Here is a 51,674-nt window from a genome sequence, read left to right as displayed (position 1 = left end):
TTCCGCCTTGTCCACCGGCACCGACTCACCTGTGATCGGCGACTGGTCAACGCTGGACTCACCGCTAATCACCACTGCATCGGCGGGCACCTGTTCATCGGCGGCGATGCGGATGCGGTCGCCCACCGCCAGTTGCTCCACTGGCACGAGTTGCTCGAGCGGGTTGCAGCGGAGCACGGCACGCCCGAGGCGATTCAGGTCGACAACGGGCCCGAATTTATCTCGCGTGATCTGGATCTGTGGGCTTACTGCAGCAAGGTGAATCTGGACTTCAGTCGGCCGGGCAAGCCGACGGACAACGCCACGATCGAGTCGTTCAACGCACGCTTCCGCCAGGAATGCCTGAACAGCCACTGGTTCTTGAGCTTGGCCGATGCACGGGAGAAGATCGAAGCGTGGCGGGAGGATTACAACCAGCAGCGGCCGCACAGCAGCCTGGGCAACATGGCCCCGGCGGTGTTCGCCGCGCGGCATGGGCCGGAGGCTTCGGCTGCGCCTACGCCTCCGGCCCATGCCGAGGTACCATGACCAAGGAGCGTCAAAGCTCGCATCTGAGGTGGACCAAGGACGGGGGCAGGACCATATTGCGAAATCCTCGCATATTTCCTGGACTGGTTATTCGGGGGCAGGTCACGGGTGGCCGCCGAAAGGCCGGCCCCTACGACGACCAATCGATCCGGTTCAAGCGAAATCTCAAACTTCAGGCTTGAGGGCTGCCTTACGGAAAACATTAACTTCACTCGCCTCGCTTTACCATCGCATAAAGCACTCCATTACGTCCAGCGACATATATCATGTTCCCTGCAACCGCCGGCCCCGCATCTACAGATGTGCCCAAGTCATACGACCACGCGTATTGCTTGTTTTTAAGGTCAAAGGCAATCAATCTGCCGGTACGGGTGACAAAGAACAATTGCCCATTAACGGCTGCTGGTGTTCCTGTGACAAGGCCGTAGAGACTGTTCTCAAGGTGAGCACCACTGGTCAGATCTCTGGACATGAGGTAATCGCTTTCAGACAGCCCGCGCGCAAAACTTTCACGCCAACGAATCTGCCCGGTGGCGGCATCAATGGCTACGACGCTGTCGTAATCGATCGCATACATGATGCCATCAGCCACCACAGGCGGACTGAAACTCTTGCCACGATGCTGCAAATCCGTGTGCCACAAAATGTCCCCGTCCTCCAGGTTGATCGCAACTGCCTGATGTGGCTCCCAGCGGCCAGCATGACGCGCAAGCAGGTAGACGGTTTCATCCACAACAACCGGCGTGCCCCCCAGCGCTCCTTCAAAGCTCGTTTCCCATTGAATATCGCCCGACGCGGCATCAATGGCTTGCAGGATATTGTCAATACTGGCAAGTACCCGGTCGCCAGCGACAACAGGTGAGGGCGGCCCCCATCCACGCCACCCGCTACGGTCGACGTGACGCCAGACTGGTTCGCCACTATCAAGATTCAACCGGCTGTAGATCGGCCCACCGCCTGCAATGATGTCTCCATCGCCGAGGAGGGCAGGTGAACTGCGATGAAACACCTGTGAAGATGGGCCGGTCGAAACCATGCCCTGGTCAATCCATTGCAGTTGACCTCGCTCCCGGTCCAGCACGACGACGCGGCCATCGTCCGCCTGCGCCACCACGAGGCCGTTGCTGACGGAAGGGGTGGTTCGAATAGAACCACCTTTCATCGCATACTGCCAGCGTTCGCTACCTGTCACAGCATCTACAGCGACAAGAACGGGATTCACACGATCCACTTCGGTGAATTGCTCGACCCCTACGTAAACCACATCGTCATACACGACCGGAGCGCTCACGCCGAAACTGCCGCCGACGCTGTAAGCCCAAGCGACCTCAATCGGGGGGGCCTCCCCATGTTTTGGCAAGAAGTCAGCCATGCGGTCAAGCTGAGGCGTCGGTCGTGCGCTGGCGTCGGCGACGGACCGAAGTGTGTTGACCGAAGGCCAAGCATGACCCGCTTCGTCTTCGACGTCGATCGTCAGAAAAACTGTCTCCGGCCATGCCGCATCAGGGTGAATCTCCGCTCGCCAAAGATAAGCATTCTCCTGCGTCAAAGAAACGGTGTGCAATTTGTTCCCCGCAACACCGGCATCAAACACGCTGGCACGGACAGTTCTCACCGGCGTTGAAGTATCGTAAGCATTTACCAGGATGCTCTGCGCGAGCTCGCGAAAAAGTTTGCCATCTGTGGCAGGCGAAATCAGCGACAGATCGCGGGCGTGACCCACCGGTCGCTGTTCGATCTCAATGTCGCCGGTGGGATGAGCCGTGACAATATTGAATGCAGGTCGCGTAAAATCGCGAATATATGGCGTTCCCGAAGTCGTCATATAAGAAGCAATCCCATCATGCTCGGTCATCCGGTTCATATGGTAGTGCCCCATGAACACGCCCACGACGTTGTGTTCTTTGAATAGCGAAGCAAACTCGTTATGCTTCGCTCGCACACCATCCCAGTGATGCATGTACGCAACCACATGATGGTCGCTGCCTATCTTCTCAAGCAGTGTCTTTGACCATTCGTAAGCTTCAACGACATCATCTCCCCATGGAAGGGCGATGAACAGATAATTGTGGTAAGTGAAAGCGTAATAGACCGGCGAAAAGAGCCGTTCGTATGTGTACGCCCGGTGCGGCCCCGCGTCGGGCCGGTCATGGTTGCCAATGCTTGGCAAGTGGGGCATTTTATAACGAAGGCTGTTTTGCCTCGCGATCTCCATCCGATCAACGGTGTCCAGCGACAGGTCGCCGGTTTCCATGATAAATCTGGGCTGGTCCGGAATCCGATTAATCGCTTCAATAAATTCGTTTCGGACGCGACTTGATCGATATTCGCTGCCGAGGTGCACATCACTCAGGTAGACGAAGGTGAAAGATTCGTCAGGGGAGTGTTCGAGGGGGGCAAGCTCGAAATCTGCCGTGAGATCGGCCGACGAATCTTCTGGACGCAGCTGATGCATCGCGGAGATCGGCTTATAGCCAGAAGGATTGATAAGGGTGACCCATCGTGCGGCGGCGTGCAGCTTGAGTTCGAATCGGCCGTCTTGGTCCGTTTGAGTAAAAGAGTAGCCATCGGAAACGATGACGTTTTCGATCGGATCTCCCTGGCCTGCGACGAGCACACTTCCTGTGGCTACCTGCGCATCAGACGATTCGGCGTACATTAAGGTCGTTGTACTCAAAATGATAATCACAGCTAAAAGGATGAACAGTTTCCCAGCGTGCAAGCGATGCAGGATTTGATCGCCAATAATACTGTCTATTCGCTTCATGTCATAGCTCTCACTCATTTCGCGACACAAATGCCTGGTCACGAGCCGTATGCAGATCCAGATGGTTGAGCGTCTCAGTATCGAGACTTGCGATCAACACCCCGGTTTGATTGTCTGAGTGCGTGAACGCACAATCCGGGAATGCAACAACCCTGGCTCCCACCAGGGTTGTTACGCTGTCTGTCAATTTAGTTTGCCGCGCCCACACGCAATCCCTACCTTCACGCTGGTCATGCAAAGTGATCCTATATCGGCTTCCGATCAACAAAACCCCATGGCAGCAGGTAGATAGCAAGAGATTGACGGAGGGTCATTGCCTGGCCGTTTATACGCGTGCCGTTTGTCCGCACCGACGAAGCAGCATCAGCGAGCCACCGAGGCCAAGCAGCGCCATACTTGCCGGCTCGGGCACGATCATCAGTTGGCTTTCATCGAGAAGGCCGCTCGTGACGCGAACTTCATCGACCAGGCCGTGCCAGCGGGAGTTGGAAGAGGTTGTCAGTCGGCCGATGACAAAAGGGTCCCCGCCGATCGTATTGAGAATTTCCAAGCCGCTGGCGATCGTAACAGTCTGGAGCTCGCCATCGGTGGTGAGATTTTTGAGATAGACGGTGGCTTCGCCGTTTTCGCCATCCAGTGCCACGCCGATGTAATAATCCTGGCCGGCAGTCATGGTCAGACCAGTGTTGGTGACGGATGTGTTGGTGCCGGCGCTGCTGGTGACGATAAGGACATTGCCCGTACCTGCTTCAGCACCAACCGCCCACCGCCGGTCGCTTCCACCGCCCCATTGGCCGGCGAGGTAGTAGTTATTCGTACTGACGGTAATGCTCTCGATATTGGCAAAGGCCTCGAAGGTGAAAACATTGAGGCTGCGCAAGTCTGCACTGTCTACACCGGTGGAGCTGGACAGATAGCCCGTATCAGCCGTCGGCGACAAGATGCGTGCCGCCGCTTCGTTCGAGGTGCCGGTCTGCGGGATGGTGGTGGGGAATGCCGAGCCGGGCCCGGTTTCCGGGAGTTCATAATAGCTGACGGTTCCCGACTGGCTCAGATTCGGCCCGACGGTGGCCTGGCCGAGGTCTGAGCTGTTCTCAAAGCGCCAGTGGCCGATGACGTCGGCCTGGGCCGTATTGACGCCGGCGAATGTCAGCGCCATCGCAACCACGCCCGTTTTGGCAATCGTTCGACTGAAGCTCATGTCACTTCTCTCCTTGTTGAATTGATCGCAGAGTTGATTCCGCATCGGCCCGAGCGTCGCACTGCAAGGCGAGGCCTGCCGAATCCTTGAACACATGCGATGCAGATTACACGACGCCTGCCCGTTGTCAATAGAAAAACCAGTTAATGTTCAAAAATCAAAATTTTTTTCGTTGACAAAGCGGAAATATGGCGTGTATCATGGCGAAAAGATATTATTCAATTTATGTTTGATACACTGTTTTGCCAAGAGTGAGGTCGCAATGGATGCCTGCATGTTCGGTGAATTTCGCGTGTGCCGATGGCTGGTGTTGGGGGTCTGCATGAGCCTCATGGTCGCGTCGGCTTCGCTTGGAGAAGAGGCTGGCGAGGTGGTGCTGGTTGAGCCGGGCAAGGCATTGCCCGTCATCGTGATTCCCCAAGACGCGCCGCCGCACACGGCTGAGGCGGCGGAAGAGTTGGCCCATTACCTCAGTAGGATCGTCGGGGCGGATGAGATTGTCGTCACCGACGAAATTCCTAACGGTTCGGCTGGGGCGACGATCTGGGTTGGTCACCGGCCGGAGGTTGAAGATGTGTTCGGGGCCGAGCCGTTCGCATTTGAGAGGCCGGAGGCTTTCGTGGTCATGGCTCAGCCGGGGCATGTGGCTATTGTTGGGCGTGATGCGGTCGTCGGCCGTGCGCAGGTGGAAAGCGGCACTGCCAATGGTGTGTACACCTTCCTGCAGAAGCATCTTGGCGTTCGTTGGCTTTGGCCGGGTGAACTGGGGGAAGACGTGCCATCGCGCGAGCGTGTTGCGTTTGAGTCGTTCGTATATGAATACCATCCGCAACTGCGTCAACGGCTACTTCGCTTGACAACCAACCGTGCGGGCCACGTTTCGGTCTTGGGGCGGACAGAGGTGGATCGGCCGATTCCGGATCTGGAAGCTATTGCGAAGCGCAAGGACGAGGAGGTATCGCGATGGCAGCGAGTCCAACGTCTGGCGCATGGCTCGTTCAACATGCGTGCGCAACACGCGTTTCAGGATTGGTGGAGCCGCTACCAGGCGGACAACCCGGACTTTTTCGCGCTGCAGCCGGATGGTGGCCGGGGGCGCAATATTGCGACAGGCTGGAGCACGCCGGGGCAGCATATCAAGCTGTGCGTGTCGAATCCGCGTGTCTGGGATCAGTGGTTGGTTGAGGTGGAGCGAGATCTGGCGAATCGTCCGCATCTGACGGTGTTCAGCGGCTCGCCGAATGACGGTACGTCGAATGGATACTGTGTATGCGAAGATTGTCGCGCCTGGGACCCGGACTCCGGGCCGACGGTGGAGTTGCGATGGGACGGGCACGAGGAGGAGCATGTCGCGTTGACGGACCGCTATGTTCGGTTCTGGAACAAGTTGGCGCGTGGTCTGCGTGATCGCTACGGAGATCGTGACATGTACGTTGGCGCCTGGGCGTACGCTGCCTATCGTACGCCGCCGGTCGAGACGGCTTTGGAGCCGAATGTCGCCATCGGCTTTGTGGGGAATCTGCCGGCGTCACCGACGGCGCAGCGGGAGCAAGACAAGGAGAACTGGCGGCAATGGGCGGAGATGGCTGAAAAAATGGTCTGGCGTCCCAATCTTGGGCATGCCGCGGCTGGATTGGGGTACTGGGGATTGCCGTTGCTTTACACGGCTCGGGCGGGTGAAGATTTTGCTTTCCTGGCCGACCATAACATGATGGGCCTGGACGTTGACAGTGTTTACCATCACTGGTCAACGCAAGGGCCGCAATACTACGTGCTGGCGCAGCTCGCCTGGGATCCGCGTGCGGATGTGCAGGCTCTTCTGGACGATTATTACGAACGAGGTTTCGGTTCAGCGGCGTCGTCCATCCAAGCTTATTTCGACCTGTTTGAACGGGTGCAGTACGAAGTGTTTGAGGCGGGTGCCGGCTTGTCGCGCGAGGCGCATATTGAAAAGATCGTGCCGGAATTTTACACCGCGGAACTGCTTGAAGAAGCGGACGCATTGCTGCGAGTTGCAGAGGCGCAGGTGCAGGATGGGCACGAAATCCTTCGCGATCGCGTCGCTTTCATACGCACAGGCTTCGAACTGATCGAGGCACAGGTGGAACTGATGGCGAAGATGACTGCCATCCGAGAGGGCGCTTCACCTGCGATCGCGGTGGACGCATTCCAACGAACGCAACAACTGTTTGAAAATAATTTCGACAATTTCGCGCTGGGCTACCTCCAGTACATGAACTTCAAGCAGTACCGTCGTCTGCAGCGTTACCTCGGGCCACCCATTCCCGAGATGCAGCAAACGAATATGATCCCACTGTCTGCAGACTCGGCAGGCATCAAAGATCCGGAGCAACTGGTGGTGCGGCGGCGCGCTACATTCATGGTGTATGCCGACGGTGGTGAGCGTGTCACGTTGGAGCTTGAAAACAGGCAGCTGAGCGACTACGACGAAGCCCTTACGTTCGTGGTCCAAGGGCCCAATGGTGCGTTGGTAGAGGACGGTTCGATAAACGTCGGCAGGCGTCAGGTCGTGACATTCACCGCCCCATCACGCGGAACATATCGAGTGCATTGCGAAGCGGGCCGGAATCGAATCGGCTTCCGCACCACAAACCGGGCGGTAATGTTGATGGAAGAAGGCGTCCGTGCGCGTCTGAGCGGTGATGAGCAGGTGTTGTACTTCTGGGTGCCGGAGGACATCGACTCATTTGAAGTTTATGTGAGCGGACGAGGTGAGCGGTCCTTGGCACGGGCGGAGTTGCTTGACCCGCAAGGAAGCGTTCAAGCAGAGGTTGACAACATCGATGGCGACGGCCACTCATTTCAAATGAAAATGGCGGATTCGCTTCGCCCTGGACTGTGGACGCTTAAGGTCGGACCTGGTTCGAAACGCCGAGCACAGGATATATTTGTGCGATTGGGAGGGACATTGCCTCAGGTCTTCGCGGTCGAGCCAAAGGGGATGCTCCTTCCCGAAGAGTTTGGGAAAGACTGGGACGCGGGCGATCCGTCAGTGCAATAAACGGCAAACGTTGGATGCCGCCCGTACAAGGTTCGTAATGATCGGAGTGACGCATGGCCACGATTCGTGATGTAGCTCGGAAAGCGAATGTCTCTACCGGAACGGTATCCATGTACCTCAACGGTCGGGACGGAATCAGCGAAAGTAAGCGTAAGCAGATCGAAAAGGCGATTCGCAAGCTTGGCTACCAGGCACGAAAGCGAGGGCGTCCTCGTGCCGTGCAACAGACCCAATCGCGAAACATCGCTTTCATGCTCTTCGGCACTAACCTGGATTCGCTCGGTGATATCCATGCGTTGAAGCGGCAATTTATCGTGGGCATACGTGATGCATTGATGATGCGTCAGGTGCATCTGAGCCTTTTCCTTGATGGACGACCGATCCAAGAGGACGATCTTTTCCAAGATATGGTGGAGCACGGTCAGTTCGACGGCGTGATCATTACCGGCGCAGATCCCGAAGAAAGCGATCTTGAGTGGCTGAGGGCAATGCAAGTCCCTGTGATCCTGCTGAATCGGCCGACGGCGGATCGAGACATCAGTTTTGTCACGATCGATAACGAAAGCGCTTCGGCAAAAGTTGCGGATCACTTTTACGGGCAGGGGCATCGCCGTATGGCCATTGTCGATCATGCCGGCACGTATGCATGGATCCGTGGTCGGCGTGAGGGTTTTCTAAATCGTGTTCGCGAACTTGATGCAGAACTCGTGGCGAAGGAACGGCTTGATCCTGACGGCCCTGCATCAACATGTCATGAAGTATGTGACAACATCATAAAAAGCGGGGCGACTGCCGTGTTCGTGGTCAATGATGGGATGGCGGTCAAGTGCATTGATACCTGGCATGAGCAAGGATTAGAAATTCCTCGCGACCTCTCTGTCGTTGGTTTTGACGACTTGGGATATCGTTCGCAAAACGACTTGCGTCTAAGTTCGGTGACATACGACAAGCAGGCCATCGGCGAGTATGCCGTTCAAATGCTGATGGAGAAGATTGATCGTCCCAATATCGTCATGTCGATGGGCATGCATCTGCAGGGCGAAATCGTTGACTATGACACCACCAGCCAGCCACCCAAGACGGCGCGGTGACGCCTGGCATCACCCCTTTCTGGATTGACTACATATGTGCAATGAAGGGTCACAATTCCCGATGCGTCTGACACCTCTTGCTCCCGGGGCGAATAAACCTTTTGATAGGAGTATGGCGATGATGCCCCGTAAAGGATTTACGCTGATCGAGCTTCTGGTTGTAATCAGCATTATCGCGATTTTAGTCGCGTTGCTATTGCCTGCCTTGAGAAGTGCGCGTCAGGCCGCGCGGACGACAGCCTGCGCCTCGAATATGCGGCAGTTGGTTCTCGCCTACAACGTTTATGTGAATGACTCTGGCGATTGGGTGTATCCGATGGGCCGGCGAGATGGCTGGCGTGAAGAAATCTGGCATCCCTTGCTGGACACGGTTCTCGGCCATATAGGCTCCGAAAGTGCGGTCCAAACTCATGGCGGTGAATGGGAGATGCTGGAATCACAAGTCTGGCGTTGCCCGGAGAACTGGGCGGAAACCTCCGGCTTTGTCTCTGGAGCTCAGACAAAGGTCGCTGCGGGTAGATCAGGAATCGTGGGGTCGCGACTTCTGCGGACGAAAGATGGACGGTTACGACGTCAACAGGAAGTTACGGCGAGTTTCAGCCAAACCGCCCACATGATGGAATCCAGCAGACTTCATTATTATGAAACCGGGTCTTCCACCTATAACTTCAACTGGAATCACCTGCCAACCCGCGGCTATTTCGGGCACAATGGTGGTCAGAATGTCGTCTTTCTCGATGGTCATATTGAACATGTACGCGCAGAACACCCCATGTTTTCTGGCATCTGGGTAAATCGTCATCCGTGGTTGACAGGCGAGAGGCCATAGCGTGCTCGGCCTGGTACTGCTCCGGGCCGACATGGGCCAGCGGCTCGTGAATACCTTTGGGTTGTAGCGTAAATGTTCGGCATGCGATCTTCCGTGGCTGGTGTGCTGGCATGGGTGGGGCGGCAATCAGCGGCCACGAGGCCGTGGATGTTACTATATACATTTCTCGCCGGTTAATGACCGGCGGGTTGCGAAGCACACTGGCCCACTGCATAAAGGATAGTATTGATATATATGCATACACAGCGACTCACCGATGGATGGACGCACTACCGGGGCACGCTCGGAGGCCCTTGGGAAGTCTGGCGTGAGCGGGTGTACGGCAACCACTTCAATGTACCCTGGCATGCTGTCACGTTGCCGCATTGCTTTAACGCATCGGACGGCGTCGATCCCGACACCACCTACTACCAGGGGCCGGGCTGGTACGCCACTGAACTGACCGGGGCGAATCCTTATCCGGGCGGGCGGACGTTGCTGCACTTTGAAGGGGCGGGTCAGCGGACTGACGTGTATGTCTATACACGCCTCGCGGGGTCACACCTCGGCGGGTACGACGAGTTCACCATCGATCTGACGGACCACCTGGAATATTGCCGGGCGGCGTTGGGCGGAACGGGCGTGCCGATTGCCATTCAATGCGACAACAGCCGCGACTTGGAAACGATCCCGTCTGACACGGCGGACTTTTGTCTCTACGGCGGGCTGTATCGCGATGTGAACCTCGTCCACGTGCCGGCCATCTCATTGCAGCATGTCCATGTGGCCAGCGAGTTGACCGACAGCCAAAGCGCGACGGTTCAGGTCAGCGTTCGTCTTTACAACCCGAACCAGTTCAGCGATGCGGTGAGCTTTGACGTGATTCTCCGTGACCCGTCGGGGCAGGTGGTCCGCCAAGCCGAGGTGCAGGCTGAGGCGTTCGCGGGTGAACAGGCGATCGCTTCGTTCATGTTGGATGAGCCGAGCGTGTGGTCGCCTGATCGGCCGGCGCTGTACGAATGCACCGTGCAACTTGCGTCGCCCCACGGACGGACCGAATGCACCGAGCGGTTCGGCGTGCGGCAGTTCAGCTTCGAGCCGAACGGCCCGTTCTACCTGAACGGCGAGCGGCTTCTGCTGCGCGGCACGCACCGTCACGAAGATCACGCGGGCGTCGGCGCTGCCATGACCGAAGCGATGACCCGTCGCGAGATGCAGTTGATCAAGGACATGGGCGCCAACTTCGTTCGGCTGGGCCATTACCAGCAGTCCCGCATCGTGCTTGACCTGTGCGACGAGTTGGGTTTGCTGGTGTACGAAGAAATCCCCTGGTGCCGTGGCGGAGTCGGCGGACAAGCGTATCGCCAGCAGTGTCGCGACATGCTCACCGCGATGATCGAGCAGCACAAGAACCACCCCAGCGTCATCATCTGGGGCCTGGGCAATGAAAACGACTGGCCGGCGGACTTTGAATCATTCGACGAGCAACAGATTCGCGCGTTCATGATTGAGTTGCATGAACTCGCCCATCAGTTGGACCCTTCGAGGGTGACAGGCATCCGCCGCTGCGAGTTCTGCAAGGATGTGGTTGATGTGTACTCGCCATCGATCTGGGCGGGGTGGTATCGCGGCACTTACCCGGAGTACAAGCAGTACTTGAACGAAGCGGTGCAGCAGACGCCGCGTTTTCTGCATCTGGAATGGGGCGGCGACAGCATCGCGGGCAGGCATGCGGAAGAGCTTTACAGCGGCCTTGATGTCATTCCCACCGGTCAGGGGGCGGATGAACGTGATGGTGATTACAAGCTCACCGGCGGCCCGCCGCGCGTTTCGCTGCTGGGCGACTGGTCTGAAAGCTACATTTGCGAGCTTGTGGATTGGCACTTGGGCGTTCAGGAATCAATGCCTTCGCTGACGGGGGCGGTGCAGTGGACGTTTAAGGATTTCGCCACACCCGTTCGGCCGGACAACCCTTTGCCTTATATCAACACGAAGGGTGTGGTGGAGCGCGACCTGACGCCCAAGGAAGCGTACTACGTGTTCCAGTCCCATTGGGCGACATCGCCGATGGTTCATATCCACAGCCACCACGCGCCGGTGCGCTGGGGCGAGCCGGGCGAATTGAAAACGGTGCGGGTCTATTCCAATTGCGATTCGGTCGAACTGTTTCTCAACGGCGAATCGCAGGGGCTTCGTCAGCGCGATCCGCAAGCCTTCCCCGCGGCGGGCCTGCAATGGAAGATGGCGTTCGAGGCGGGCGTCAACCGCCTGGAGGCAGTGGCGTACGCCGACGGTGAGCGACTGGTCGATCAACTCGATTTCGAGTACCAGACGCAGCGATGGCAGTCGCCGACGCACTTGCGGCTGAGCACAGGCCCGCGCGAGGATGGCCGGGTGTTTGTCAGCGTTCGCGCCTATGACGCGTCGGGCGTGCGATGCCTGGATGCGCACCACGTGGTGCAGTTTACGTTGGCTGGGCACGGCCGACTGCTTGACAATCTGGGGACGGTAAGGGGCAGTCGTCGTCTTCAACTCTCCAATGGCCGAGCGGAGATTGAGGTGGAGACTGACCCGCAAGGCCCAACGATCATCTGTGTCACCAGCGAGGGATTGCAGGGCGACTCATGCGAGTTGCGTCATCCTGCGAACGCCCGCCCTCAGCGCCAACCTGCATCAACCCCACAGCATGCCGTCAGCCAGGCAAGCTCTTCTGATCGCGGAATCTTGTGATCAGTACGAACGGCGTGTTGGCGGCCCCCATCGGTCTGGGTGCGATCAGCCTCCCTCAGCCAGCGTGGCGACGATCCAGCAGTAGGGCCAATGCAGCCCGCTCTCCTGCAACGACAGGGTGCCTTTCAGGTTCAACAGGCGCGAGGGGCCGAAATGGTAACGCTGCGTCCAATCGGCTCATTGACCTTCCGATGGTGGTTTCGAAGGCGGTTGGATGGGATAGACGATGGCCTGCATCGCTTCGCCGGCAACGTCGTCGAACATCGTGTAGTAGATGTCCAGAATCTTGGAATCCGAATGGCCCAGCCACGTCAGCGCGTACTTGTAGGCGACGTTGGATCGAGCGCACATCGAGGCAAACACGTGCCGGAACGTGTGCAATTTGTACTGGTCCGGATGGTCGAACCCGCACCGTTTGCACAGCCGCTTGAGGGACAGCAACAGCCGTCGTTCGCTGATCGGGCCGCCGCCGGCCGGATGCTTGGGGGAAGGGCGCGCCGTAAAGACTCGTTCGAACTTGCGATCAACGGTGGCCAGGTAAGGTTTAAGGGCCGGGTTGAGCGGGACGCGACGCACCCTGCGGTTTTTCGTGGTGCCGGCCGAGCCACCGCGCCGGATCACCACCACGCCATGCTCACCGGCATCGAAGAGGATGTCGGACCAGCGGAGTTCACGCACCTCGCCGATGCGCAGGCCCAGGTAGGCCATGGTGGCGTAGATGCCGGCCTCATGCGGGTCCGCCTCCCGCAGCAAGATGGACACTTGGTCAGGCGTGAAGCAGGGCTGCTCGGTCGGGGCAGGTTCGCTGAGGCTGACGCCAACCAGCGGGTTCTCAGCCAGCAGCTTTTGCTTGTGCGCCCACTTGAACGCTTGCTTGATCAGGATGAGCCGGTCGTAGCGCGTCTTTTCGCTGGACCCGTTTTCCGCCAGCCACCGGTTGTAGCGCCAGAAATCGCTGGCGGTGAATCCGGTGGCCGATCGCCGGCCGACCGTGGTCGACCACGTCACCAGCGACAGCAGCCCGGCTTCGTACTTCTGAACCGTCTTCGGCGCCCGGCCTTCGCCCCGCTTGAGGTCGATGTATTTCTCCTGCATCTCTGCCATCGAGAGCGTGTACTTCTTCGGTTTCACCTCACCAGTTCGAATCCGCTCACAGATCGAAAAGGCCTTCCGCAGCGCCGCATCCTTCCGGCGTGTCTGGAGCGCTTCATAATGATGCTTGCCTTCGTAGGACCACTGGGCGGTCCACGTGTTGCTGACATACCGGCTGCCATCGGCCCGGCGGTAGACGCGCTGACCGATGGTGATGCGCGGCACCGTCCCTTCACAAGCATGCCGATTGGCCAGCTTCATCGCTTGGGCGTCTCCGTGATGTCGGGGGGTGTGGCCTTCGGCTCCTCCTTGAAGGGTTTGGCCGACCGGCGGGGTGAGGTGGCGTTGTGAGCAATCTCCAGCACGAACCGGTCGCGCCAGAACCGCAGGGGTCGACCACGGATCGCGCTGTCGAGGAACCGGCCCTGGCTGACAATCTTTTTAAGCGAGCCTGGCGTGTAGTGTGACAGGGCGGCTGCCTGGGGCAGTGACAGGATCGGTGGGTACTGATCGGCCAGCGGAGCAAGAGCGATCTGCACCTCTTCCATGGTGAGCGGGCCGGAGGGTGGGAACGACGACGATTGGGGGGGTGTTTGCTTCATGACGTTGTTTTCGTCCGGAGCGCGCAGACACCGCCCGTGACCCACCAAATTGCGGTGAAGATTTCCTGGGAAGATCGAGATGTGTGGGGGCTGCCGAGCCGGCAAACAGCCACTCAGCCGCTTTGGGGACCAATTGGGGACAGTGGGGTCCCGCGGGGGGCGGTGGGGCGCAATAAAAATGGCTCGTAGACGCTTTTGCGTGCATACGAGCCATTTAAGCGGAGAGGGGGGGATTCGAACCCCCGGTAGTGCAAAGCACTACACCGGTTTTCGAAACCGTTCGCGTAGTGACGTAACCGCCGGCGACGCCCCCCGTTGTGATGATGCCCCGCCAGAATGTCGGCCATCTTGTCGGGATTCGGCCGCGATCGCCGAGGCGGTGGCCTGCCTGCCTGAGCATGAACGCGCCGCCATCGTCGCCCACGTCGAGGCGCTGGCCTGCCTGTCGCCGGCGAAGCGGGCCGCAATCCTGACACTGACAAGCAGCGAGTAGACCGATCACCACCGGCCGACGCCGGGGAGCTATCCGCATGAATGCACCGCCCACGATCCAACACAAGCCCCGCTGCGGCTTCCGGCTGCAACGGCGAGCATTGACCACCGCCAGCAGCGGCAGGGCTGAGCGTGGCAGCAGGCCAAGGGGCGGGGGCGGTGCAGGGGATAGGGGGCCAAAAATCGCGAAAAATCGGGTCGGCTGGATACCGACCGTTAAGTAACGCGTGTTTTTCAGGAGGTTTTGAAGCTGTTTTTATGAAGAATCGCAAGTAGTGCTGTCCGCGTGGGCAGCCGATCCAAATGCCCCGCCGGCGTGCGACCGCTGGCAGGGCGAGCCATCACCGAAGGGAGTAACTTCGATGACGACACTGACCACACATCATACCGCCACCACACGGAGCACCGGCGGCGACGTACGCGCATCGCTTCGCGAGGCGGTGCAGGCCATCACCCGCGAGGCTGAGGCCCACGGCTGGACGATTCGCCGCGTGTACCGATCCCGCTGCAAGCGTTCGCACTATGTCAAGCTGCAACACGCCGACGCCGGCAAGCTGACGGTGAGGGCCAGCGATCACACGCCGACGCGTCCAGTCGAGGGCAAAGCCCGGATGCTTCTGCACATCATCGGCGTGCGGGGATCACTCGCCAACGTCCTGCAATACCTGGCCCGCCCCGCTGCGTGAGCGGCAGGCCACCGATCGCCACCAACAACGGAGAATCAGACCATGGCGAAGAATCAGAAAACGAAGCAGACGCCGGCCACAGTGCACGGCGTGAAGGTGCGGCCGGGTATGTTCGTGCATGCTTGGACCGATGACGAGGGCGGTGTCGCCTGGGGCGGCATCGTGGTGCATGTAGAACGGGATGGATGCTTGATTCGCAGCTTGACCGCCGAGGAATTGCCAGATGGGGCGATGGTGATGGACGGCGACGGCTCGGCGTTCTTCGCGACCTGGGCGAGCGTCTTCGTGCAGGCCGTGGGGCCGGCTGACGCGAGCCGTGGCCAGCCACGATAGCATGCTGCCATGGTGCCTACGCTCGTCAACAACACGCCCCCGGATGAATGGTTGACCACGACCGAGGTCGCCAAGCGGCTCGGTTGTCACCGCAACACCGCGCGGCACATGGCCGACGCCGGCGCGTTCCCCAACGCGATCAAGCTGCGGCGTGACTGGCGCGTGCCTGCGGCCGATGTGGAGGCGTACATTCAGCAGCAGCGAGCCGAAAGGTCACGCGAGTAGGGAGGTCACTTTGTGCGAATACTCTTCAGCCAGTCATCAAGATCATCGGAGTGCCAGCGCTTACCCCGGCCCCGTTTTCCTTCGATGGCCGGCTGGGGGAAGTCGTACATCCCCATTTCGGCCCATCGGATGACCGTAGGGACCGAATAGCCGACGATCTTCGCGACTTCTTTGGAAGACAGCAGCCGCGGGGTTGGCTGTTTGGGCTTGGGCATGATGAGCAGAATAGCGGAGTGTCAATTGGTAGACTGAACGAACGCGGGTAGCTGCCGGCCAGCAGCGTACGACGTCGGCGACGCAATCCACCAGCCCGGAGCGCGTCGCCGGCGTTGGCCCGGTTTTTAAGGGGCTGGAACATGTCAACAGAGCAACGCGCGGCGGATTGCCGGAAGCTGGCAGAGCAGGCGATTGCCTGGCTTGAGCAGTTCATCGACGGCATCACCACCAACCCCCACGACGCGGCCGGCGAAGCGATCGGCCTGCACGCTCGCCAGATCGCCGAGCACGGCCGGCCACGATTAGCGAGGGCATGGCGGATGCAGACCGAGGCCGGCCGGCGTGGGCCTGCACCAGGCGAAGCGCCGCCGGCTCATGCCGAGGCATTGCCCGGCCTGCTCGACGACTTCGAGCGTGAGTACCTTGGCCCGCTGTTGAAGGCTGCCCGGCGGCAGGACCGGCAAGGCGTCGCCGGCGAGATTGAAGAGCACCAGGCGGCGCTTGTCGCGGCCGTGGGGCAAGCCATGCTTGGCGACTGGCGGGCTGCCGGCTTTGAGCCGTGGAAGCTGGTGCAGGGCGAGGCCCGGCGGTTCGCTGACGAGTTGGGCGAGATCGCGGCCGAAGCGTGGCCCGCCCCTGTGTCCGGTGCAGGTGCCAAGCCGGCGACGGCCGATGGCGACGAAGCCGCGAGCCAGCAGCAGGCGCTCACACGGTCGCAACGGCTGGCACTGCAAGCCCTGGCTCGCTTCGATGCGGCAGACTTGGCTACGCTCGAAGCGGTGGCCGATCGTTCCCGCGAGGTCGAACCATCAGGCATATCGAGGCGGACGGCTGGCGACGCGATCAAGCGCCTTGTGACGTTGGGGCTTGCCGAGCGGCCCGAACACGAACGGCAGGGCGCGAGGCTGACCCTTGCAGGCCGGCGGCTCGCGTCAAAACTTGCGCCTTGATTGCCGCATAGCTTCGCCCTATCTGCTGAACCGTGCCTGATGATATTCAGGCATGGAGAGCAACCAACACAACCGGCGACTGATTCCGCTGAACACAGCGGCCCGCGCCCTGCGGGTGCCGTTCCGATGGCTTCGTGCTGAGGCCGAGGCGAAGCGAGTTCCGGCCCTGCGGGCGGGCGACCGTTTTGTATGCGACCTACAAGCCGTCGAGGCCGCGCTACTCGAACGCGCTCAACAGGCCACCGCCGGCGAGGGGGTGCGCGTTGGCTGACCTGTTCAATATCTCCGACCTGGCCCGTACGCTCGGCGTTGCGACTCACCAGATCCACTACGCCACACGAACCCGCGCTATCAGGCCGGCCAGTCGCACGACGCGGGGCCGGGTCTGGTCGCGTGCTCAACTTCCGCGCATCGCCAACGCACTGCGTAGCACATCACGCTCACGGCGGCGGGGCATTCCGCTCGCCGGCCTGCTCCACGAAACAAGGTAACGATCATGGCAAAGAGAATCGGCAGCTTATCGGTAACGCTCGGCTTGAACAGCCGGCCTTTTACGTCCGGCATGCAGCGGGCCGGAGCAGCAACCCGCCGGCTGGTGGGCGGTGTGGCGCGTGCGGGTGTGCAGATCGCCAAGTACGGCGCTATCGCCGGTGGCGTCGCTGCGGGGATCACCGCCGCCATCGTCAAGCAGCAGATGACCGCGATCGACGCCACGGCGAAGTATGCCGACCAGCTCGGTATCAACATCGAGAAATTACAGGCCTACCGCCATGCGGCGAACCTCGCCGGCGTGGGACAATCGCAATTCGACAGCTCATTGCAGCGGATGCAGCGGAACATCGGCGACGCGGCGAGGGGGATCGGCAGTGCCGGCGGTGCGATCGATGACCTTAGATTAGACGTCCGCCGCCTGGCCCGCATGTCGCCTGATGAGCAGTTCGCCGAGATCGCTGAAGCCATCGCCGGCGTTGAAAATCATTCCATCAAGGCTTCAGCCGCTTACCAGATTTTCGGGCGGGCCGGCATTGACATGCTCAACGTGCTCAACCAGGGCAAGGCGGGACTGTCGGCGGCGTCGGCCGAGGTCGATCGGTTCGGCGGTGCTGTGAACCGTGTCGATGCGGCGAAGGTTGAGCTTGCCAATGATGCGTTCACGCGGCTTGGATTGAGAGTAAAGCTTGCTTCTCAGTCGTTCGCCGTTCAGTTCATGCCGTGGATCGAAGCTGCGGTAAGCGAGCTGACTGAATTTGGAACAGAGGGGAAAGACGCGGGGGAACACGTTGCCGATGCTATGGAAACTGCGGCAAAAGGCGTTGCTGTTGTGAGCGATGGCCTGCTCATCGGCGTGGCGGCGTGGGGAGCTTGGAGGCTGGGGGCCACTACCGCGACAGAGGCGGCAGTAACCGGCCTGCGGGCGGCTGAGCGGGGGCTCAACCTGGCATCGGGCGCTATGGGCCGGGAGGTTAAAACCAGTTCGATGGTTGACTTCTTCGCCAAGCTGCTGGGGATGGACAGCGCCAGCAACATGAAGCGGGCGACAGACGCGGTAAGCGACATCAATAAAGCGCTGGAGGATTTCAAAGGCGGTAAAGCATCAAGTGCCGTGATGGAAATCTTTGACGGCATTCGGGCCGACGCAGAAAAGCGGGCGCAGTACATCGCCGACGCGGCTGACGAGCGGGCGGCGCAGAGCCGGGCGTCTGCCGACTTCCTGAACAGCTTAAAAGCCGAGGCCGATGACGCCCGCTCGCTACGTGCGAAGCCGTTACAGGTCGACATGGGGCCGCTGTCGCTGACTGAGGTTGGATCGGCCGAGTCGCATCGTATGGCGTTCGCAGCGATGGCCGACAGTATCCGGGCTGGCGTGCCCGACGAGCAGAAACAACAGCTCGAAGAGCAGCGCAAGGGCAATACGCTGCTGACTGATATGGGGCGAAGCCTCAGAGCGATGGCCGATCAACTTCGCGTCGTGGGAATTGGGCAATGAGCACCGACGACACCGGCGTACAGCCGAATATCTGCGGCGGGCCGGCAGACGCGGGGCACCTGCCCCCGCCGACCCATCCTGCACGGCATTACCTGATGCTCACCAGCTACGGGCCGACCGGCCCAAAGCCGAGCGGATGCACCTGCTACTGGTGGAGCGACCAGCAAAAGCGATGGCTTTATCAGGGCGAATTCAAGGGCGAGAACGCGAGGTAGCCATGAGCAACACGACAACGAACACGATCGAAGCAGCGACGCCGGCCGAGGGCCTGGCGGATCTGTTGAGGCGGGCCACCAGCTTCACGCCGGCACTACTCGACGCCGAGCAGGCCGCGGCTTACTGCGGCGTGAGCCGTTCGCACTTCCTGAGCATGGACCAAGGCGGCAGGCTCGGGCCGCAGAAGGTGAAGCTTGGCAGCAGTTCGCGGTGGAGTCGTGCCGAGCTGGAAGCGTGGGCGGCGGCAGGCTGCCCCGTTCGCGTGGAGTGGGCAGCGATGAAGGAAGCAGACCGTTAACCAGTGCATCGCCGGCCGCGCGTCGCGGCTGGTGGCCTGCACCAGGTCAATAAAAAGGCCGTGCGACGCCGGCGAAGCGTCCACGGCCAAAGGCGAATCAGGCATGAACAGTATACCATCCGAAAGCGACCACCTGCCCCCCTGCGATGGGCGGTTTCATCACATCGCCACGATTCCACTACCTGCCGGCCGGCGGTGCATCACCGTCGAGGGTGACGAGTGGGATATTGTGGCGCTGGTGCATGTGCAGATGAATCATGCACGGTTCGGCGTGGTCGACGACTACATGCCGATCGTGCTGACGGACCAGGGCGCCGAAGTGCTCAGCCCCGGCGATATCGTGGCGTGCGTAGGTCAAGCACGGGGGAGGCGTCGCCGATGAGCACGACCAACGGGCATAGCGTGCTGCGGTTCTATGAGCTTTCCGACGCCGAGCAGCGCGAACGCCGCGAAGGTACGAGGCTGTACATAGCGGGGATGTTGGCGAAGGGGGATTACAAGCAGCTCAAGCAAGCGGCCGAGTACGTCGGCGTGAGCACCAGCAAGCCGCGAGAATCGCTGCGGGAGTGGATGAAGAGCACCGACCCGGCGAACGCCCGGCGGCTGCACGTCCGGGCCTGTGAAGCGATTGACGACGCCGGCACGTCCTACCTGTGGAAGCGCCGGCTTGTTCGCGGGGCGATCAATGTGATTTTCAGCAGACCGGGCCGGGGCAAGTCGACGCTCGCGGCAGACCTGGCCAGCCGTGTCACCAATGGCAAGGCGTGGCCGGACGGTTCGCCCTGCGACGCCGGCGAAGTGCTCTACATCAAGGGCGAAGGCACCGACGCGGCGATACGCGACCGGCTCAAGCAGGCCGGCGCGGACGTGAAGCGGTGCAGCATCATCGGCCACGCGACCGACGACGCCGGCGATAAGACCATGATCGACCTGGCGACCGATTGCGGTGAGCTGGCCGGCGTGCTGGACCAGCGACCGGATACGCGGCTGCTGGTGGTCGACACGCTCGATAGCCTATTTCCGTCGATGCGCTGTATCGACAACGCGAACATCCGAAAATGCCTTTGGCCGATGCAGGAGCTTGCCGAGCAGTACGGGCTATGCGTGGCGATCTTCGCACACACCAACAAGGGCGGCTACAGCGATCCGCTGGACCGGCTCAGCGGCGGGCGGGCCATCGGTGGCAGCGCTCGGTGTATCTGGTACCTGGGCAAGCTGGACCACGAAGCCGATGCCTGCTACATGGCGGCGGTTAAGGCCAACGACTTCATGCCCGCCCCCACGCTCGAATACAGCATCGTCGGCCTGAGCCCCGACCAGCCGGGGGCGATCCGCTGGGGTGATGAGAATGACGACGTGACAGCGTGGGAGCTGGACCGACCACAGCAGGCGGGCCAGTCGAGCAGCAAGGCAGACGAGGCCGAAGCGTGGCTGCGTGACCTGCTGAGCGGTGGCCCACGACCTGCGGCCGACGTCAATGCAGCGGCCGAGTCGGCAGGATTCGGCAAGCATGTGCTGCGGAAAGCGAAGGCGGCGGTGGGGGCTGAAACGCACGCACAAAAGGGCGCGATTCCGCCCAAATACTACTTGTGCATGGCCGGCCAATCTGTGCCATTGCCTATAGACCCCTGACTGGTAGATATTGGATAGTGAGCCAGAATCGCAATGTGTACCAGTCAGAGGGTGGCAGGGATCGAACGGCATGACCGAACGGCATCGCCGGCACCATACTTGCAATAATCGACGTAATCCGATATAAGGTGAAACAGTCATGAGCGAACAGGAACGATTCAGCGAGCAGATACGGCAGCAGGTCCGAGCGAGCGGCTTGACCCGCTACCGCATCAGCATGGAGTCCGGCATTCCACAGTCGACGCTATCGAGGTTCATGGCCGGCCACGGCATGAGCATGGCGAACGTCGATGATCTGGCCCGCCTGCTGGGGCTGAGTGTGAAGCGACGCGGCCGATCAGCGGCGAGGGGGAAGTAGCGCTATGCGAATCCACAAGCGGACCACCGGCAAAAGCTACAGCATCGACTTTACCGACCACCTTGGCGTGACGCATACGCTCGCCGGCTTCACCGACAAGGGCGCGACCGTCGAGCTATCGCGAAACCTTCGCCGGCTGGTACAGAGCCGCGAGGCCCACGAACGCCCCGACCCGGCCGTAGCCATGGCGATGAAGACGTGGCCCGCCCGCATCCGCAAGGCACTGCTCAAGTGGGGCATTGTCGACGCCCGCCGCGATGCTGAGGCAAAGCTGCTGGCCGATCACCTGGCCGACTTCGAGGCGGCGCTGGTGGCCAAGGGCAACACCGAAGCCCACGCGCAGCTTGTGGCGGGGCGAGCGGGACGCATGGCCAAGGGCTGCCGGTTCGTGAAGTGGTCCGACATTCAGCCGAGCCGGGCCCACCGTTGGCTGCACGATCAGCGGCAGGATCAGAAGGTGAAAACCAAGGCCGGCGATGAGAAGGTAAAGCGGGGGATCAGTGCCCAAACCTTCAACTTCTACCTTGCCGCGTTCAAGCAGTTCTGCCGGTGGATGGTTCGCGACGGCCGGGCAGCTGAAAGCCCCGTCGAGCATCTGGACGGGCTGAACGTCCGCACCGACCGCCGGCACGACCGCCGCGCGTTGAGCGTTGACGAGGCCCGGCGGCTGCTGACGGCTGCCAAGGGCGGGGCAGACCGCGAGGGCATGCCCGGCCATGAGCGGGGGCTCGCGTATCGCCTGGCACTGGAAACCGGCCTGCGGGCCTCAGAGCTTCGCAGCCTGACGCGCTCGAGCTTCGACATGCAGGCCGACCCGCCCACGGTGGCGGTGGAAGCGGGCTACTCCAAGCGTCGCCGGCGGGACGTGCTGCCGATGCGACCCGACACGGCCGCGATGATTGCCGACCACCTGGCCCGCAAAGCACCTGCAGCGCCGGCGTTCGCCATGCCGCACAAGGGGCACACGGCTCGGATGCTGCGAGGCGACCTGCACGCGGCAGGGATCGACTACCGCGACGACGCCGGCCGCGTGGTCGACTTCCACGCCCTGCGGCATACCTTCATCACCAACCTTGCCAGCAGCGGCGTGCATCCGAAGGTAGCTCAAGCACTGGCACGGCATAGCACCATCACGCTCACCATGGACCGCTACAGCCACACGCTGCGAGAGCAGGAACACGCGGCGATTGCTGGCTTGCCTGACCTGAGCACGCCGGCCGAGGGACAGCAGCAGCAGGCCACCGGCACGCATGGCAGCGCCGACGCCCCGCAAATTGTCGGCCCGATTGTCGGGATTGCTGGCGATACCCCACGGATAGCCACGGACGAACGGCCGCGCGTGGCGATGACGGCCGACGATGGAGGCGCAAAAGAAAACCCCGTAAATAACGGGGTTTGCTCCGCATCGACGGACGCGGGAAGCGGAGAGGGGGGGATTCGAACCCCCGGTAGTGCAAAGCACTACACCGGTTTTCGAAACCGGCTCCTTCAGCCACTCGGACACCTCTCCAGTAGAACTGGGGTCGAGCAAAGACGCACACTTCACTTCTTTTGCTCAGTCGTGCTTAACACTCGGCTGACCCACAACTCGACGCGGCATTCTAACAAGTCTGGGGCGGCTTGTCCGCTGCCCGTCGATCCAAATAACGGCGTTTGTAATGCCTTGGTCGGCGTGCGTCATCGGTGGGGGTCAATGCAGAAACAGACGTAGGCCCGTGGCGACCATCACCATGCCATGCTGGTCAGCCGCGGCGATCACGTCCGCATCACGCTTCGACCCGCCAGGCTGCGCTACGTATTTCACGCCGCTGCGAGCCGAGCGATCCAGGTTGTCGCGGAACGGGAAGAAAGCGTCGGAACTCATCGACACGTCACCAAAGTTCTTCAGCCACTGCGTACGCTCGTCCAGCGTGATCGGCTGGGCGGGCTTCGTGAGCTGGCTTTGCAGCAGGCTTCGCTCAGCCACGTCCAACTCGTACCACCGCAATAGCGCATCAACCAGATTCGCCTTTTCCGATCGTGGCACGGTCTCTTTGTATTGCAACTGCGCTGCGTGCGGGTGCTGGGCCAACATCCAGCGGTCCATCTTTTCGCACGCGAGTCGAGTACAGGCGATCCGCGACTGCTGACCGGCTCCGATGCCCACCGCCTGCCCTTGGTAGCCCAACGCCACCGAGTTCGACTGTGTGTGCTTGAGCGTGATCGTCGTGACCAGGAGCGTCTCGATCGCTTCGTCGGAAAGCGTGCGGTTCTGCGTCACCACGTTGGAGGAGATCAATTCGCGATCGATCACCGCATCGTTGTAGCTTTGCTCAAGTCGAAGGCCGAACTCAAGCCGATACTCGGTGTCTGTCGGTTGCCAGTCCGGATCAATCTGGAGGATGACGTAATTGCCACCTTTTTTGCTTTGCAACAGTTCCAAGGCCTCGGCGTCATAGTCCGGCGCGATGATGCCGTCCGAGACTTCCGGCTTGATCAGCCGGGCGAGGCTCACATCCACCTTGTCCGATACGCTGATGAAATCGCCGAAGCTGGCCACGCGATCCGAGCTGCGCGCCTTGGCGTAGGCCGAGGCGATCGGCGACAGCGTCATATCGTCGGGAACGAAAAACGCCTGGCGAAACTGCTCGCTCAACTCCCCGGCCACCGCGACGCCTGCCGGGCTGACGTGTTTATAGGAAGCCGCCGCCGCCTTGCCTGTGGCCTGCTTCAATTCCCGGACAAGCTGCCAGCCTCGCAGTCCGTCTAGGATATTGATGTAACTCGGGCTGCCGTTGCGGACGGCCAGAGGGCTTTTGTCGCCTTCCACGACCACGCGGGCGAACGACTGATTCGGGTTTATGCCGTACTTGAGCTTGATTTCCATAGCTGGCTGTGACTCGACCAAAGGCTCGGGATCTGTTTGCGTTGCTCCAGCTGCACATCCGTAATAGATCTGCAGCCTACCGCGCCCCATCGTAGCAACCAATGCCTGTCGCGTCGTCAGCGTTTGCGGCAGTTGCAGCCGAGCGTCGGCCGGGTATACTTCCTTGCCCGACCGTGGCCCTAAGCGGCCCCATACGGTCCTATAGCTCAGTTGGCTAGAGCGCCACCTTGACACGGTGGAGGTCACTGGTTCGAGTCCAGTTAGGGCCATTTTTAAGCCCCGCAAACCGCAAGGTTTACGGGGCTTTTTGTTTTTGAAGGGCGTGGTGTTCGTTATAATTCCGCCTCCGCACGACGTTTTTCATCAATCAAGGGTTTCAGGCATGCGCGCAATCGTCACCGGACAGGTCGGGATGGATAAGAAGCATTATCTCGAACAGGTCGTCCAGACTGCGGCGGACCATGGCGAGCGGCTGTCATTACTGAACGTCGGCGACCTCATGTACGACGAAGCACGCGACGTTCGGCCCGGCCGTATCCTCGACCTGCCGCTGTCCCGCCTGCACGCGCTTCGCAGGGCAGCGTTCAAGGACGTCATCAACCACGCGAATCAGCATCCGCAAGAGCACGTCGTCGTCAATACTCACGCTACTTTCCGCTGGCGGCATGGCCTGTTCGCCGCGTTCGACTTCGACCAGATCCGCGCCCTCAAACCCGACACGCTCATCTGTCTCGTCGACAACATTGAAGTCGTCCACCAGCGGCTGCACGATGAGCACATCGTCGACGCCACGCTCAAGGATCTGATGGTCTGGCGTGAAGAGGAGATCATGGCCACCGAGTTACTCGCGCAGGCGTTAGGCATTGCCGACCGGTTTTACATCCTCTCGCGCGGCCGCGATTCCGAGACGCTGCAAACTTGCTTTCGCCTGATCTGTCGGCCGGATATGCGGCGGGTCTACCCGTCGTTCCCGATGACACACGTGGTCGGCATGCCGGATGTGCTTGCCGAGATTGACACCTTCCGCGCCGAGCTTGCCAAGCAATTCATCGCCTTCGACCCCGGTGATGTGGATGAGAAGCTGCTGCTCGAAAACGCGCTGCAGGCGGCGCGCGATGGGCGTGACTTCGTCGAAGCGACGATGAGCACGCCGGACGGCCCGCGGCGATTGAAAGTGTCCGCGAAGCAGATCCTCGACATCGCCGGCGACATTGACGGGCAGATCTACATGCGCGACTTCAAACTCATCGATCAGTCCGACATGATCGTTAGCTATATCCCCGAATTGCCCGGCGGCATCCCCGGCTTGTCGTCCGGCGTTGAGCGCGAACTGCAACACGCCTTCGAGCACGGCAAGGAAGTTTACGTCGTGTGGAAGCCGAAAAAATCGCCTTCGCCTTTCATTACCGAAACCGCAACCAACGTCTTCAACACCACCGCCGACGCGATGACGTACTTCGAACAGCGCGGCATGTTCTACCAGGCGAACCTGTTCGGCCAGTGATACGGATGACCCATCAAACGCGGGCTCTGTGCAAGCGGGCTGACGCCCACGGATTTAATCCGTGGGCGTCCATTGCACCCGAAATCCATGTCCAATCCGTATGAGTCGGGCGATGGATTCGAACGAGGAACCATCTCACGCCGTCGCGTCCGCTTCTTCCTGAGATTGCTGCACCATTTCATCCGAGCGAGTCGGCTCCCAGTCGAAATCGCGCGTGAGCGCGCTGATGTCCACCAGGCTGGTCAACTGATCGATAGGCTTGCGCAGCGGCACGTCGGTGTAGTATGCCTCGATCGCGTCCTGTACGGACCAGCCCGGCCGGGTCTGCCTTGCCGCTGGGAAATACTGTCGGTAGCCCGCCCGGGGGCGTTCGAGTGCCCGACAGACCAGGTCCGCCGCGTCGTCCATAGCAAGAAACGCGAGCGCTTCGTTGATGTTGCCAGTGAATCGAACGGGCTTCGATGCCGACTCCCCCCAGTGATATGATGCGAAGCGAGCAAATGATTCCGGTGTTATCAATGCCGGAAAGCGCATCCCCACGTAGCAGCCCGCATCGTTCAATGCCGCGAAATAGCGAAGGGCATCCTCGCCGGCCTGCTTGCTGAGCGCATACGCGTTGCCGGGGTTCACGGGCAGGTCGCCATCGGCAGGCAGGTAAGGGAGTGTGACGGTCGGCTCGTCCGTTGCGCTTCCATGACGCCGGCCGGAGATGACCTGCACCGAGCTGGCGAACACGATGTTGTTCACACGCAGCTCGAGCGCGGCCTGGAAGACGTTCATGTTGATCGTGCCGTTCGTCCGGTACAGCTCTTGGGCTGTCGCGCTCTGTGATATGTTTGGAATGTTGCCCAGATGGGCGATCGCATCACAACCTTCGATCAACCGGTAGCAGGCCAACATGTCGGTCAGGTCAACGAGATCAAGCTGACCGGGCATGTCGGCGCGATATCGACAATCCGTGGCGCGCACTTCATGTCCATTCGCCAGCAACGCATGCCACGTTCGGCTGCCCAGCCGACCGGCGGCTCCTGTTAACAATACTTTCACGCGAACAACCTACTTTCGATTTACACCTGATTGAAATCCGCAGGCCCGGTATCGTTCAAGCGTAGCACATCTGCCATTTTCAGCGAAACCGCAACGCAGAGCCAGCCGTCACCACCCGGCGGCGCTGCGTCGGGCCAGGTATTGCCGAAGCGACATCAGCGCCGGCTGATCCGTCCGCACAAGCTGGTACGCCGCCCCTCGGCTGAGGCAGGCGGTACGCAGCGCCGCCAGATGCGACGCCATTCGCCGATCGTACTCGACCTCCGCCTTCGCCCCCGCGCCTGATAGCCGAACATCCGCCCGACGCGATGATTCAGCGTCCACCAGCCGACGCCAGCCGACGCCTGCCTGCGACAGGTGCAGTTCGTTCGGCGAAAGCACTTGCAGCACGATCACCTCGAAACGGTCATGCCGAAGCCGTTGCAAGCCGTCGAGCATCGGCCCCGGTTCGTCGAGCAGATCCGACAGCAACACCACGAGCCCGCGCCGCTGCCGCATCGCGTGCAATTGTCGCAGACACGCCCCAACGTCGCCCGCGCCTGTGTTGACCGTTGCCTGCTCCAATGTCGCACACAGTTGTTGCAGATGCGGCCAGCTGTTTCGCACGGGCATGGCCTCGCGCAACCGTTGCCCGCCCAGCGCGAGGCCGACGCGGTCGCCTTGTCGTATGGTGAGAAACGCGATCGCCGCGGCGAGTTGTTTGGCGACCGCGAGCTTGGTCGGCCGATCGGGTGTCGGGCCGTCCAGCGCGGCGAAGTCCATCGAAGCCGACACATCCACGAGCAGTTGCACGTGCAGGTCGCTGTATCGACGGTCGCGGCGGAGGTAGTAGCGATCCGTTCGGCCGAACAGTTTCCAGTCTACTGCCGACAGGTCGTCGCCGGGCACGTACGGCCGATAGTCGTGAAACTCCATGCCCGCGCCGTGTCGCGGCGAAGCATGTCCGCCCGCATACAATCCGTCCACCAGCGTCTTGGCTGTGAACAGCAACCCTCCAAGCCGTGACCATGACGTCGGGTCGAACATCCGTGCATTGTAGTTTCTGGTTTCAGTTCGAAGATCGAAACCGAAAACTCACTTCGCCGCCCGTACGTCACGCACCGGCAGGTCCGATGTAGGTGGGCCCATGATGACACGGCCTTGCGCGTCGTAGCGCCCGCCGTGGCAGGGGCAGTCCCATGTTCGTTCGGCGTTGTTCCATTGCACCAGGCAGCCGCGATGCTGACACACCGGCGACATGGCTCGCACGCGGTCGCGATCGTCGCGATACACCGCAAGCTTCTCGCCGTTGATCTGCACGAGTCGGCCCTCGCCGGGCGGCACGTCTTCGATACTGTCGACCTCGCCGCCGGCCAGTCGATCGCCGACGAAATGGCGTGCGATGTGCAATACGCCGGCGGTCATCTTCTTCGCCGACGCCAGTGGGCGAACGCGCGAAGGCGTGTAAATCCCGGCCCACGGATTTTCCTTCCCGAGCACGGCATCGCTGAGCAGCTGCCCGGCCAGCGAGCCATACGTCAGCCCGTCGCCCGCAAAGCCGGTGGCGATCTGTACGCCTTCCATGCCGGGCACTTCGCCGATATAGGGCAATCCGTCTGCCGAGACCCACAGTTCATGCGACCAGCGTTGCTCAATCTGTTTCACGTCGTAGCGTTCGTAGGCGTACTGTTCGAGCGCGTTGAACGACGCTTGTTCGTTGTCGACGCTGCCGGTGGGGTGATCTTCCCCGCCGATGATCAGCAGATCCGGCTCGTCGCTCATTGCCAGGCGGGTGTAGTGGTAAGGCTCGTCCGTATCCCAGTAGAGCGCATCGGGCACATCGTCTGCCACGCGCACGCCGAGCACGTATGACTGTTGGGGGTAGACCCTCGGCTCGGTACTGAACAGGCCCAGCATCGGGCTGTGGCCGGCGAGGATGACGTCGTGTGCGGTGACGATGCCGCCACTGGTCTTGACCTCGCAGGTCTGCCCGGATCGGCCTTCGATGTTTTCGGCGCGCGTCTGCTCGAACAGCAGGCCGTCCGCTTCGACGAAGGCCTTGGCCAGGCCTTGCACGTAAGCCAATGGAGAAAAGCGTGCCTGCCGCGCGAGGCGCAGCGAGAGTTCAATGGTGAACGGCAGGGGGTCGCCGTTGCGCAGCTCCGACCGCAGGCCCAGCCGTTGCGCTGCGGCCAGTTCGCGTGTCACCTGCTCGCGGCCCTCGGCGGTTTCACAGTAGTAGTAGGCGGGGATACGCTGAAAGTCGCAGTCGATGGATAGTTCACGGCAGTTGCGTTCGACCTGATCGATCGCCGCCAATCGACTCTCCACCACCAGCCGTGCCTGCGCTCGGCCGAGTTGGTGGATGAGGTTGTCCAGCGACGGTTCAACGTGAGCGTCGAGATGTCCCGTGCTGTGGCCGGTGGTGCCGCTGCCGATGCGATTCAATTCCAGCACCGCCACGCGTCGGCCTTCGCGCTGCAGACGCAGCGCGGTGCTCAAGCCTGTAATGCCAGCGCCCACCACGACCACATCGACATGCGTATCCGCTTCCAGCGTCGGATATTCCTGCTGGCGCAGGCGCTGTTCCCAATACGCACGGTTTCGGCCAGACGAAATCATTTGCAACTCCTCATTCTGAGTGGTCCGCTCCTGCCAATACCATAGGCGCGCGGCTACCTCCGGGTTGGCTGCGGCCAGGTTATGTCCTGTATGCCGTGTCATCGCCGGGGCCGGAGTTACACGCGAGCGGGACGGCGGTGTGGAAATGCCGCACACCGGTGGGGGTATACGCCGCGGTGGGGGGGGCGATTGGGCATTGAAGGGGTGGCCAACTCAACGAAGAAGTGAAGTTTCACTTGTCTGTAGCCCCGCCGATTGCCGCCACGCCGTGGCCGACCGCCTCTGGCTTCCTCGCCACACGATGAACACACCCTCGTCGACTACAACTGCCGTATTAGCAACGCATTAGACGGCATCGGATGCGGTCGGTTGGCGGTTCTGCAGGACCGGGTGCAGGTGCGTCTGGCGCTGGAACAGCAGATTATTGAGGCCCGGCCGGTCTGGAAGCCGATGCAACAACAGCCGGTCTTTGGCAAACTCCACCTTTGCGGGAAGCGAGGGGAATCGACGGAGGCGAAGGCCTCACCTGGAAAAACGGGCAACCCATGAACTGGCGAGAGCTGCTGATTCTTCGACGACCGCTGATCATCGGGCTGCACCTGCTGTTGATCCCCTTGGCCTACGCCATCGCGTTCGAGCTGCGCGTGTCGCTCGGCCAACCAGCGCACCGGCAGGCCTTTCTCGAGACGGTCTTCATCGTCACGGCGTTGAAGGTTGTGTACTTCGGCTTCTTCGGCTTGTACCGCGGCTGGTGGCGGTACGCCAGCATGTCCGATCTCGAAGCGCTGTTCAAGGCGACCTCACTCGCGACGTTGACCACGCTGGGCGTCCTCTACCTTACCGGCATGTTGGCGCAGATCCCGCGGTCGATCCTCTTGATCGACTGGGGGCTGACGATCCTCATCTTCGGCGGGGCGCGCATGGCTGTTCGAATGATCCGCGAAAGCCCGCACACCCTGCTCCAGAAGCAGCGCGCGACCCAGCCCACGCTCATCATCGGGGCCGGCGACACCGGCGAAAGGCTGGTTCGTGAGATGCGTCGCGACCAGTCTTCCGTCCTCAACCCGGTCGTGTTACTGGACGACGACCCGGCAAAAAGGGGCATGTACCTGCACGGCATCCGCGTCGCTGGCGGCATGGATGACTTGGCGCACGTTGTCAGAAACTACGAGATCCAGATGATCGTCATCGCCGTGCCTTCCGCCTCGCGCAAGCGGATGTCGCAGATCGTCAACCGCTGTCTCGAGACCGGCGTTGCGTTCAAGACCGTGCCCTCCTTCCAGGAATTGATGGAGCGCGGCGCGCGGGTGAACGAGCTGCGCGAGGTGGAGATTGAGGACCTGCTCGGCCGTGAATCGGTAAAGCTCGACCTGACGTCGGTGCAGGCTGGCGTCGCAGGGCAGGTGGTGCTGGTTACCGGCGGGGCCGGCTCGATCGGCTCGGAGCTGGCCCGGCAGGTGGCCCGGCTGAAGCCGAGCCGACTCGTGCTGCTGGAGCAGTCTGAAAGCGACCTGTATTTTATCGATCTCGAGCTGCGCAACGCGCATCCCGGCCTGGAGATCATTCCTGTCATCGGTGATGTCGCGGACCGTGGCCGTATGGCTGAGGTCTTCGCACACCATCGGCCGGCCTGGGTATTGCACGCCGCAGCTTACAAGCACGTGCCGATGATGGAGCACAACCTCGGTGAGGCGGTGCGCAACAACGTGATGGGCACGCTCACGGTCGCGCGGTGTGCGGCCCGCTTTAAGGCAGAGAAGTTCGTGCTGGTTTCAACGGACAAGGCCGTCAACCCTTCAAGTGTGATGGGCGCAAGCAAGCGCATTGCCGAGCGGATCGTGCTCGGCTCGGCTGCGCTTCGCACCAGTGACACCGATTTCCGCGCGGTCCGCTTCGGCAACGTGCTCGAGTCCAACGGCAGCGTGATCCCGCTGTTCAAGCAACAGGTCGCCAAGGGCGGGCCGCTGACGGTGACCCACCCGGAGATGACCCGCTATTTCATGACCATCCCCGAAGCGAGCCAGCTCGTCCTGCTCGCGGCCGCACTGCCGGAAGCTGCGGGACGCATCTGCATGCTCGATATGGGTGAGCCGGTCAAGATCCTCGACCTGGCCCGCAACCTCATCCGCCTCTACGGGATGAAGCCGGACGTTGATGTGAAGATTGAATTCACCGGCCTGCGCCCCGGCGAGAAGATGCACGAGGAACTGATGTCCCAGCTCGAAGCGGCCGTGCCCACCTCCATCGGAAAGATCCGCCTCGTGCAGACCGACGAGGGCGACCCGGACATGCTCGAACTGCTGCTTCATAATCTCCACAAATTCCATGAGCAACGCTGCGATGACGGCATGCTGAGACACATCGGCCTGCTCGTGCCCGAGTGCGTGCCACCACTGCGCGAGCGATGGCTTGGAGCTGGCGGCGACACGTCGCGGATGCCGGCCAGGCAGTTTGAGCCGGTCGCACCACCGATGATGATGGCCGGAAACTTGAACGGTGCCGGCTTCCCGCAGGAACAGGTCGAGGTGTGAGATGCGATGCGGCGGAAGTATACGTTTCAACGATCTTGGAAACGAGTATGGTAAGCTTGGCTTTGAAGTAGACCGCCGGTGGCCAGTGGGTGTGCCGGCAATGTCAAATAAACCTTACTGATCTGACAGCCGAGGCGACATTATGCTCAAGCGAAGTGAACTGAAACATCTTCAACAGCAGGGCGAACGCATCCTCAGTCAGCACGGCATTGCGATTACGGACGCCGAGCGCAGCAACATCGAAGTCGCCGAACTTGGCCTCAACGAAGTGCAGAAGCAAGGGCTGATCCTGCTGACCTATATCAACACTGATCGCTACTGCGCCAAAGAGCTGATCCTGCTCCCCCGGCAAACCTGTCCAGAGCATAAGCACCCCCCGGTTGAAGGCGATCCGGGCAAAATGGAAACCTTCCGTTGCCGATCCGGACAGGTGTACTTGTATGTTGAAGGTGAGTCCACGGCGGCGCCGGTTGCTCGCGTTCCGGCCGGCAGTGAAGATTACTACACCGTCTTTCACGAAATCCAGCTTGGCCCGGGCGAACAATTCACCATTCCGCCCAACACCTTGCATTGGTTTCAAGCTGGCGATGAAGGCGCAGTTGTTTCCGAGTTCTCCAGCACCAGCCGGGACGAGGCGGACATCTTCACCGACCCGCGGGTCGAGCGGATACCGCAAATTGTGGAAGACTGAGCCGTGGGGGGCGAATCAGAATCGATAACGCAGCCCGAGGGTGATGGCGTTGGAGCCGCCGTGCCTGCCATACAGGCCGAACGCGCCCGATCGGTGATGCACGCGGGCGACGCCGCTCCAGGGCGTATCGCCGGGCGGGGCGAACTCCACCTCCGCCAGCAGATGATGTAGAAACTCCCGCGTCGTGCCCTCCAGCTTCGGCTTCTCGCTCGCCAGCGAGACACCACTGCCAAACGCCGCGCTGGTGTTGACGTATCGGTCCCACGGAAATGCCGTCCAACGCACCACCAGGGCGAGGTTGCCCTCCCAGTTATCCTGAATGCGCCAGTGGCGGAACACCGAAGCCTCCACCTCCCAGTGCACGATATCGTTCGCTTTTCGGGCGATTCGGCGGTTCAGGGCGAAGCCCGCCAGGTAGGACGCTTTCATGTCGCCGCCACGGAAGGTGAGGATCTCGGCGAACCGCGACTCGTCCCATTGCCCGATGAAGGCGGTGACGCTCCAATCGCGTTCGGGATGCCAAGGCTGCTCCAACCAGTCGTCGCCGCCCATCGCCGGCCCGCCGACGACCAGGCAGACCACCATCGCCACCACTCCCGGGACTTGCCAATGCTTGCTGAACCAGATCCGCATGCGCTTAATTGCCTTGCTCACCCCGGCAGTGAATGTTTGCTGATGACCGGACAGGCAGGGGCCAACCCGTATGATCAGGCCGACCTGTGCTGCCTGCGCTGAACGTAAAGCGACGGCCCGTCTTTACGTGCAATCCCGGCACGCGGAGGCAGGTTACACGATTCTGGCACGCCCAGTTGACGGGGGGGCACCTCATCGTGGGCGGTGCCGACGAGACGATAACGGAACCACCGGGCCGAGCGAGGAAAGATAACGATGAGGCTCGCCTCGTCCAGCGCCTGCGCGACAAGTGCACCGATGTGTGTGCCTCGGCGCGATGTGGGGGTTCACCACGCTGCGCTGGCGCGCATCTCGTACGCACATTCCGACGTTGGAAGATTCAGGTAAGCAGGTCGTGTCGATCGCCCATGCTCGTTCAACCGTCATCACCTTACATCGGCTTGCGGTCGATGGTCTGGTCGTAGATCGACAGCAGTTTCTGCTTGTCGAAGATCATTTCCTGCCGCGTCAGGCCGACGATGTCGTAGACATGCGTCAACTCGATCGCATCCACCGGGCAGGCTTCTTCGCACATGCCGCAATAGATGCAGCGCAGCTCGTCGATGTCGAACTTGATCGGGTATTTCTCGCGGTCGTCCCAGGGGGACTCGGCGCTTTCGATGTGGATGCAGTTGGCCGGGCAGATCGTCGGGCACATGAAGCAGGCGACGCACTTGACTCGGCCGTCTTCGTCGCGGTTCAGCCGGTGCACGCCGCGGAAGTTGTCGATGTGCATCCCGCCCTGAAGCACGGGAAGGTCTTCGCGCCGGGTTTCGGGGTACTCCATCGCCTTGTTCAATTTCCGCTTCGATCCGCCGATCGAGCCGATCGCGTGCTTGAGCGTCGTTCCCAGCCCCTTGAACACCTCGGGCAGGTAGAACGCCTCGGCAGCGGTCTGCGGCGTGGGATCGACGTTGATAATGTCTTCGTCACGAATAGCCATGTTCAGCGGTCCTGTTGCTCGCGGGCGTTGGGGGTCAAGCAGGTATTCTTTTGCAGTGAGAGCGATTCGTCAACTTTGCCTCGCTGCCGAATGTCTAAAATGCCTTAAATCGTGCCCCCTCAGGAACGCCCGCCCATGTCCGAGCCGTCGCAGATCACCGCCATCAAGCCCACGCAGCGCGACCCCAGCCGGGCCACCGTCCGCGTCGCCGGCCGAGTGGTCGCCACGCTGCCCCAACAGCGCATCGCCGAGCTGGAGCTGGAGGTCGGCATGCCGTGGACCGACACGCTCGCCGCCAGCGTCTCCGAGGCCGCGGTGTACGACAAAGCCCTTCGTCAGGCGATGAACCGCCTGGCCCGGCGCGGCCGCAGCCGATCGGAACTGGACCGCAAGCTCGCCCAGCTCGGCTACGAGCCGAACGTCCGCGAACGCGTGCTCGACCGCCTCACCGAATTAAACTTTCTCGACGACGACGCCCTGGGCCGTGCCCTCATGCGTGAAATACAGGCCCGCAAGCCTGCCGGCCCGCATCTGCTTCGGCAAAAGCTCCGCCAAAAAGGCCTGGACCGCGAATTGGTCGACCGCCTCGTCGCCGAGACCCGCGAGTCGCAGGACCAGGCCGGCGACGCAGCCGACCTGCTGCGACGCCGCCTGCCCGCCATGGCCCGCCTCGACCCGGCCACCCGCAAGCGTCGGCTATACAGCCTCCTCGCCCGCCGGGGCTTCGACGGCGACGCCATCCAGTCCGCCTTCGAATCCCTGGCCGACGAGATGAACCCGCCCGCCGACTGACCGCGCCCCCAGCCTCGAATCAACACATCGATACTACCGGTTCGCCTGCGTTACAATCCTGCCATGCCACGCCCAACCCTCTTGCTGTTGCTGCTCACGCTCGCCCTGACAGGCACCGCCTGCGTCCAGCGAACGATTCACCTGACCTCCGAGCCGAGCGGCGCCCTGGTGCACCTCAATGATGAAGAGGTTGGCCGAACGCCGCTGAGCGTGCCGTTTACGTTCTATGGCAAGTACGACGTCCGCCTCGAAGCCGAGGCCCACGAGCCGCTGTGGACCGCCGCCCGCGCCCGTGCCCCCTGGTGGGAGTACCCCGGCCCGGACCTGATCGCGGAGATGATTCCCGGCATGCGAAGCGACATTCACTGGCATTTCTCGCTCATCCCCGCCCCGGCCGCGGAGGACGTGGACGAGGACGCGTTACGCGATCGAGCTCGCGAGTTGCGGTCGAGCAGCCGATCGGGTGATTGATTGCCGATCGCCGCTGCGTTCGTGGTTCAGGTTTTCCACAATGCTGGCTTGGTTGACAAGTTCGCCAGCATGGGTAAAGTATCCGGCTCGCCCAGCATGCTGGGTGGACGGACAAGCGAGTATGGGGGTGTAGCTCAATTGGTCAGAGCACCGGACTGTCGATCCGGAGGTTGCGGGTTCGAGCCCCGTCACCCTCGCTTTTAAGAAACCCCGCGTTTTCGCGGGGTTTTTTTGTTTTTCAGCCTGAAAACCGGCCTTCTCAGACGTTTTTGGGGCAGTGCTTGCCCTCTCTTTCGTCACGCCGTTTGCCGCTGAGTATCGCCGTTTATCGTCGCTACTGTCGGGGTTATAGGCGGGGGTATCGGGGCGTCCTGTGAGAACGTCCGACTGCATGGACGGAAACAGCTCGATCGCCGCTCGCGTCTGCTTCAGTGGCGTGCGCTGGTAGTGTCGCCGCAGGACACGCTCATCGGCATGGCCTGTGATTCGGCGGGCCACACTGGCCGCGACGCCGGCGTTGTCCAGCCACGTGCCACAGGTCGTCCGCAGGGCGTGGAAGTCAATGCGCCGCCCCTCGGCATCCACATCGGCCAGGAAGCCGCCCTGAGCCCGCTTGGCCCGCTCCTGCGGCGTCCTGGCTTCTGCGATCCAGCGCAGCCGAGAGGCGGCCAGATCGGCCCGCAGTAGGTCCGCCGTTTCGTACTTTGCCGGCATGTCGAATGCTGGCGAGGCTGGCAGCCGGTTCGCCAGATGCTGGGCCAGCAGTTCGGCCGTCTCAGTCCGTAGTGGGATGGCTGCTGCGGCTGACCTCGCTCGCCCACGACGTCGTGGAAGCGACCCTGCGCAGCGACGAGCCCAACGGCATCAGCATTGAGAAGCTGCGGCGGGAACTACCGGTGCGATGGGAGGAGCAGCGGCAGAGGTGGGGGGGGCAAAAGGTTCGTGTTAGCAATCACTGGAGATTGAGGGCATCGCTGGAGAGGTGCAGTTGGTAATTACCGCGTTGCGGGTCGGTCGGGGTCTTGACGGACTCCTAAGCCTGTCGCGCCCCCAAAGCACCAATCCTCCGAGGGACCCGACGGTGACACAGGCAAGGGGCGTCCCCACAACGTGGTGTCGTCGAAGGCGAACTCCGTCAGCACAACGAACAAGAAGCTTGCCGCGCCGATCCCGGCAGCAATGAAAAACAAGAGTCGCTTTACTCTCTAGCAGGCTGCTGCAGACTCCCAGCAGGGGGCTATAGTGCGGGTTTTTGGAGCGGCGCGAGCGCTGCGGATCACCCATCCGTTGATTTAGATGCAATGACCCTGGGTTATCCCCGGCTGCGTCGACGCACCAGCATCAGCCCGCCCATGCTCAGCAGGGCCAGCGTGCCGGGCTCGGGAATGAATGTCCCGTCATTGAGCGCAACCAGCGTGCCGACGCCGACGATGTCGTATTCGAAGTCGTCCTCGAGGTTTTCGATCGTGACCAGCTCGAAGTTCTCGAACGTATCGCCGAACACCTGCATGAAGTCGAATTCGTCGTCCTGCGTAGGGGCGAATCCGTCGATGAATCGCAGGACCAGCTCGCCGCCGAGCACCGCGTCGCCGCCGATGTCCAGCACGTCGTAGTCGATCCCAGCGTTCAGGCCGCCGATCTCGATGAGCAGCGTGCCGTCTTCATCCTGCGTGTAATCGCCGGTGACGCTGAGGATACCCGGGGAGGAGCCCGGGGAGACGAACCCGCTCAGGTTGACGACGTCGCCGGTGATCGAACCTTCGCCGCCCAGCGTGCCGCCCGCCTTGACGGTCACCTGCTCAGCGACGTTGATCGTGCTGTTCTGCACGAGGTGCAGCGCCGCTTGGCCGGCCCCGCCGCCGATTTCGAGGCTGTTGACGTTGCGTTCGCCTGCGTCGGCGGTGACGGTCACGTTAGAGTCCGAGGCCAGGAACACGTCGTGCGGATTGCCCGGCGTGAGCGAGAGGGTCCAGTTCATGCCGTCGTCGAAGCTGCCGTCGTCGCTGACGCGGTAGTGCAGGTCGGGGGTGAAGAGGTTGACGATCTGATTGGCCGCCGAACCCGTGCCGTTGGCGCGATACGCGACCTGGCCGTGCTTGTTCAGGCCCGCTTCCTGGGTTGTCACCAAGCTGAAGATCGATGTGTCGCCGGCAGGGACACCCCGGCGCACCGCTTGCACCGTGTCGATGCCGTCGGACAGATAAATTGCGTTGCGGTTCTGACTTCCCACCGTCACCACGGCGCGGTAAGCGACCGTCCCCGAGTCGTTGATGTCAATCATCGCGCTACTCAGGAGGCTGCTGAGAGTCGCATCGTCAGTGAGCGCGTCGCCGATGCGGGCGATCTGAACCACTCCGTCGGACGAGGCTCGGAAGATGCCGTCGGGCCCGTCGGTCACGGTGGAACGGAAGGCCATCTGGCCGACGTCGTTATGCTTCAAGGTATTGCCGGTCGTCAGGTTGTTGAACGTGCCGTCGCCATCGGGGACGGTGTCGCCCTGGCGGACGAGTTCGGTGATTTGCCCCTGGTCATAGCGAAAATAACCCAGAGAGTTGTCGATGGCATTGCCATCTTGGTTACGTATGGTCCCTCGAAAGGTGATCACGCCGTCATCGTTAATCGAAGTGTCCGTGATGGTGTGGAGTCTTTCGCCGTTTCCGATGTGCAATGGGTCGTTGGAGCTGCTGAGAAGCGACACATTCCCATTGTTGCTGATGAACGTTGCAAAGTAGTTCAGTACACCAGCCGGCGCATCGACCTCAGCGTTGAACACGGCTTGCCCGATGTTGTTGCTGGAGAAGTCCGGGCCGGGCCTCGACGCTACGGTTTGCCAGAACGGCCTTCCGTCGGTGCCAGAAATGTCCTGGTACTCGCGGACTAACTCGGTCAAGCCCGCACCCGACGTACTGAAGATGCCTCGGCGTCCGTCGCCGTCATGACTGATCCCCGCGGTGAAGATCGCTCGGCCGGCGTCGTTGAATTGCAAGTTCCCCATCGCACCGCCGGTGAGGGAGCCGCCACCGTCACCCGCAGCGAGTTCCTGGTCCACGCGGGCGTACTGTGTCAGCCCGTCTCCCGAGCCGACAAAAATGCCTCGATAGTCGGAGCCTGAGTCGTTAATCGCGGCCGCGAACGCGACATCGCCGGCATTGTTAAGGACAGCACCTCGGAACGAGGCCAGCGTTCCCCCGTTGGGCAGTTCCTGATGGCGAAGCGCAACAAGGTTCAACCCCTCGGACGAACCGATAAAATAGGCGTTGTCATTCGAGTTGTCCGTGCCTTGAACGCGCGAGAGGAACAGCACCTGCCCCGCATCGTTGACGGTCGTGCCGCCCATCGAGGCGCCCATCGTCAGGTCGCTGTTGAGCAGCGACGAGCCGATCTCGGCAATGTTGACCGTCCGGCCGGCCTCCTCCGCATGAACCGACGCCGCGGGGAAAGCAAAAAGAGTCAGCGTAGTGGCGCAAGCGCCGACCCAGCACACTTTGCGCGCTGCCAAAAGATTAATCGATGATCGCGTCACATCACACCTCTCACGAAAACTTGACTCGGGCACTCCGGCAGACGGCGGAACGTACCGAGAATGAAGGGAGGAGGCGTAGATGCCTGCTGGAATGTCTGCCCCTCAAAAGACGACCGCAACGGCGGTTGCCACCATTCCACCATAACGGAAGCACCCCTCATCGCAACCGTGCCCACTGACTTTCTTATCAAAAAGGGAAGATTGCGCGCCTCAGTCTGGCAAGCTAGGGCGCATGGCTGGCAAAGGAAAGCACATCGCACGCTTTCGGGGCGACGGCACGCGTGAGGCCGAATGTGCCGCGCACACGCTGTCGATCGTCAAGCACGCGAATGAACGGCCCGCCATCGTTCATCCGGAGCAGCATGCTCATACGAGCCTGGCCGTCAGGGTCGTTCATGACCAGAATTGGGTTGCCATCGGGAAGCAGCGACAGGCGCATTCTGGCCCGTTTGTTGTCGTCGATGAACTCCATCATGGGGCCTCTGTGCGGCACAGCATGAAGGTTGATGCGGTCGTTGCCCTCAGCGTCCAGAAATGTCAAGGTCGGATGCCCGCCACCTCGGAGGGTGCTCAGCACGGCCCGTACGCGTCCCTGTTCGTCGACAACTTCAAACCGCTGCGCCCGCACGACGTCTTGGCTCGGTTGACTCTGCATTCCAAGGATTAACAGCACGGCCACCAGCGCACCGCCCAACAAGATCATTCGGCGGCAGTTCGTGACTTGTCTGCGTAGTGATTTCAACTCAGTATCGACGGGGGTGATCGTGTCCATCATCGTGACGCGTCCTTTGGAAATTGAGAGCGTGGCGGAAGGGACATAACCGGTGACCTCGCGGGCGAAGGGGTGGGGGCGTGGTAAAGATTCTTACGCGTAGGAGTCCCGGCAACTTTCTTTTTGATCATGGCCGCTCGCCACCGGGGCTTTCTTCGCGCCCTTTGACGTCGCTGACTCATCGAGGGCGCGATCCGTCAGGCCGTACCAAGTCACGAACGGCGAGGCCACATGGATCAGCATCCCGATAATCACGCCCAGCGGTTCGCTGGTCAGCACGATGATGGGCCAGGTGACAAAGCCCACGGCAAACGCCCACACGGGTGCCACGACGATTCCACCAACGCGCATGTACCCGCGGGCCAGAACAAGGTTGGCGAAGCCGTAGATCCACGCGATCGCAACCAACAGCAAAAGGCCATCGTTATGGGTGCCGAACGTCAGTGCGATGACAGGCTTGTGCCGGCCTACGTGGGCCAGGCCTCCATCGCGAGCGCAGCGGTCTGTTTGAGCTGTCTGCGCGTCGCGCCGCCCGCCGCTTGAACGGACAGGCCCCAGATGACGGTCATCAGGTAGCGGGCGAGTTGCACCGGGTCGGCGTCGGCAGGCAGGTCGCCCACCGCCTTGGCGTGTTCGAGGCGTTGGCAGACGGCGGCTTCCGCGCCGGCGCGGCGGTTGTTCAACTGCTCGCGGATAGACGCCGCCGTCGGGCCTGACGCCAGCGCGCCGTGCACCAGCAGGCAGCCGTCTCCAGCACCGGGCTTGCTGATCATGTCGATCGCGCCGCGGAAGGCCTGCTCCGCCACGGCCCGCGCGGTGGGCTGCTGGATCGCCTTGAGCAGGTAAGACGCCGGCTTCTCGATGTAGCGATCGACGACCTTGGTGAACAGCGCCTCCTTGTTGCCGAACGCCGCGTAGAGGCTGGGCAGATTGATATCCATCGCCTCGCTGAGCTGTGCCAGCGAAGTGCCTTCGTAGCCATGACGCCAGAACACCTCCAAAGCGGTGTCCAGGGCCTGCTCAATATCAAATTCACGCGGTCGGCCTCGCGGCATCCAGATCTCCGTTGAATTTTTTCGTCGTCATTACATTATTCTGCTTGACCTGAGTTCTCAAGCATAATATATAGTAATAACTACATAATTAAGTCGGGGCGTGTTCATGCCTCGGCAGCGAAACGGGGAAAAACATGACGCGACCATGCTGTGACAGTAAAGCGGGCCAGGCGACACCGCCGGAAACGCAACTTGCGCATCCGCCGATTAGCGACCGGGCCTCCTGGCGGGCGGCGCGGGTGCAGTTGCTGGAGAAGGAGAAGGCGTTGACGCGGCAGTACGACGCGTTGAACGCCGAGCGACGTCGGCTGCCGATGGTCAAGCTTGAGAAAGACTACCGCTTCAAGGGCCCGGCGCCTCGCGACGCGGAAGCAACCCTGCTCGACTTGTTTCAGGGGCGACGACAGTTGATCGTCTACCACTTCATGTTCGACCCCGCGTGGGAGCAGGGGTGTGACGGCTGCACAGACTTTGTCGATTCGCTGGGCGATCTGACCAAGCTGAACGAACGCGATACGAGTTTCGCGCTCGTGTCACGCGCACCGGTTGCAACCTTCGATCCCTACCGCCAGGCGAAGGGCTGGAAGCACGACTGGTACTCGTCGTTCGGCAGCGACTTCAACTATGACTTTCACGCGACGCTGGATCACACCGTCGCGCCCATTGAAAACAACTTCCGCGAGAAGCCGGACTCGACCTTCAAGGGCGAATCGCATGGCCTGAGCGTGTTCTTCCGCATGGACCGCGACATTTTTCACACCTACTCGTCGTACGCGCGTGGCGTCGAACGGTTGACCGATGCCTACAGCCTGCTCGATGTGACGCCTTACGGTCGGCAGGAAGACTTTGAGGATTCGCCCGCCGGCTGGCCGCAGAAGCCGACGTATGGGTGAGCGTGCGGGTGAGCGCGTCGCTTGCCCGCGTAGTTGATCGACGAGTGATGAATTTGGCAGTGAAGTCAGGAGAACCATGATGAATACCGAAGCCCCCGCTGTTGCAAACGAAGCACGGATACGCGAACTGGTTAATTCGTGGGTCCATGCGATACGCGAGAAGGATGTGGATGCGGTGATGCGTTTTTACGCGTCGCAGATGACTGCGTTTGATGCCGTACCGCCGTTGCGTATTTCGCTGGAGGAATATCGTCACAACTGGGAGCAGTGTTTCGCCTTCACCAAAGGTGAGCTTAGCTTTGAGGTGCGTGACCTGACGGTGTTTGCCGGTGACGACGTGGCGTTCGCTCATTGCCTGACCAACATTCGGGGCATGGGCGGCGATGGCGAGTCGCATGACTTCTGGGCGCGGACGACGCTTTGCTTCCGCAAACTGGATGGCGAGTGGCGGATCGCTCACACGCACGATTCGGCGCCGTTTGATTGTGAGACGGGCAATGCGTTGATGGATTTGAAGCCGTGAGCGGTTGATGCGTTGAAGTGGAATGGAAATATTTTGAAAGTCAGGAGCACGATCATGGGGCAGGTCAAGACGATTCCGAAGGGTTATCACACGGTGACGCCGTACCTGACGGTGGCCGGTGCGGACAAGTTGGTGGCGTTTATCGAGCAGGTGTTCGGCGGGTCGGAGGTCGGGCGGCACGATCGGCCGGACGGGGCGATCATGCACGCGGAGGTTCGCATCGGCGATTCGCTGATCATGATCAGCGAGGCGTGCGAACAGATGGGCCCCATGCCGGGGGCGCTGTACGTCTACGTGGACGAGGTTGACGCGGTGTACCGCAAGTTGATGGAAGCGGGGGCCACGTCGGTCATGGAGCCGGCGGACATGTTCTGGGGCGACCGCTTCGCGAGCGTACGCGACCCGTGGGGCAATGCGTGGTCGATCGCGACGCACGTGGAAGATGTCTCGCCCGACGAACTGAACCGCCGGGCGCGAGCCTTCACGGAGCAGGTCGACCAGCCTGGGTGAGAGACGGTGGCGTAAGTGGTCGGATCGCTGAAACCCATGGCGGCTACGGTCGCCGTGGGTTTTTTGCGTGGCTGGGGGGAGCAGGGGCGGGGCCTGCAGGCGGGTTTTCGCCGATTCACGTGGATTTTCACAAAGCGGGCATGCTCGAAAACGCGTATTGATATACACTGGGGAACAGACCGCTGACCTCGTCGGGCCGACGAGCAGAGGTCTTTCGGCTTTCGGTGGCATGGTATGGCAGCGCCTGCCTGCGAAGGCACTTGCGTAAGCGTTGCTCGGACTGTTCAGTCTTCAGGAGATGACCTGGCATGGCAGAAGTTGTACTCGATCGCATCAGCAAGGTTTACCCCGGCGACGTCAAAGCGGTGGATTCCATCAGCATGACCATCCCTGACGGGCGATTCGTCGTGCTCGTGGGGCCGTCCGGCTGCGGCAAGAGTACGACGCTGCGCATGATCGCCGGCCTGGAAGAAATCACCGAAGGCGAGGTCCGCATCGGCGATCGCGTCGTCAACGACGTCGCGCCGAAAAACCGCGACATCGCGATGGTCTTTCAGAACTACGCGCTCTACCCGCACATGAGCGTTTACAAGAACATGGCCTTCGGGTTGAAGCTACGCAAGTTCCCCAAAGCCGAGATCGAGCGACGGGTACGTGACGCCTCCGCCATTCTGGGCCTCGACGACTACCTCGACCGAAAGCCCAAAGCGCTCTCCGGCGGTCAGCGGCAGCGCGTCGCAGTCGGCCGGGCGATCGTCCGCGACCCGGCGTGCTTCCTCTTTGACGAACCGCTGTCCAACCTGGACGCGAAGCTGCGCGTCGAGATGCGGGCCGAGTTGAAGCGGCTGCATCATCGGCTTAAGACGACGACGGTTTACGTGACCCACGATCAGGAAGAGGCGATGACGCTCGGCGACATCGTCGTGGTCATGGACGGCGGGATCATCCAGCAGGCCGACGGCCCGTTGAACATCTATCACTACCCGGCGAACCGCTTCGTGGCGGGTTTCCTCGGTATGCCGCCGATGAACTTCCTTGAAGGCGAGTTGAAACAGGAAGGCGATGATACGTGGTTCGTCGGCGAGTCGGGCAAGATCAAACTCAACGCGGAGAAGGCCGAATGCCTCGCCGGGCGGATTGGGCAGCCGGTCGTGCTCGGTGTTCGGCCGGAGTCGCTGCACCTGCGTGCGTCGGAGAAGGCAAACAGCCCGGACCAGCAGCTCGCGGGTACGCTGAGCGTGGTCGAGCCGCTTGGCTCGGCGATGGACCTGTTTGTGATGACGGCCAACAAGCAGCGGCTCGTCGCCCGCGTGTCGGCCGAGCGGTTGGAAGCCGACGACCAGCAGGTCACGTTGTATGTCGACATGTCCGGTGTGCACGTGTTCGAGCCGGGGCCGCACGGCGAGAACCTGACGCTAAAGGCCAGCGAGCCCGCAGCCGTCGCCGGCGGTTGATGCCCGCTCAAGCCGACAAGTGGGCTCGCCCCCACTCGATCCAAGTGTTTAGAGCATTCCGCATCCAAACGTAGCGGGTGCCACACAGCAGTCCGCAGGGTGCTGTGTGCCGAATCACCGTGGATGTCCTTCGCACACAGCACGCTTCGCTTTTGCTGTGTGGCACCCCCAGCCGCTACGCTTGGCTTGGGGGCGTCCTCCCGCGCTTGGACGCTGGGGCTGAACAGGTTGACCGCGTTGACAGCAACCTTTCCACATTGATCACTGGTCACGACCGCCTGAATCGCACGATCAGGTCGGAGATCCGCGGCTGGTCGGGGCGGATGCGCAGGCTCTGCTGCCAGGCTCGCACAGCCCGATCGCGCAAGTGCGACTCCCGCCGATTCGTTTCAAGATACATCGTCATCAGACTCGCACCGATCCCGTTCAGCGCGGAGGTGTCGCGTTCGTCGATTTCGTGGGCGCGCTCATACGCGGCCAGCGCCTTTTCGTATTCGCCAAGACGGAAGTACGCCGTGCCCATGCGTTCGTGGGCCAGGCCGTAGTCCGGGTGATCCTCAAGCAACACTTCAAGCACGTGGACGGCCTGCTCATGGCTGCCCAGTTGCAGGTGTGCTTCCGCGAGCCCGAGCATGACGGGGCGATGCCGTTCGCCCAGATCCATCGCCTGCCGGTAAGCGTCGCGCGCTTCCTCGTATCGGCGGAGGAGGCTGTAAGCGCCGCCGAGGTTGGCCCAGGCTGCCTGGCTATCAGGATTGAGGCGAACAGCGCGGCGTGCGTAGGACACGGCGTCGCCAGCGCGGCCGACCTGCAAATACGCCGACGCGATGTCGCGGTTCGCTTCCATATGCTCCGGGTTGAGCGACAGCGCACGCAGGTAATTGCGCAACGACTGCTCGACGCTGCCCCGCATCTGCTGCGTAAAGCCGAGGCGGTAGTAGGCTTCAGCATTGCTCGGCTCGACTTCGGTGGCACGTTGATAAGCCGGCCCGGCCAGGTCGTAGTTGCCCCGGCCGAGGTAGATCTGCCCCATGCCCATGTGTGCAGCCGCGAGTTGCGGGTTCTCTTCCAACGCCAGGCCGAACGCCGCCAGCGCCGAGTCTTCCAGCCCGCGTTCGAGAAACGTCTCGGCTTCCTCAACGAGCGCGCGTGCAGTTTGTTGCCGTTCGGCGTCGCGCTGCGAAGTGCTTTCGCAGCCGACCGCGGCCGCGGCGAATAACCCGGCGACCAGCAGGAGCGTGATCGTACGCATGATGAGAACCCTTTCCACGTGAAGCGAGAGATCGTTTGGCGACCGTCAGATAAAGGAATAATTGCGTGCAGTAACGGGTCGAACCTGTGTCGGCCTGGCGGTTGGCTGCGGTTGGCGCTGCCGATCGCACACCGATCCGCATGACATCGTACAATCAAAGGCTCGAAACTCGAAAACCCGTGACCGTGAAGCGTTATGAAAATTGCCCTTGCCCAGATAAACCCGACCGTCGGCGACATCGACGGCAACGCCGCACTGATCCGCCGGGCTCTACACCGGGCCGCCGAGCAGGGGGCCGATTTGATCGTGCTGCCCGAGCTGGCGGTGGTCGGCTATCCGCCCAAGGACCTGCTGCTGAAGCCGGCGGTCATCCGCGAATGTGTGCAGGCGGTGGAGGATCTGGCCAGCGAATGCCACGATATTGCGGCCGTGATCGGCTACCCCTGCCCCAGCGACGCGCCGCGCGGGTTGGCCCTCTACAACGCCGCAGCGCTGTGTGCCGACGGGAAGATTATCCACCGGCATGTCAAAAGCCTGCTGCCGACTTATGACGTCTTCGACGAGCATCGCTACTTCGAGCCGGGCCCGGCCGTCGACATCGCCCGCCTCGGCAAGCTGAAGCTCGGCATCAGCATCTGCGAAGACCTCTGGAACGACGAACGCGTTTTCAGTCGTCAGCTTTACCACGACAACCCGATCGATCAGCTCGCCCAGCGCGGCGCGGACCTGTTCATTAACTGCGCGGCCTCGCCTTTCGTCGTGCGCAAGCACGCGTTCCGCCGTAGGCTCATGACCAGCGCCGCCCGCGGCCACGGCCTGCCGCTGGTCTACTGCAATCAGGTCGGCGGCAACGACGAACTCGTTTTCGACGGGTACTCCTGCGTGATCGACAGCCGCGGCAACCTCATCGCCGAGGCGAAGGGGTTTGAAGAAGACCTGCTGCTAGTCGACCTGCCCGTCGGCGAGCCCGCCGCGGGCAATGAAAAACCCGAACCACGGAAAGCGACGAGCGCCGTGGCGGACATGCCGTCGGCCGACTTGCCCGCAACCGTCGGGGGTGAGGTACGTACGAAGTCGGAATTGGAAGCAGCCTATCACGCGCTGGTGCTGGGGCTGCGCGACTACTGCCGAAAGTGCGGGTTTAAGTCGGTCGTGATCGGACTCAGCGGCGGCATCGACTCAGCAGTGTCGGCCGCGATCTGCGTCGCAGCGCTGGGCTCGCAGAATGTGCGCGGCATCGCCATGCCCAGCCGATTTTCATCCGAAGGCTCGAAGCGTGACGCGCGCCTGTTGGCCGAGAAGCTCAGCATCGCGTTTGATGAAATCTCAATCGAAGCGCCGCACCAGGCATTCGAGCAACTGTTGCAGCCGCACTTCCAGGGCCTGCCCCCCGACTCGGCGGAAGAGAACGTGCAGGCCCGCGTGCGCGGCATCATCCTCATGGCCTTCTCCAACAAGTTCGGCTCGATGCTGGTGACCACCGGCAACAAGAGCGAAGTCGCCGTCGGCTACTGCACGCTCTACGGCGACATGGCGGGCGGCATGGCGATCCTCAGCGACGTGCCCAAGATGATGGTCTACCAGCTTGCCCGCTGGATCAACGACGACCCCGCCTCGCCGCTTCGCGAACGCTTCGACGGGCCGGTTATTCCCGAAGACACGATCACCAAACCGCCAAGCGCCGAGTTGCGCCCGGACCAGACCGACCAGGACTCGCTGCCTGCTTACGAAGTGCTCGACGAAATCATCGAACGCTATGTCGAACGGGAGCAGTCCGCCCGACGGATCGTCAAGGAAACCGGCTTCGATGCGGACGTCGTGCTGCGAGTGGTGCGATTGATCGACGTGAACGAATACAAACGCAAGCAGATGGCGCCGGGGTTGAAAATCACCGGCCGAGCGTTCGGCTTCGGTCGCCGCATGCCGATCGCGCAGGGCTACGACTCCCGCCGCAGCCTCGAAGCGGCGCAAGCGGTCGCCGCATCGAACGAAAACGGTTGATCTCTTTTCAGTTGTCTAAACGAGCGAAGCCCACACTGTGACGGTGTGGGCTTCTGTCATTCATACCTGTGATTGTTGAGCGAACGGTCGATCAGGGGGTGGCCTGGACGGCCTGCTGGCCCGCGGCGCGTTCGCGCAGCAGGTCGATCATCGCTCGCACTTCCTCAGCCATCCGCGTGTTGGGAAACTCGCGGATGATCTGTTCGCCCACGCGCACCGCGGCGGTCCATTCCTTGTCCTGCACAGCGATCTTGAACTGCACACCGAGGTTGTCGCGCTGCTTGCCGATCACGCCCCGGGCCGTCTCGCGAAGTGGCGCGGCCTCGGCTTCGCTGAGGTACTTGTCCATTGTCTTGAGCACGTTCATCGCCTGCGTGATGTCTTCTCGCTCCGCCGCTTCGAGAAACTCGCGCTCGAGTTGCATCTTGTAACGCTCGCGAGCTTCGCGTACTCGGCGGGTGACGTCGCGTACGCGTTCGGACTCGGGGTAGAGGCGTTGAATCTTCGCCGCTTCGCGCCCGGCTCGGTCAAAGTCATGGCGGGCGAGGATTTCGTCAAGTCTTGCCAGCGATTCGCTGATTTTCGCGTCCTGCTCGGCCGAGCGTGCGACGGCAATCTGTTCGCGGAAGGTTTCGGCTTCCTCGCGATAGCCGTACGTCTGGGCGAGTTCGCCGACGAGGACGAGGGCGGCATCGAACTGGCCGCGCTCGACGTCCATCTGAATGGTGTGCCGCAATGCCTGCAGATCCTGCTCGCGGTAGGCGATGCGCTTGGCGGCTTCGCTGATCAGCAGGCGCTGGTTGACCTGCTTGAGCAGGTCGACGACTTCCTGTTGGCCGCGATGGTCGGGCACGCCCACGGCGTCTCGGCCGTACACCCCCCAACGCACCGCCGCGAGGACGACAATACCGACCCCCAGCACCGCCAGCAGCGTGCTCGGGAAGTAGACGAGGTAGTTGAAAGCGATCCGCGTGGGCTCATCGGTGAATGTGGCATCTTGCAGAAGCATATGATTCGCCACGGTCGCGCCGCCCGCCGCCGCCAGCGCCAGCACCCAGACCAGCAGGCCGAGGATGAGGATCGCCGTCGGCGTACCGAACCACGGCTTGCGCGGCTTGGCGGGTTCCTGCGGTTGAGCTTGTTGCGAGTTGGTTTCCTGCTGAGCCATCGGTCACCCCACCTTTGTACTTCGGGAATGATGATCCATCATGTCACAGGAATCGGCCGGCCTTGAAGTGTCGGGCCACCCCGTCCACCATCATTGTACCGCCTTGGGGCAAATCAGGCGACGCTGGGAAGGTTTCTGGTTTCGCGTCGCTGGTATCTGGTTTGAGAAAGCCGAGCCTTGGGCGAGTCCGCGAGCGGGAGGCCGGGTCGGCCCGATCGGCTGGTTGCTGATTTCTCATCGTCGATTGCCTCGGCGAGAGGCCTGTCTTTGCTACGATCTCGGCCATGCCATTGAATCGCTTGCGACAGTTTGGACGTGGCCTGGGCCTGCTGCTCGGCGTTGCGCTGCTGGCGCTGGCGGTGGTGTATGCGGTGCGCGGGGTGGACTGGACAGTGCTTGCCGATGCGCCGTTGAGCGGGTTCGTCGTGTTGGCGGTGGTGGTGCTGGGCAACCTGGTGCTGGCGGGGCTGCTGTTCTGGGCGGTGACGTTGAGCTTTGACGCGTCGCCGGGCGTTGGGGCGGCGCGGATGGTGGGGCTGGTGTGCGTCAGTGCGGTGTTGAACTATCTGCCGTTGCCGCGAGCGGGGCTGGTGGGGCGGTCGGCGTATCTGAAATGGCGGCACGACCTGCCGCTGCGACAGTCGGCGGTGATTGTGGCAATCGTGCTCGCGCTCGCGGTGGTCGTGTCAGGCATCGCGGCGGGGGCGCTGCTGGTCTCTGGCGTTACGGCGGGCTGGCTGGCGCTGGCGGCGGCGGTGGTGGTGCTGGCGAGCGTGACGGGGGCCATTGGCAGGCGCGTGCTCGGCCGAGCGGTGCGACATGGCTGGCTGTGGGTGCCGCTGCGCACGGCCGACCTGCTGGCGGCGGCGCTGCGGCTGTGGTTGGCGTTTGCACTGCTGGGCCAACCCATCGGCTACGAACAGGCGGTGCTCATCAGTGCCGCCAGCGTGCTGGTGAAACTGGTGGGGCTGACGCCGAGCGGGCTGGGGTTGAGCGAATGGCTCATCGCGGTGCTCGCCCCCGTGCTCGCACCAGTCGAGACGGCGACCGCGGCGGCGGCGGCGGTGCTCGACCGCGCCGCGGAGGTCGTCGTGGTGCTCATCGCCGGCGGTGTGAGCATGGCGATCATGCGAAACGAACTGACCGTCGGTCGATCACAGGCGACTTAGCTGCGGCGGATGCGGATCGTACGGTCGCAGGCGGCGCAGCGGACGTTGGCCATGCGGCGACTGGCGGACCAGTTGGGCAGGCGGGTGGAGAAGATCGCGGTGGCGGCGTGGGTGCACAGGTTCGGCTCGCCAACGGTCGAGCCCATCGTGAACTCGTGGTCGGCTGGCATGTGAGCGGGGCAGACCTCAGACTCGCCTTCGATCCGCACTTGCCACATGGTCTCGGTGTCGATGGCTTTCGCGCTCGCCGGCGCTGCTGCGGCCGCGCGTGGGGCGGCGGTCGATTTGCTCGCCTGCCCGTTGACGACGGCGATCACGTCTTTCCGCACGTCCATCGCGAGATTGGCCAACTCGTCGGCTCGCTCGTTTTTCTCACGCGGAACGTGGTCGAGCTTCCACTGCTTGAACCGGCCCAGCGCCTGCCGTGCCTTGTCGAACAGCGGCTTGAGGTCGGCGGACTTGACCTTGTACTGCCCATGCAACTGGCGGACCATGAGCTGTGAGTCGCTATGGACGGTGACGCTCGCGGCGTTGTGCTCGTGAGCGATTTCCAGGGCGCGCAGCAGGCCGGTGTATTCGGCGACATTGTTCGTGGTTCGGCCGACGAAGTAACCGGCCTCGTGTACAGGCTTGCGCGTGTCTGCATCATGCAGGACGACACCAACCCCGGCCGGGCCCGGGTTGCCGCGCGAGCCACCATCGATGTGGATGATCAGATTCATGGACGATTGAAGCGAAGGGGTTGCGGATGGAAGCGAACGATACGCGAATCTTCAATCGTCGGTTACTTCGCCCCGCTGAGCGCCGACTTCAACTCGGGTTTCATGTAGAGGATGCGGTTGCAGTTGGGGCAGGTGACCAGTTCGTTGGTTCGCATCATGATGCCGTTGACGCGTTCGATAGGCAGGCTCATGTAACAGCCGCCGCAGTTGTATTCCATGCGACGGCGGTTCGCTTCCTCAACCTCGGCAAGCGCTTCGCCTTCGTATGAGTCGGCAAGCCGTTCGAACACGGCGCGGGCGTCGGCGGGTACTTTCTCGGCGGCGGCCTGACGTTTGCTCGCCACTTCATCCAGACGATCGCCCACTTCCGCGCGGGCGGAGTCGACTTCGTTGTCCGCACCGCTGACGAGTTTTTTCTGGTCGTCGATCTTCTGTTCGATATCGGTGACCCGCTGCTTGAGCGTGTCCACCTCGTTCATCTGTTCGAGCGCCTGGTCTTCGATTTTGCTCTTGTCGACCTTCAGCGTGTTCACCTCGACCAGCAGGGCGGAGTATTCCTTATTGCTGGTGACGTTGTTCATGCGGCCGCGCAGTTCGTTGATGCGGGCCTCCATCTCGCCGGATTGCTTCTCAAGCGTTTGGGCGTTGACCTGGGTCTGGCGGAGTTGGTGGGAAAGCTCCTGCTGCTGCTGCTGAAGCTGCACGAGCTTGTTCTGCTGCGCCCGCTGGCGACTTTGCCCGGCGTCGAGGCGGTTACGCAGGCCGCGAAGCTGCTGGTCCAGCAGGAAAAGCTCGTGCAGTTGTTCTTGAAGCGACAAAGGGGGGCCTCCTGTAGGTGGCGTACGGGGAACAGGTCATCAATATAGCACACCGGCCGACAGGATCGAAGCCGAGACCTCGGCAGCCGCCTGCCGGTCGTTTGCGCCTGACGTTTATTCTATGCGATGGTCGGCCCGGCGGGTCGCGGAATTGTGCAGTTGGGCAAAGTTCTGCGCAGGTTGGGCAGGGGGGCTAACAAAACCGGGTCATGGTGTGAGATCGCGGGCGTTCGCAGTAGGATGGGGTGGCTGAGCGAGACAGTGAAATCGGGCAGCGAAGTGGAGTGGCGCGATGACGACGAAAACCCACGTACTGGCATTGGATCAGGGCACGACCAGCTCGCGTGCCATCGTTTTCGACCAGCAGGGGGGCATCGTCGCCCGGGCTCAGCATGAGTTCGAGCAGCTGTTCCCCCGGCCGGGCTGGGTGGAGCACAACCCCGAGGCCATCTGGCGGTCGCA

General features: G+C 61.8%; 49 protein-coding genes, 4 tRNA genes and 2 pseudogenes (1 of these 55 only partly in view). 32 read left to right on the top strand and 23 right to left on the bottom strand.

The window, feature by feature from the left end; genetic code table 11:
- On the bottom strand, positions 1-126 hold a 126-nt coding region (locus tag ACERK3_17015), incomplete at its 3' end, for a hypothetical protein (protein ID MFA9479982.1).
- 27 nt (positions 127-153) lie between these two features.
- Here ACERK3_17015 and ACERK3_17010 point away from each other — a divergent pair.
- Positions 154-528 (top strand): annotated as a pseudogene (locus ACERK3_17010) (integrase core domain-containing protein).
- 208 nt (positions 529-736) lie between these two features.
- Here ACERK3_17010 and ACERK3_17005 read toward each other — a convergent pair.
- Together ACERK3_17005 and ACERK3_17000 are read right to left on the bottom strand one after the other, a co-directional pair.
- Positions 737-3,295 carry a PQQ-binding-like beta-propeller repeat protein gene (locus tag ACERK3_17005; protein MFA9479981.1) on the bottom strand — a complete coding sequence of 853 codons (2,559 nt, stop codon included), beginning with the start codon at positions 3,293-3,295 and terminating at the stop codon, positions 737-739.
- Between the two features lie 325 nt (positions 3,296-3,620).
- The gene (locus tag ACERK3_17000) at positions 3,621-4,496 is read right to left on the bottom strand and encodes a LamG-like jellyroll fold domain-containing protein (GenBank protein MFA9479980.1); all 876 of its coding nucleotides are present in this window, start codon (positions 4,494-4,496) and stop codon (positions 3,621-3,623) included.
- A 193-nt stretch (positions 4,497-4,689) separates the two neighbouring features.
- Between ACERK3_17000 and ACERK3_16995 the strand changes: the two genes are divergently transcribed.
- The 4 genes from ACERK3_16995 to ACERK3_16980 all read left to right on the top strand — a co-directional run bounded on the left by ACERK3_16995 (position 4,690) and on the right by ACERK3_16980 (position 12,147).
- Positions 4,690-7,518, top strand: coding sequence for a DUF4838 domain-containing protein (locus ACERK3_16995; protein ID MFA9479979.1), 2,829 nt, complete (start codon positions 4,690-4,692; stop codon positions 7,516-7,518).
- A gap of 53 nt (positions 7,519-7,571) precedes the next feature.
- Positions 7,572-8,609 carry a LacI family DNA-binding transcriptional regulator gene (locus ACERK3_16990; protein MFA9479978.1) on the top strand — a complete coding sequence of 346 codons (1,038 nt, stop codon included), beginning with the start codon at positions 7,572-7,574 and terminating at the stop codon, positions 8,607-8,609.
- A gap of 112 nt (positions 8,610-8,721) precedes the next feature.
- The gene (locus tag ACERK3_16985; GenBank protein ID MFA9479977.1) at positions 8,722-9,438 is read left to right on the top strand and encodes a type II secretion system protein; all 717 of its coding nucleotides are present in this window, start codon (positions 8,722-8,724) and stop codon (positions 9,436-9,438) included.
- A gap of 234 nt (positions 9,439-9,672) precedes the next feature.
- Entirely contained in the window at positions 9,673-12,147 is a 2,475-nt protein-coding gene (locus ACERK3_16980) for a glycoside hydrolase family 2 TIM barrel-domain containing protein (protein MFA9479976.1), read from the top strand.
- 177 nt (positions 12,148-12,324) lie between these two features.
- On the opposite strand, the gene ACERK3_16975 is transcribed toward ACERK3_16980, so the two are convergent.
- The 3 genes from ACERK3_16975 to ACERK3_16965 form a co-directional block, all read right to left on the bottom strand.
- Positions 12,325-13,500, bottom strand: a complete 1,176-nt coding sequence (locus ACERK3_16975; protein ID MFA9479975.1) for a tyrosine-type recombinase/integrase — start codon at positions 13,498-13,500, stop codon at positions 12,325-12,327.
- Entirely contained in the window at positions 13,497-13,841 is a 345-nt protein-coding gene (locus ACERK3_16970) for a hypothetical protein (GenBank protein MFA9479974.1), read from the bottom strand. The genes ACERK3_16975 and ACERK3_16970 overlap by 4 nt, the downstream gene beginning before the upstream one ends.
- A 219-nt stretch (positions 13,842-14,060) precedes the next feature.
- Positions 14,061-14,155, bottom strand: a tRNA-Ser gene (locus ACERK3_16965).
- A 540-nt stretch (positions 14,156-14,695) separates the two neighbouring features.
- Between ACERK3_16965 and ACERK3_16960 the strand changes: the two genes are divergently transcribed.
- From ACERK3_16960 to ACERK3_16950, 3 genes are read left to right on the top strand one after another with little or no spacing between them, the layout of a single operon-like run.
- Positions 14,696-15,019, top strand: coding sequence for a hypothetical protein (locus ACERK3_16960; GenBank protein ID MFA9479973.1), 324 nt, complete (start codon positions 14,696-14,698; stop codon positions 15,017-15,019).
- 42 nt (positions 15,020-15,061) lie between these two features.
- Positions 15,062-15,352, top strand: coding sequence for a hypothetical protein (locus ACERK3_16955; protein ID MFA9479972.1), 291 nt, complete (start codon positions 15,062-15,064; stop codon positions 15,350-15,352).
- A gap of 9 nt (positions 15,353-15,361) precedes the next feature.
- Positions 15,362-15,577 (top strand): helix-turn-helix domain-containing protein, encoded by a 216-nt coding sequence (locus ACERK3_16950; GenBank protein MFA9479971.1) that lies wholly within the window; start codon positions 15,362-15,364, stop codon positions 15,575-15,577.
- A 5-nt stretch (positions 15,578-15,582) separates the two neighbouring features.
- Here the strand turns inward: ACERK3_16950 and ACERK3_16945 are convergent, their stop codons facing one another.
- Complete coding sequence (locus ACERK3_16945) at positions 15,583-15,792, bottom strand: helix-turn-helix transcriptional regulator (protein ID MFA9479970.1); 210 nt, start codon at positions 15,790-15,792, stop codon at positions 15,583-15,585.
- 141 nt (positions 15,793-15,933) lie between these two features.
- On the opposite strand from ACERK3_16945, the gene ACERK3_16940 reads away from it, so the two are divergent.
- The 8 genes from ACERK3_16940 (at position 15,934) to ACERK3_16905 (ending at position 21,234) form a co-directional block, all read left to right on the top strand.
- Positions 15,934-16,743 (top strand): hypothetical protein, encoded by an 810-nt coding sequence (locus ACERK3_16940; GenBank protein ID MFA9479969.1) that lies wholly within the window; start codon positions 15,934-15,936, stop codon positions 16,741-16,743.
- Positions 16,744-16,795: 52 nt separating this feature from the next.
- A complete protein-coding gene (locus ACERK3_16935; protein ID MFA9479968.1) occupies positions 16,796-17,014 on the top strand; it encodes a hypothetical protein in 219 nt (72 codons plus the stop codon).
- A gap of 423 nt (positions 17,015-17,437) precedes the next feature.
- A complete protein-coding gene (locus ACERK3_16930; GenBank protein ID MFA9479967.1) occupies positions 17,438-18,730 on the top strand; it encodes a hypothetical protein in 1,293 nt (430 codons plus the stop codon).
- A complete protein-coding gene (locus ACERK3_16925; protein ID MFA9479966.1) occupies positions 18,727-18,945 on the top strand; it encodes a hypothetical protein in 219 nt (72 codons plus the stop codon). Before ACERK3_16930 ends, ACERK3_16925 begins: the two co-directional genes overlap by 4 nt.
- Before the next feature lie 2 nt (positions 18,946-18,947).
- Positions 18,948-19,244 carry a helix-turn-helix transcriptional regulator gene (locus ACERK3_16920; protein MFA9479965.1) on the top strand — a complete coding sequence of 99 codons (297 nt, stop codon included), beginning with the start codon at positions 18,948-18,950 and terminating at the stop codon, positions 19,242-19,244.
- A gap of 103 nt (positions 19,245-19,347) precedes the next feature.
- A complete protein-coding gene (locus tag ACERK3_16915) occupies positions 19,348-19,626 on the top strand; it encodes a hypothetical protein (GenBank protein MFA9479964.1) in 279 nt (92 codons plus the stop codon).
- Positions 19,623-20,876, top strand: a complete 1,254-nt coding sequence (locus ACERK3_16910) for an AAA family ATPase (protein MFA9479963.1) — start codon at positions 19,623-19,625, stop codon at positions 20,874-20,876. Before ACERK3_16915 ends, ACERK3_16910 begins: the two co-directional genes overlap by 4 nt.
- Positions 20,877-21,015: 139 nt before the next feature.
- Positions 21,016-21,234 carry a helix-turn-helix domain-containing protein gene (locus tag ACERK3_16905; protein MFA9479962.1) on the top strand — a complete coding sequence of 73 codons (219 nt, stop codon included), beginning with the start codon at positions 21,016-21,018 and terminating at the stop codon, positions 21,232-21,234.
- 115 nt (positions 21,235-21,349) lie between these two features.
- On the opposite strand, the gene ACERK3_16900 is transcribed toward ACERK3_16905, so the two are convergent.
- Positions 21,350-21,952, bottom strand: a complete 603-nt coding sequence (locus ACERK3_16900) for a hypothetical protein (GenBank protein ID MFA9479961.1) — start codon at positions 21,950-21,952, stop codon at positions 21,350-21,352.
- Here ACERK3_16900 and ACERK3_16895 point away from each other — a divergent pair.
- Positions 21,878-22,339, top strand: a pseudogene (locus ACERK3_16895) (site-specific integrase). The gene ACERK3_16900 and the pseudogene ACERK3_16895 overlap by 75 nt on opposite strands.
- 317 nt (positions 22,340-22,656) lie before the next feature.
- On the opposite strand, the gene ACERK3_16890 reads toward ACERK3_16895, so the two are convergent.
- Positions 22,657-22,744, bottom strand: a tRNA-Ser gene (locus tag ACERK3_16890).
- A gap of 180 nt (positions 22,745-22,924) precedes the next feature.
- Positions 22,925-24,100 carry a phosphoribosylaminoimidazolecarboxamide formyltransferase gene (locus tag ACERK3_16885; GenBank protein MFA9479960.1) on the bottom strand — a complete coding sequence of 392 codons (1,176 nt, stop codon included), beginning with the start codon at positions 24,098-24,100 and terminating at the stop codon, positions 22,925-22,927.
- Positions 24,101-24,295: 195 nt separating this feature from the next.
- Between ACERK3_16885 and ACERK3_16880 the strand changes: the two genes are divergently transcribed.
- Both ACERK3_16880 and ACERK3_16875 read left to right on the top strand, forming a co-directional pair.
- A tRNA-Val gene (locus ACERK3_16880) sits at positions 24,296-24,369 on the top strand.
- A gap of 113 nt (positions 24,370-24,482) precedes the next feature.
- On the top strand, positions 24,483-25,604 hold the full coding sequence (locus tag ACERK3_16875) for an ATP-binding protein (protein ID MFA9479959.1): 1,122 nt from the start codon (positions 24,483-24,485) through the stop codon (positions 25,602-25,604).
- A 135-nt stretch (positions 25,605-25,739) separates the two neighbouring features.
- Here ACERK3_16875 and ACERK3_16870 read toward each other — a convergent pair whose 3' ends face one another.
- From ACERK3_16870 to ACERK3_16860, 3 genes are all read right to left on the bottom strand, one after another.
- Positions 25,740-26,651 (bottom strand): NAD-dependent epimerase/dehydratase family protein, encoded by a 912-nt coding sequence (locus ACERK3_16870; protein MFA9479958.1) that lies wholly within the window; start codon positions 26,649-26,651, stop codon positions 25,740-25,742.
- A gap of 108 nt (positions 26,652-26,759) precedes the next feature.
- Positions 26,760-27,677 (bottom strand): DUF58 domain-containing protein, encoded by a 918-nt coding sequence (locus tag ACERK3_16865; GenBank protein MFA9479957.1) that lies wholly within the window; start codon positions 27,675-27,677, stop codon positions 26,760-26,762.
- A 48-nt stretch (positions 27,678-27,725) separates the two neighbouring features.
- Complete coding sequence (locus ACERK3_16860) at positions 27,726-29,252, bottom strand: FAD-dependent oxidoreductase (GenBank protein MFA9479956.1); 1,527 nt, start codon at positions 29,250-29,252, stop codon at positions 27,726-27,728.
- 369 nt (positions 29,253-29,621) lie between these two features.
- Between ACERK3_16860 and ACERK3_16855 the strand changes: the two genes are divergently transcribed.
- The 3 genes from ACERK3_16855 (at position 29,622) to ACERK3_16845 (ending at position 32,474) form a co-directional block, all read left to right on the top strand.
- Positions 29,622-29,801 carry a hypothetical protein gene (locus ACERK3_16855; GenBank protein MFA9479955.1) on the top strand — a complete coding sequence of 60 codons (180 nt, stop codon included), beginning with the start codon at positions 29,622-29,624 and terminating at the stop codon, positions 29,799-29,801.
- The gene (locus ACERK3_16850) at positions 29,798-31,783 is read left to right on the top strand and encodes a polysaccharide biosynthesis protein (GenBank protein MFA9479954.1); all 1,986 of its coding nucleotides are present in this window, start codon (positions 29,798-29,800) and stop codon (positions 31,781-31,783) included. The genes ACERK3_16855 and ACERK3_16850 overlap by 4 nt, the downstream gene beginning before the upstream one ends.
- Positions 31,784-31,925: 142 nt before the next feature.
- Positions 31,926-32,474 (top strand): D-lyxose/D-mannose family sugar isomerase, encoded by a 549-nt coding sequence (locus ACERK3_16845; protein MFA9479953.1) that lies wholly within the window; start codon positions 31,926-31,928, stop codon positions 32,472-32,474.
- 15 nt (positions 32,475-32,489) lie between these two features.
- On the opposite strand, the gene ACERK3_16840 is transcribed toward ACERK3_16845, so the two are convergent.
- Both ACERK3_16840 and ACERK3_16835 read right to left on the bottom strand, forming a co-directional pair.
- The gene (locus ACERK3_16840; GenBank protein MFA9479952.1) at positions 32,490-33,107 is read right to left on the bottom strand and encodes a hypothetical protein; all 618 of its coding nucleotides are present in this window, start codon (positions 33,105-33,107) and stop codon (positions 32,490-32,492) included.
- 430 nt (positions 33,108-33,537) lie between these two features.
- Positions 33,538-34,089, bottom strand: a complete 552-nt coding sequence (locus ACERK3_16835) for an NADH-quinone oxidoreductase subunit I (protein MFA9479951.1) — start codon at positions 34,087-34,089, stop codon at positions 33,538-33,540.
- Between the two features lie 135 nt (positions 34,090-34,224).
- Here ACERK3_16835 and ACERK3_16830 point away from each other — a divergent pair, with 135 nt between their 5' ends.
- From ACERK3_16830 to ACERK3_16820, 3 genes are all read left to right on the top strand, one after another.
- Positions 34,225-34,881, top strand: coding sequence for a regulatory protein RecX (locus ACERK3_16830; GenBank protein ID MFA9479950.1), 657 nt, complete (start codon positions 34,225-34,227; stop codon positions 34,879-34,881).
- A gap of 63 nt (positions 34,882-34,944) precedes the next feature.
- Positions 34,945-35,352 (top strand): PEGA domain-containing protein, encoded by a 408-nt coding sequence (locus tag ACERK3_16825; protein ID MFA9479949.1) that lies wholly within the window; start codon positions 34,945-34,947, stop codon positions 35,350-35,352.
- A 123-nt stretch (positions 35,353-35,475) separates the two neighbouring features.
- A tRNA-Asp gene (locus ACERK3_16820) sits at positions 35,476-35,549 on the top strand.
- A 1,115-nt stretch (positions 35,550-36,664) separates the two neighbouring features.
- Here the strand turns inward: ACERK3_16820 and ACERK3_16815 are convergent.
- From ACERK3_16815 to ACERK3_16800, 4 genes are all read right to left on the bottom strand, one after another.
- Positions 36,665-38,851 (bottom strand): choice-of-anchor tandem repeat NxxGxxAF-containing protein, encoded by a 2,187-nt coding sequence (locus tag ACERK3_16815; GenBank protein ID MFA9479948.1) that lies wholly within the window; start codon positions 38,849-38,851, stop codon positions 36,665-36,667.
- A 247-nt stretch (positions 38,852-39,098) separates the two neighbouring features.
- Positions 39,099-39,650: a hypothetical protein gene (locus ACERK3_16810; GenBank protein MFA9479947.1), complete on the bottom strand. Its 552-nt coding sequence runs from the start codon at positions 39,648-39,650 to the stop codon at positions 39,099-39,101.
- Between the two features lie 90 nt (positions 39,651-39,740).
- A complete protein-coding gene (locus tag ACERK3_16805; GenBank protein MFA9479946.1) occupies positions 39,741-40,061 on the bottom strand; it encodes a hypothetical protein in 321 nt (106 codons plus the stop codon).
- 53 nt (positions 40,062-40,114) lie between these two features.
- On the bottom strand, positions 40,115-40,702 hold the full coding sequence (locus ACERK3_16800) for a TetR/AcrR family transcriptional regulator (protein ID MFA9479945.1): 588 nt from the start codon (positions 40,700-40,702) through the stop codon (positions 40,115-40,117).
- A 134-nt stretch (positions 40,703-40,836) separates the two neighbouring features.
- On the opposite strand from ACERK3_16800, the gene ACERK3_16795 reads away from it, so the two are divergent.
- The 4 genes from ACERK3_16795 to ACERK3_16780 all read left to right on the top strand — a co-directional run bounded on the left by ACERK3_16795 (position 40,837) and on the right by ACERK3_16780 (position 44,082).
- Positions 40,837-41,595 (top strand): DUF899 domain-containing protein, encoded by a 759-nt coding sequence (locus tag ACERK3_16795; GenBank protein ID MFA9479944.1) that lies wholly within the window; start codon positions 40,837-40,839, stop codon positions 41,593-41,595.
- A 76-nt stretch (positions 41,596-41,671) separates the two neighbouring features.
- On the top strand, positions 41,672-42,118 hold the full coding sequence (locus ACERK3_16790; GenBank protein ID MFA9479943.1) for an SgcJ/EcaC family oxidoreductase: 447 nt from the start codon (positions 41,672-41,674) through the stop codon (positions 42,116-42,118).
- Between the two features lie 54 nt (positions 42,119-42,172).
- Entirely contained in the window at positions 42,173-42,628 is a 456-nt protein-coding gene (locus ACERK3_16785) for a VOC family protein (protein MFA9479942.1), read from the top strand.
- Between the two features lie 308 nt (positions 42,629-42,936).
- A complete protein-coding gene (locus tag ACERK3_16780; GenBank protein ID MFA9479941.1) occupies positions 42,937-44,082 on the top strand; it encodes an ABC transporter ATP-binding protein in 1,146 nt (381 codons plus the stop codon).
- A 268-nt stretch (positions 44,083-44,350) separates the two neighbouring features.
- On the opposite strand, the gene ACERK3_16775 is transcribed toward ACERK3_16780, so the two are convergent.
- Positions 44,351-45,334, bottom strand: coding sequence for a tetratricopeptide repeat protein (locus ACERK3_16775; GenBank protein ID MFA9479940.1), 984 nt, complete (start codon positions 45,332-45,334; stop codon positions 44,351-44,353).
- A gap of 195 nt (positions 45,335-45,529) precedes the next feature.
- On the opposite strand from ACERK3_16775, the gene ACERK3_16770 reads away from it, so the two are divergent.
- The gene (locus ACERK3_16770) at positions 45,530-47,335 is read left to right on the top strand and encodes an NAD+ synthase (GenBank protein ID MFA9479939.1); all 1,806 of its coding nucleotides are present in this window, start codon (positions 45,530-45,532) and stop codon (positions 47,333-47,335) included.
- A 91-nt stretch (positions 47,336-47,426) separates the two neighbouring features.
- Here the strand turns inward: ACERK3_16770 and ACERK3_16765 are convergent, their stop codons facing one another.
- The gene (locus ACERK3_16765; GenBank protein MFA9479938.1) at positions 47,427-48,503 is read right to left on the bottom strand and encodes a hypothetical protein; all 1,077 of its coding nucleotides are present in this window, start codon (positions 48,501-48,503) and stop codon (positions 47,427-47,429) included.
- 284 nt (positions 48,504-48,787) lie between these two features.
- On the opposite strand from ACERK3_16765, the gene ACERK3_16760 reads away from it, so the two are divergent.
- Positions 48,788-49,672 carry a lysylphosphatidylglycerol synthase domain-containing protein gene (locus ACERK3_16760; protein ID MFA9479937.1) on the top strand — a complete coding sequence of 295 codons (885 nt, stop codon included), beginning with the start codon at positions 48,788-48,790 and terminating at the stop codon, positions 49,670-49,672.
- Here ACERK3_16760 and ACERK3_16755 read toward each other — a convergent pair.
- Both ACERK3_16755 and ACERK3_16750 read right to left on the bottom strand, forming a co-directional pair.
- On the bottom strand, positions 49,669-50,394 hold the full coding sequence (locus tag ACERK3_16755; GenBank protein ID MFA9479936.1) for a ribonuclease HI family protein: 726 nt from the start codon (positions 50,392-50,394) through the stop codon (positions 49,669-49,671). The two genes, ACERK3_16760 and ACERK3_16755, sit on opposite strands and share 4 nt — an antisense overlap.
- 62 nt (positions 50,395-50,456) lie before the next feature.
- Positions 50,457-51,212, bottom strand: a complete 756-nt coding sequence (locus ACERK3_16750) for a zinc ribbon domain-containing protein (protein MFA9479935.1) — start codon at positions 51,210-51,212, stop codon at positions 50,457-50,459.
- Between the two features lie 292 nt (positions 51,213-51,504).
- On the opposite strand from ACERK3_16750, the gene glpK reads away from it, so the two are divergent.
- On the top strand, positions 51,505-51,674 hold the beginning of the coding sequence (gene glpK / locus ACERK3_16745) for a glycerol kinase GlpK (protein ID MFA9479934.1). Its footprint extends 1,336 nt past the window's final position; only the first 170 of its 1,506 coding nucleotides appear in the window; its start codon is at positions 51,505-51,507; its stop codon lies beyond the right edge, outside the window.

The sequence above is a fragment of the Phycisphaerales bacterium AB-hyl4 genome (assembly GCA_041821185.1).
GTDB lineage: Bacteria > Planctomycetota > Phycisphaerae > Phycisphaerales > Phycisphaeraceae > Natronomicrosphaera > Natronomicrosphaera hydrolytica.
The sequence above is the reverse complement of the archived record's forward strand: the minus strand, read 5'-3'. Positions and strand labels throughout refer to the sequence as shown.

What these genes read in the sequence shown, in the direction of transcription:
- ACERK3_16905 (MFA9479962.1), top strand. Translation starts at nt 21,016, where the DNA reads ATGAGCGAACAGGAACGATTCAGCGAGCAGATACGGCAGCAGGTCCGA.
- ACERK3_16770 (MFA9479939.1), top strand. Translation starts at nt 45,530, where the DNA reads ATGAAAATTGCCCTTGCCCAGATAAACCCGACCGTCGGCGACATCGAC.
- ACERK3_16945 (MFA9479970.1), bottom strand. Translation starts at nt 15,792, where the DNA reads ATGCCCAAGCCCAAACAGCCAACCCCGCGGCTGCTGTCTTCCAAAGAA.
- ACERK3_17005 (MFA9479981.1), bottom strand. Translation starts at nt 3,295, where the DNA reads ATGAAGCGAATAGACAGTATTATTGGCGATCAAATCCTGCATCGCTTG.
- ACERK3_16990 (MFA9479978.1), top strand. Translation starts at nt 7,572, where the DNA reads ATGGCCACGATTCGTGATGTAGCTCGGAAAGCGAATGTCTCTACCGGA.
- ACERK3_16830 (MFA9479950.1), top strand. Translation starts at nt 34,225, where the DNA reads ATGTCCGAGCCGTCGCAGATCACCGCCATCAAGCCCACGCAGCGCGAC.
- ACERK3_16800 (MFA9479945.1), bottom strand. Translation starts at nt 40,702, where the DNA reads ATGCCGCGAGGCCGACCGCGTGAATTTGATATTGAGCAGGCCCTGGAC.
- ACERK3_16780 (MFA9479941.1), top strand. Translation starts at nt 42,937, where the DNA reads ATGGCAGAAGTTGTACTCGATCGCATCAGCAAGGTTTACCCCGGCGAC.
- ACERK3_16970 (MFA9479974.1), bottom strand. Translation starts at nt 13,841, where the DNA reads ATGAAGCAAACACCCCCCCAATCGTCGTCGTTCCCACCCTCCGGCCCG.
- ACERK3_16775 (MFA9479940.1), bottom strand. Translation starts at nt 45,334, where the DNA reads ATGCGTACGATCACGCTCCTGCTGGTCGCCGGGTTATTCGCCGCGGCC.
- ACERK3_16910 (MFA9479963.1), top strand. Translation starts at nt 19,623, where the DNA reads ATGAGCACGACCAACGGGCATAGCGTGCTGCGGTTCTATGAGCTTTCC.
- ACERK3_16755 (MFA9479936.1), bottom strand. Translation starts at nt 50,394, where the DNA reads ATGAATCTGATCATCCACATCGATGGTGGCTCGCGCGGCAACCCGGGC.
- ACERK3_16985 (MFA9479977.1), top strand. Translation starts at nt 8,722, where the DNA reads ATGGCGATGATGCCCCGTAAAGGATTTACGCTGATCGAGCTTCTGGTT.
- ACERK3_16940 (MFA9479969.1), top strand. Translation starts at nt 15,934, where the DNA reads ATGTCAACAGAGCAACGCGCGGCGGATTGCCGGAAGCTGGCAGAGCAG.
- ACERK3_16930 (MFA9479967.1), top strand. Translation starts at nt 17,438, where the DNA reads ATGACCGCGATCGACGCCACGGCGAAGTATGCCGACCAGCTCGGTATC.
- ACERK3_16935 (MFA9479968.1), top strand. Translation starts at nt 16,796, where the DNA reads ATGGAGAGCAACCAACACAACCGGCGACTGATTCCGCTGAACACAGCG.
- ACERK3_16810 (MFA9479947.1), bottom strand. Translation starts at nt 39,650, where the DNA reads ATGATGGACACGATCACCCCCGTCGATACTGAGTTGAAATCACTACGC.
- ACERK3_16835 (MFA9479951.1), bottom strand. Translation starts at nt 34,089, where the DNA reads ATGGCTATTCGTGACGAAGACATTATCAACGTCGATCCCACGCCGCAG.
- ACERK3_16795 (MFA9479944.1), top strand. Translation starts at nt 40,837, where the DNA reads ATGACGCGACCATGCTGTGACAGTAAAGCGGGCCAGGCGACACCGCCG.
- ACERK3_16975 (MFA9479975.1), bottom strand. Translation starts at nt 13,500, where the DNA reads ATGAAGCTGGCCAATCGGCATGCTTGTGAAGGGACGGTGCCGCGCATC.
- ACERK3_16850 (MFA9479954.1), top strand. Translation starts at nt 29,798, where the DNA reads ATGAACTGGCGAGAGCTGCTGATTCTTCGACGACCGCTGATCATCGGG.
- ACERK3_16860 (MFA9479956.1), bottom strand. Translation starts at nt 29,252, where the DNA reads ATGATTTCGTCTGGCCGAAACCGTGCGTATTGGGAACAGCGCCTGCGC.
- ACERK3_16865 (MFA9479957.1), bottom strand. Translation starts at nt 27,677, where the DNA reads ATGTTCGACCCGACGTCATGGTCACGGCTTGGAGGGTTGCTGTTCACA.
- ACERK3_16980 (MFA9479976.1), top strand. Translation starts at nt 9,673, where the DNA reads ATGCATACACAGCGACTCACCGATGGATGGACGCACTACCGGGGCACG.
- ACERK3_16790 (MFA9479943.1), top strand. Translation starts at nt 41,672, where the DNA reads ATGATGAATACCGAAGCCCCCGCTGTTGCAAACGAAGCACGGATACGC.
- ACERK3_16765 (MFA9479938.1), bottom strand. Translation starts at nt 48,503, where the DNA reads ATGGCTCAGCAGGAAACCAACTCGCAACAAGCTCAACCGCAGGAACCC.
- ACERK3_16785 (MFA9479942.1), top strand. Translation starts at nt 42,173, where the DNA reads ATGGGGCAGGTCAAGACGATTCCGAAGGGTTATCACACGGTGACGCCG.
- ACERK3_16955 (MFA9479972.1), top strand. Translation starts at nt 15,062, where the DNA reads ATGGCGAAGAATCAGAAAACGAAGCAGACGCCGGCCACAGTGCACGGC.
- ACERK3_16760 (MFA9479937.1), top strand. Translation starts at nt 48,788, where the DNA reads ATGCCATTGAATCGCTTGCGACAGTTTGGACGTGGCCTGGGCCTGCTG.
- ACERK3_16845 (MFA9479953.1), top strand. Translation starts at nt 31,926, where the DNA reads ATGCTCAAGCGAAGTGAACTGAAACATCTTCAACAGCAGGGCGAACGC.
- ACERK3_16825 (MFA9479949.1), top strand. Translation starts at nt 34,945, where the DNA reads ATGCCACGCCCAACCCTCTTGCTGTTGCTGCTCACGCTCGCCCTGACA.
- ACERK3_16875 (MFA9479959.1), top strand. Translation starts at nt 24,483, where the DNA reads ATGCGCGCAATCGTCACCGGACAGGTCGGGATGGATAAGAAGCATTAT.
- ACERK3_16900 (MFA9479961.1), bottom strand. Translation starts at nt 21,952, where the DNA reads ATGGCCGGGCATGCCCTCGCGGTCTGCCCCGCCCTTGGCAGCCGTCAG.
- ACERK3_17000 (MFA9479980.1), bottom strand. Translation starts at nt 4,496, where the DNA reads ATGAGCTTCAGTCGAACGATTGCCAAAACGGGCGTGGTTGCGATGGCG.
- ACERK3_16925 (MFA9479966.1), top strand. Translation starts at nt 18,727, where the DNA reads ATGAGCACCGACGACACCGGCGTACAGCCGAATATCTGCGGCGGGCCG.
- ACERK3_16920 (MFA9479965.1), top strand. Translation starts at nt 18,948, where the DNA reads ATGAGCAACACGACAACGAACACGATCGAAGCAGCGACGCCGGCCGAG.
- ACERK3_16960 (MFA9479973.1), top strand. Translation starts at nt 14,696, where the DNA reads ATGACGACACTGACCACACATCATACCGCCACCACACGGAGCACCGGC.
- ACERK3_16915 (MFA9479964.1), top strand. Translation starts at nt 19,348, where the DNA reads ATGAACAGTATACCATCCGAAAGCGACCACCTGCCCCCCTGCGATGGG.
- ACERK3_16885 (MFA9479960.1), bottom strand. Translation starts at nt 24,100, where the DNA reads ATGGAAATCAAGCTCAAGTACGGCATAAACCCGAATCAGTCGTTCGCC.
- ACERK3_16840 (MFA9479952.1), bottom strand. Translation starts at nt 33,107, where the DNA reads ATGCGGATCTGGTTCAGCAAGCATTGGCAAGTCCCGGGAGTGGTGGCG.
- ACERK3_16950 (MFA9479971.1), top strand. Translation starts at nt 15,362, where the DNA reads ATGGTGCCTACGCTCGTCAACAACACGCCCCCGGATGAATGGTTGACC.